The organism is Bradyrhizobium valentinum (genome assembly GCF_001440405.1).
Classification (GTDB): Bacteria; Pseudomonadota; Alphaproteobacteria; order Rhizobiales; family Xanthobacteraceae; genus Bradyrhizobium; species Bradyrhizobium valentinum.
Map to the genome: position 1 here is coordinate 132,453 of NZ_LLXX01000101.1, position 52,447 is coordinate 184,899.

General features: G+C 62.8%; 67 protein-coding genes and 1 pseudogene (1 of these 68 running past the window's edge). 47 read left to right on the forward strand and 21 right to left on the reverse strand.

Annotated elements, in window-relative coordinates:
* The 5 genes and pseudogenes from CP49_RS47355 to CP49_RS15670 form a co-directional block, all read left to right on the forward strand.
* Positions 1–298: pseudogene (locus tag CP49_RS47355) on the forward strand (formate dehydrogenase); the annotation flags it as partial.
* Between the two features lie 68 nt (positions 299–366).
* Complete coding sequence (locus CP49_RS15660) at positions 367–1,407, forward strand: formate dehydrogenase subunit gamma (protein WP_057851113.1); 1,041 nt, start codon at positions 367–369, stop codon at positions 1,405–1,407.
* Positions 1,408–1,442: 35 nt separating this feature from the next.
* Positions 1,443–1,598, forward strand: coding sequence for a hypothetical protein (locus CP49_RS46020; protein ID WP_197423119.1), 156 nt, complete (start codon positions 1,443–1,445; stop codon positions 1,596–1,598).
* Positions 1,599–1,612: 14 nt separating this feature from the next.
* A complete protein-coding gene (locus CP49_RS15665; protein WP_057851200.1) occupies positions 1,613–1,993 on the forward strand; it encodes a gamma-butyrobetaine hydroxylase family protein in 381 nt (126 codons plus the stop codon).
* Between the two features lie 11 nt (positions 1,994–2,004).
* Positions 2,005–3,339, forward strand: coding sequence for a c-type cytochrome (locus CP49_RS15670; RefSeq protein WP_082646037.1), 1,335 nt, complete (start codon positions 2,005–2,007; stop codon positions 3,337–3,339).
* 34 nt (positions 3,340–3,373) lie between these two features.
* Here the strand turns inward: CP49_RS15670 and CP49_RS15675 are convergent, their stop codons facing one another.
* Positions 3,374–3,580 (reverse strand): hypothetical protein, encoded by a 207-nt coding sequence (locus CP49_RS15675; protein ID WP_057851114.1) that lies wholly within the window; start codon positions 3,578–3,580, stop codon positions 3,374–3,376.
* A 183-nt stretch (positions 3,581–3,763) separates the two neighbouring features.
* Positions 3,764–3,991 carry a hypothetical protein gene (locus CP49_RS42825; RefSeq protein ID WP_082646038.1) on the reverse strand — a complete coding sequence of 76 codons (228 nt, stop codon included), beginning with the start codon at positions 3,989–3,991 and terminating at the stop codon, positions 3,764–3,766.
* On the opposite strand from CP49_RS42825, the gene CP49_RS48645 reads away from it, so the two are divergent.
* The 3 genes from CP49_RS48645 to CP49_RS15680 all read left to right on the forward strand — a co-directional run bounded on the left by CP49_RS48645 (position 3,990) and on the right by CP49_RS15680 (position 4,599).
* The gene (locus CP49_RS48645) at positions 3,990–4,124 is read left to right on the forward strand and encodes a hypothetical protein (RefSeq protein ID WP_276326534.1); all 135 of its coding nucleotides are present in this window, start codon (positions 3,990–3,992) and stop codon (positions 4,122–4,124) included. The two genes, CP49_RS42825 and CP49_RS48645, sit on opposite strands and share 2 nt — an antisense overlap.
* A gap of 25 nt (positions 4,125–4,149) precedes the next feature.
* The gene (locus CP49_RS44670; RefSeq protein WP_156438457.1) at positions 4,150–4,299 is read left to right on the forward strand and encodes a hypothetical protein; all 150 of its coding nucleotides are present in this window, start codon (positions 4,150–4,152) and stop codon (positions 4,297–4,299) included.
* Positions 4,300–4,371: 72 nt separating this feature from the next.
* Positions 4,372–4,599 carry a hypothetical protein gene (locus CP49_RS15680; RefSeq protein WP_245310701.1) on the forward strand — a complete coding sequence of 76 codons (228 nt, stop codon included), beginning with the start codon at positions 4,372–4,374 and terminating at the stop codon, positions 4,597–4,599.
* Between the two features lie 60 nt (positions 4,600–4,659).
* Here the strand turns inward: CP49_RS15680 and CP49_RS15685 are convergent, their stop codons facing one another.
* Positions 4,660–4,887 (reverse strand): DUF2188 domain-containing protein, encoded by a 228-nt coding sequence (locus CP49_RS15685; RefSeq protein ID WP_057851115.1) that lies wholly within the window; start codon positions 4,885–4,887, stop codon positions 4,660–4,662.
* Between the two features lie 451 nt (positions 4,888–5,338).
* On the opposite strand from CP49_RS15685, the gene CP49_RS46025 reads away from it, so the two are divergent.
* The 4 genes from CP49_RS46025 to CP49_RS15705 all read left to right on the forward strand — a co-directional run bounded on the left by CP49_RS46025 (position 5,339) and on the right by CP49_RS15705 (position 6,714).
* Positions 5,339–5,497 carry a hypothetical protein gene (locus tag CP49_RS46025; protein WP_197423120.1) on the forward strand — a complete coding sequence of 53 codons (159 nt, stop codon included), beginning with the start codon at positions 5,339–5,341 and terminating at the stop codon, positions 5,495–5,497.
* Between the two features lie 33 nt (positions 5,498–5,530).
* On the forward strand, positions 5,531–5,701 hold the full coding sequence (locus CP49_RS46030; protein ID WP_197423121.1) for a hypothetical protein: 171 nt from the start codon (positions 5,531–5,533) through the stop codon (positions 5,699–5,701).
* A gap of 91 nt (positions 5,702–5,792) precedes the next feature.
* Entirely contained in the window at positions 5,793–6,029 is a 237-nt protein-coding gene (locus CP49_RS15700; protein WP_057851203.1) for a hypothetical protein, read from the forward strand.
* Positions 6,030–6,117: 88 nt separating this feature from the next.
* Positions 6,118–6,714, forward strand: a complete 597-nt coding sequence (locus tag CP49_RS15705) for an NUDIX hydrolase (RefSeq protein ID WP_057851118.1) — start codon at positions 6,118–6,120, stop codon at positions 6,712–6,714.
* Positions 6,715–6,759: 45 nt separating this feature from the next.
* Here the strand turns inward: CP49_RS15705 and CP49_RS15710 are convergent, their stop codons facing one another.
* Both CP49_RS15710 and CP49_RS15715 read right to left on the reverse strand, forming a co-directional pair.
* Positions 6,760–7,617, reverse strand: a complete 858-nt coding sequence (locus CP49_RS15710; RefSeq protein WP_057851119.1) for an SDR family oxidoreductase — start codon at positions 7,615–7,617, stop codon at positions 6,760–6,762.
* Between the two features lie 419 nt (positions 7,618–8,036).
* Complete coding sequence (locus CP49_RS15715) at positions 8,037–8,348, reverse strand: hypothetical protein (RefSeq protein WP_057851120.1); 312 nt, start codon at positions 8,346–8,348, stop codon at positions 8,037–8,039.
* Between the two features lie 466 nt (positions 8,349–8,814).
* Here CP49_RS15715 and CP49_RS49245 point away from each other — a divergent pair, with 466 nt between their 5' ends.
* A complete protein-coding gene (locus CP49_RS49245) occupies positions 8,815–8,874 on the forward strand; it encodes a hypothetical protein (RefSeq protein WP_245310706.1) in 60 nt (19 codons plus the stop codon).
* On the opposite strand, the gene CP49_RS44675 is transcribed toward CP49_RS49245, so the two are convergent.
* The 4 genes from CP49_RS44675 to CP49_RS15730 all read right to left on the reverse strand — a co-directional run bounded on the left by CP49_RS44675 (position 8,871) and on the right by CP49_RS15730 (position 10,825).
* Positions 8,871–9,026: a hypothetical protein gene (locus CP49_RS44675; RefSeq protein ID WP_156438459.1), complete on the reverse strand. Its 156-nt coding sequence runs from the start codon at positions 9,024–9,026 to the stop codon at positions 8,871–8,873. The genes CP49_RS49245 and CP49_RS44675 overlap by 4 nt on opposite strands.
* Positions 9,027–9,123: 97 nt before the next feature.
* Entirely contained in the window at positions 9,124–9,783 is a 660-nt protein-coding gene (gene budC, locus CP49_RS15720) for a meso-2,3-butanediol dehydrogenase (RefSeq protein ID WP_245310702.1), read from the reverse strand.
* 151 nt (positions 9,784–9,934) lie between these two features.
* On the reverse strand, positions 9,935–10,366 hold the full coding sequence (locus CP49_RS15725) for a CBS domain-containing protein (protein WP_057851121.1): 432 nt from the start codon (positions 10,364–10,366) through the stop codon (positions 9,935–9,937).
* 132 nt (positions 10,367–10,498) lie between these two features.
* Positions 10,499–10,825, reverse strand: a complete 327-nt coding sequence (locus CP49_RS15730) for a hypothetical protein (RefSeq protein ID WP_057851122.1) — start codon at positions 10,823–10,825, stop codon at positions 10,499–10,501.
* A gap of 468 nt (positions 10,826–11,293) precedes the next feature.
* Here CP49_RS15730 and CP49_RS15735 point away from each other — a divergent pair, with 468 nt between their 5' ends.
* Positions 11,294–11,749, forward strand: coding sequence for a host attachment family protein (locus CP49_RS15735; protein WP_057851123.1), 456 nt, complete (start codon positions 11,294–11,296; stop codon positions 11,747–11,749).
* Between the two features lie 59 nt (positions 11,750–11,808).
* On the opposite strand, the gene garD is transcribed toward CP49_RS15735, so the two are convergent.
* A complete protein-coding gene (gene garD / locus CP49_RS15740) occupies positions 11,809–13,341 on the reverse strand; it encodes a galactarate dehydratase (protein WP_063791704.1) in 1,533 nt (510 codons plus the stop codon).
* A gap of 324 nt (positions 13,342–13,665) precedes the next feature.
* On the opposite strand from garD, the gene ytfQ reads away from it, so the two are divergent.
* The 11 genes from ytfQ to mmsB all read left to right on the forward strand — a co-directional run bounded on the left by ytfQ (position 13,666) and on the right by mmsB (position 26,045).
* Positions 13,666–14,631, forward strand: coding sequence for a galactofuranose ABC transporter, galactofuranose-binding protein YtfQ (gene ytfQ / locus CP49_RS15745; RefSeq protein ID WP_057851124.1), 966 nt, complete (start codon positions 13,666–13,668; stop codon positions 14,629–14,631).
* 127 nt (positions 14,632–14,758) lie between these two features.
* On the forward strand, positions 14,759–16,303 hold the full coding sequence (locus tag CP49_RS15750; RefSeq protein ID WP_057851125.1) for a sugar ABC transporter ATP-binding protein: 1,545 nt from the start codon (positions 14,759–14,761) through the stop codon (positions 16,301–16,303).
* Positions 16,303–17,286, forward strand: a complete 984-nt coding sequence (locus CP49_RS15755; protein ID WP_057851205.1) for an ABC transporter permease — start codon at positions 16,303–16,305, stop codon at positions 17,284–17,286. The genes CP49_RS15750 and CP49_RS15755 overlap by 1 nt, the downstream gene beginning before the upstream one ends.
* Positions 17,283–18,266, forward strand: coding sequence for a galactofuranose ABC transporter, permease protein YjfF (gene yjfF / locus CP49_RS15760; RefSeq protein WP_057851126.1), 984 nt, complete (start codon positions 17,283–17,285; stop codon positions 18,264–18,266). Before CP49_RS15755 ends, yjfF begins: the two co-directional genes overlap by 4 nt.
* Positions 18,263–19,042, forward strand: coding sequence for a FadR/GntR family transcriptional regulator (locus tag CP49_RS15765; protein WP_057851127.1), 780 nt, complete (start codon positions 18,263–18,265; stop codon positions 19,040–19,042). Before yjfF ends, CP49_RS15765 begins: the two co-directional genes overlap by 4 nt.
* On the forward strand, positions 19,039–19,971 hold the full coding sequence (locus CP49_RS15770; RefSeq protein WP_057851128.1) for a Gfo/Idh/MocA family protein: 933 nt from the start codon (positions 19,039–19,041) through the stop codon (positions 19,969–19,971). The genes CP49_RS15765 and CP49_RS15770 overlap by 4 nt, the downstream gene beginning before the upstream one ends.
* Positions 19,968–21,107, forward strand: coding sequence for an aldose epimerase family protein (locus CP49_RS15775; protein ID WP_057851129.1), 1,140 nt, complete (start codon positions 19,968–19,970; stop codon positions 21,105–21,107). The genes CP49_RS15770 and CP49_RS15775 overlap by 4 nt, the downstream gene beginning before the upstream one ends.
* Positions 21,108–21,121: 14 nt before the next feature.
* Positions 21,122–22,006, forward strand: coding sequence for an SMP-30/gluconolactonase/LRE family protein (locus CP49_RS15780; protein ID WP_057851206.1), 885 nt, complete (start codon positions 21,122–21,124; stop codon positions 22,004–22,006).
* A 135-nt stretch (positions 22,007–22,141) separates the two neighbouring features.
* Positions 22,142–23,215: a multiple monosaccharide ABC transporter substrate-binding protein gene (gene chvE / locus CP49_RS15785; RefSeq protein WP_057851130.1), complete on the forward strand. Its 1,074-nt coding sequence runs from the start codon at positions 22,142–22,144 to the stop codon at positions 23,213–23,215.
* Positions 23,216–23,304: 89 nt separating this feature from the next.
* Entirely contained in the window at positions 23,305–24,867 is a 1,563-nt protein-coding gene (mmsA, locus tag CP49_RS15790; RefSeq protein ID WP_057851131.1) for a multiple monosaccharide ABC transporter ATP-binding protein, read from the forward strand.
* Positions 24,864–26,045: a multiple monosaccharide ABC transporter permease gene (gene mmsB, locus CP49_RS15795; protein WP_057851132.1), complete on the forward strand. Its 1,182-nt coding sequence runs from the start codon at positions 24,864–24,866 to the stop codon at positions 26,043–26,045. The genes mmsA and mmsB overlap by 4 nt, the downstream gene beginning before the upstream one ends.
* 151 nt (positions 26,046–26,196) lie before the next feature.
* On the opposite strand, the gene kdgD is transcribed toward mmsB, so the two are convergent.
* Both kdgD and CP49_RS15805 read right to left on the reverse strand, forming a co-directional pair.
* Positions 26,197–27,147: a 5-dehydro-4-deoxyglucarate dehydratase gene (kdgD, locus tag CP49_RS15800; RefSeq protein ID WP_057851133.1), complete on the reverse strand. Its 951-nt coding sequence runs from the start codon at positions 27,145–27,147 to the stop codon at positions 26,197–26,199.
* Positions 27,148–27,210: 63 nt separating this feature from the next.
* Positions 27,211–28,137 (reverse strand): LysR family transcriptional regulator, encoded by a 927-nt coding sequence (locus CP49_RS15805; protein ID WP_057851134.1) that lies wholly within the window; start codon positions 28,135–28,137, stop codon positions 27,211–27,213.
* 217 nt (positions 28,138–28,354) lie between these two features.
* On the opposite strand from CP49_RS15805, the gene CP49_RS15810 reads away from it, so the two are divergent.
* The 3 genes from CP49_RS15810 to CP49_RS15820 are packed head-to-tail and all read left to right on the forward strand — an operon-like array spanning position 28,355 to position 31,322.
* On the forward strand, positions 28,355–29,335 hold the full coding sequence (locus tag CP49_RS15810) for a Bug family tripartite tricarboxylate transporter substrate binding protein (RefSeq protein WP_057851207.1): 981 nt from the start codon (positions 28,355–28,357) through the stop codon (positions 29,333–29,335).
* Positions 29,336–29,345: 10 nt separating this feature from the next.
* Complete coding sequence (locus CP49_RS15815; protein ID WP_057851135.1) at positions 29,346–29,795, forward strand: tripartite tricarboxylate transporter TctB family protein; 450 nt, start codon at positions 29,346–29,348, stop codon at positions 29,793–29,795.
* Positions 29,796–29,822: 27 nt separating this feature from the next.
* Positions 29,823–31,322 (forward strand): tripartite tricarboxylate transporter permease, encoded by a 1,500-nt coding sequence (locus tag CP49_RS15820; RefSeq protein WP_057851136.1) that lies wholly within the window; start codon positions 29,823–29,825, stop codon positions 31,320–31,322.
* Positions 31,323–31,331: 9 nt separating this feature from the next.
* On the opposite strand, the gene CP49_RS15825 is transcribed toward CP49_RS15820, so the two are convergent.
* From CP49_RS15825 to CP49_RS15835, 3 genes are read right to left on the reverse strand one after another with little or no spacing between them, the layout of a single operon-like run.
* A complete protein-coding gene (locus CP49_RS15825) occupies positions 31,332–32,030 on the reverse strand; it encodes a DUF1045 domain-containing protein (protein ID WP_057851208.1) in 699 nt (232 codons plus the stop codon).
* 20 nt (positions 32,031–32,050) lie between these two features.
* Positions 32,051–33,244 (reverse strand): alpha-D-ribose 1-methylphosphonate 5-triphosphate diphosphatase, encoded by a 1,194-nt coding sequence (locus CP49_RS15830; protein ID WP_057851137.1) that lies wholly within the window; start codon positions 33,242–33,244, stop codon positions 32,051–32,053.
* Positions 33,241–33,906, reverse strand: coding sequence for a transferase hexapeptide repeat family protein (locus tag CP49_RS15835; RefSeq protein ID WP_057851138.1), 666 nt, complete (start codon positions 33,904–33,906; stop codon positions 33,241–33,243). Before CP49_RS15835 ends, CP49_RS15830 begins: the two co-directional genes overlap by 4 nt.
* A gap of 192 nt (positions 33,907–34,098) precedes the next feature.
* Here CP49_RS15835 and phnC point away from each other — a divergent pair, with 192 nt between their 5' ends.
* The 4 genes from phnC to phnE (CP49_RS15855) all read left to right on the forward strand — a co-directional run bounded on the left by phnC (position 34,099) and on the right by phnE (CP49_RS15855) (position 37,700).
* A complete protein-coding gene (gene phnC, locus CP49_RS15840; protein WP_057851139.1) occupies positions 34,099–34,914 on the forward strand; it encodes a phosphonate ABC transporter ATP-binding protein in 816 nt (271 codons plus the stop codon).
* 70 nt (positions 34,915–34,984) lie between these two features.
* The gene (phnD, locus tag CP49_RS15845; RefSeq protein WP_057851140.1) at positions 34,985–35,893 is read left to right on the forward strand and encodes a phosphonate ABC transporter substrate-binding protein; all 909 of its coding nucleotides are present in this window, start codon (positions 34,985–34,987) and stop codon (positions 35,891–35,893) included.
* 68 nt (positions 35,894–35,961) lie between these two features.
* A complete protein-coding gene (phnE, locus tag CP49_RS15850) occupies positions 35,962–36,849 on the forward strand; it encodes a phosphonate ABC transporter, permease protein PhnE (protein ID WP_057851141.1) in 888 nt (295 codons plus the stop codon).
* Positions 36,846–37,700: a phosphonate ABC transporter, permease protein PhnE gene (gene phnE / locus CP49_RS15855; protein WP_057851142.1), complete on the forward strand. Its 855-nt coding sequence runs from the start codon at positions 36,846–36,848 to the stop codon at positions 37,698–37,700. Before phnE (CP49_RS15850) ends, phnE (CP49_RS15855) begins: the two co-directional genes overlap by 4 nt.
* Positions 37,701–37,875: 175 nt before the next feature.
* Here the strand turns inward: phnE (CP49_RS15855) and phnF are convergent, their stop codons facing one another.
* On the reverse strand, positions 37,876–38,604 hold the full coding sequence (gene phnF / locus CP49_RS15860; protein ID WP_057851143.1) for a phosphonate metabolism transcriptional regulator PhnF: 729 nt from the start codon (positions 38,602–38,604) through the stop codon (positions 37,876–37,878).
* 112 nt (positions 38,605–38,716) lie between these two features.
* Here phnF and phnG point away from each other — a divergent pair, with 112 nt between their 5' ends.
* The 14 genes from phnG (at position 38,717) to CP49_RS15920 (ending at position 48,408) form a co-directional block, all read left to right on the forward strand.
* Complete coding sequence (phnG, locus tag CP49_RS15865) at positions 38,717–39,190, forward strand: phosphonate C-P lyase system protein PhnG (RefSeq protein WP_082646040.1); 474 nt, start codon at positions 38,717–38,719, stop codon at positions 39,188–39,190.
* A 1-nt stretch (position 39,191) separates the two neighbouring features.
* Positions 39,192–39,797: a phosphonate C-P lyase system protein PhnH gene (phnH, locus tag CP49_RS15870; RefSeq protein ID WP_057851144.1), complete on the forward strand. Its 606-nt coding sequence runs from the start codon at positions 39,192–39,194 to the stop codon at positions 39,795–39,797.
* A gap of 2 nt (positions 39,798–39,799) precedes the next feature.
* The gene (locus CP49_RS15875) at positions 39,800–40,903 is read left to right on the forward strand and encodes a carbon-phosphorus lyase complex subunit (protein WP_057851145.1); all 1,104 of its coding nucleotides are present in this window, start codon (positions 39,800–39,802) and stop codon (positions 40,901–40,903) included.
* Positions 40,900–41,784 carry an alpha-D-ribose 1-methylphosphonate 5-phosphate C-P-lyase PhnJ gene (locus CP49_RS15880; protein WP_057851146.1) on the forward strand — a complete coding sequence of 295 codons (885 nt, stop codon included), beginning with the start codon at positions 40,900–40,902 and terminating at the stop codon, positions 41,782–41,784. Before CP49_RS15875 ends, CP49_RS15880 begins: the two co-directional genes overlap by 4 nt.
* The gene (gene phnK, locus CP49_RS15885) at positions 41,777–42,577 is read left to right on the forward strand and encodes a phosphonate C-P lyase system protein PhnK (protein ID WP_057851147.1); all 801 of its coding nucleotides are present in this window, start codon (positions 41,777–41,779) and stop codon (positions 42,575–42,577) included. Before CP49_RS15880 ends, phnK begins: the two co-directional genes overlap by 8 nt.
* An 8-nt stretch (positions 42,578–42,585) precedes the next feature.
* On the forward strand, positions 42,586–43,284 hold the full coding sequence (phnL, locus tag CP49_RS15890) for a phosphonate C-P lyase system protein PhnL (protein WP_057851148.1): 699 nt from the start codon (positions 42,586–42,588) through the stop codon (positions 43,282–43,284).
* A 15-nt stretch (positions 43,285–43,299) separates the two neighbouring features.
* Positions 43,300–44,451 (forward strand): alpha-D-ribose 1-methylphosphonate 5-triphosphate diphosphatase, encoded by a 1,152-nt coding sequence (locus tag CP49_RS15895; protein ID WP_057851149.1) that lies wholly within the window; start codon positions 43,300–43,302, stop codon positions 44,449–44,451.
* Positions 44,448–45,044 carry a phosphonate metabolism protein/1,5-bisphosphokinase (PRPP-forming) PhnN gene (gene phnN / locus CP49_RS15900; RefSeq protein WP_057851150.1) on the forward strand — a complete coding sequence of 199 codons (597 nt, stop codon included), beginning with the start codon at positions 44,448–44,450 and terminating at the stop codon, positions 45,042–45,044. Before CP49_RS15895 ends, phnN begins: the two co-directional genes overlap by 4 nt.
* Before the next feature lie 13 nt (positions 45,045–45,057).
* A complete protein-coding gene (locus CP49_RS15905; protein ID WP_057851151.1) occupies positions 45,058–45,669 on the forward strand; it encodes a pyridoxamine 5'-phosphate oxidase family protein in 612 nt (203 codons plus the stop codon).
* Positions 45,670–45,817: 148 nt separating this feature from the next.
* Positions 45,818–46,012: a hypothetical protein gene (locus CP49_RS44680; protein WP_156438464.1), complete on the forward strand. Its 195-nt coding sequence runs from the start codon at positions 45,818–45,820 to the stop codon at positions 46,010–46,012.
* Between the two features lie 154 nt (positions 46,013–46,166).
* On the forward strand, positions 46,167–46,496 hold the full coding sequence (locus tag CP49_RS15910) for a hypothetical protein (RefSeq protein ID WP_063791706.1): 330 nt from the start codon (positions 46,167–46,169) through the stop codon (positions 46,494–46,496).
* Positions 46,497–46,805: 309 nt separating this feature from the next.
* On the forward strand, positions 46,806–46,886 hold the full coding sequence (gene pqqA, locus CP49_RS42835) for a pyrroloquinoline quinone precursor peptide PqqA (protein ID WP_035728097.1): 81 nt from the start codon (positions 46,806–46,808) through the stop codon (positions 46,884–46,886).
* Between the two features lie 405 nt (positions 46,887–47,291).
* Complete coding sequence (locus CP49_RS15915; protein ID WP_245310703.1) at positions 47,292–48,050, forward strand: hypothetical protein; 759 nt, start codon at positions 47,292–47,294, stop codon at positions 48,048–48,050.
* Positions 48,051–48,171: 121 nt separating this feature from the next.
* A complete protein-coding gene (locus CP49_RS15920; RefSeq protein ID WP_057851154.1) occupies positions 48,172–48,408 on the forward strand; it encodes a hypothetical protein in 237 nt (78 codons plus the stop codon).
* A gap of 175 nt (positions 48,409–48,583) precedes the next feature.
* Here CP49_RS15920 and CP49_RS15925 read toward each other — a convergent pair whose 3' ends face one another.
* Genes CP49_RS15925 through CP49_RS15945 form a run of 5 tightly spaced genes read right to left on the reverse strand, consistent with a single transcriptional unit; the run spans position 48,584 to position 52,217 of the window.
* Positions 48,584–48,928, reverse strand: coding sequence for a hypothetical protein (locus tag CP49_RS15925; protein ID WP_057851155.1), 345 nt, complete (start codon positions 48,926–48,928; stop codon positions 48,584–48,586).
* A gap of 37 nt (positions 48,929–48,965) precedes the next feature.
* Complete coding sequence (locus CP49_RS15930; RefSeq protein ID WP_057851156.1) at positions 48,966–49,757, reverse strand: pentapeptide repeat-containing protein; 792 nt, start codon at positions 49,755–49,757, stop codon at positions 48,966–48,968.
* A gap of 46 nt (positions 49,758–49,803) precedes the next feature.
* The gene (locus CP49_RS15935; protein WP_057851157.1) at positions 49,804–50,532 is read right to left on the reverse strand and encodes an ABC transporter ATP-binding protein; all 729 of its coding nucleotides are present in this window, start codon (positions 50,530–50,532) and stop codon (positions 49,804–49,806) included.
* On the reverse strand, positions 50,522–51,259 hold the full coding sequence (locus tag CP49_RS15940; protein WP_057851158.1) for an ABC transporter permease: 738 nt from the start codon (positions 51,257–51,259) through the stop codon (positions 50,522–50,524). The genes CP49_RS15935 and CP49_RS15940 overlap by 11 nt, the downstream gene beginning before the upstream one ends.
* Position 51,260: 1 nt before the next feature.
* Complete coding sequence (locus CP49_RS15945) at positions 51,261–52,217, reverse strand: ABC transporter substrate-binding protein (protein ID WP_245310708.1); 957 nt, start codon at positions 52,215–52,217, stop codon at positions 51,261–51,263.
* 104 nt (positions 52,218–52,321) lie between these two features.
* On the opposite strand from CP49_RS15945, the gene CP49_RS15950 reads away from it, so the two are divergent.
* On the forward strand, positions 52,322–52,447 hold the beginning of the coding sequence (locus tag CP49_RS15950) for a hypothetical protein (protein ID WP_057851160.1). Its footprint extends 234 nt past the window's final position; the window shows 126 of its 360 coding nt (coding positions 1–126); it begins with the start codon at positions 52,322–52,324; its stop codon lies beyond the right edge, outside the window.

Sequence of the window (52,447 nt, forward strand, 5' to 3'; positions counted from 1 at the left end):
CGCGCCGCAATATCCGAAGGTCGGCAACTTCGGGTCGCGCGGCAAGATGGACAAGTGCACCTACTGCGCGGGCGGGCCGGAAGCGGACTCTACCCCGGCCGAGTACGCCAAATACGGCGCCAACCGTCTGGCCGAAGGCAAGCTGCCGATTTGCGCCGAGATGTGCTCGACCAAATCACTGCTTGCCGGGGACGGCGCGATCATCGCCGAGATCTACAAGGAGCGGGTGATGAAGCGCGGCTATGGCTCGGGCATGTGGGGCTGGAAGACCGCCTACAGCGATTCACCGACCGGCTGATGCAACGGCCGCCGCGCTTCGGCGCGGCGGCATCAGGGTAACTCCGATAACCGAAAGGCGTTGTGCAAATGCCAGGCTCATCTTCAATTCTCAGGTTCGCAAATCTCAAATTCGCGGTTTTCAAGCCGCTGCTTGCCGCGCTCGCGCTGTTGTTCGTGTTCGCACAGCCCGCGGCCGCGCAGATTTCCTTCAAGCCGACCGCCGAGGCCGTTCAGGAAGACAAGCTTCTGAACGCGCTGAAGGAGGGCGACAAGATCACCGGGCGCGTATCGATCCCCGACGGGAGTGCTGCCAATCTGATCCAGCCCGCGGGGCGCGACTGGCGCGACTTCCAGCGCAGCAAGCTGCCCTGGATCGGCGGCATTTCCATCCTCGGCATGTTGGCCGTGCTCGCGATCTTCCTGATGGTGCGCGGCCGAATTCGCGTGCACCAGGGATTTTCGGGGAAGACGATGCTGCGGTTCGCGAGCTTCGAGCGGTTCACGCACTGGCTCACCGCAAGCTGCTTCATCATCCTGGCGCTCTCGGGCCTGAACGTCAGCTTCGGACGCACCCTGATCCTGCCGCTGTTCGGCCCCGACGCTTTTGCGACCATGTCGGCCTGGGCCAAGCTTGCGCACAACTACCTGGCATTCCCTTTCATGCTGGGGCTTGCGATCATGTTCCTGATCTGGATCAAGGACAACATCCCGGGCAAGCTCGATTGGGAATGGCTCAAACAGGGCGGGGGCCTTCTGTCTGACGACAAGCATCCGCCGGCCAAGCGCTTCAACGCGGGCCAGAAGGGGATTTTCTGGATCGTGATCATCGGCGGCGTGCTGATGTCGGTGTCCGGCTGGTTCCTACTGTTCCCTTATCTTCCGGGCAACGTCACCGCACTCCAGTTCTGGACCGTGATCCACGCCGTGATCGCGATGCTCTTCATCGCCGCCATGCTGGCGCACATCTATATCGGTTCGATCGGCATGGAGGGGGCGTTTGATGCGATGGGAACCGGTGAGGTCGATCTCAACTGGGCCAAGGAGCATCACGCGATCTGGGTCAAGGAACAGCAGGCAAAGGGCGAAGCTCCATCTGATAGCACGGCCCGCGCAGTACCGGCGGAATAGTCCGGTCAGGCGCAAGCAAAACGTGAGGAAGTGACATGAAATCCTTTGTTGCGGCTCTGGCGTTCGCCATCGTCGCTGCTGTCGGCGTCGCGATGGTGCTCAACGCCATTCAGGAGCCAAGCTCCGTCGCCTTTACGACCACGGGCGCCAGGGTCAGCGATCCCGGCCATAATCTGATCGGCCCGGGCTGACGCCGGCGGTGGGCGTGCCTGACGTCACGCTGGCGTGGCCGGTCGAAATTCGCCTGCCGAAGGATCGCCGCACGTTGCGCGTTACCTTCGACGATGGCCGCACATTCGATCTCTCCGCCGAATTGCTTCGGGTGACCAGCCCGTCGGCCGAAGTGCAGGGGCATTCCGAAGCCGAGCGCAAGACCGTCGGCGGCAAGCGCAACGTCACCATTCTTTCGGTCGATTCTGTCGGCAATTATGCCGTCAGAATAGGATTCGACGACATGCACTCGACCGGCATCTACTCCTGGGCGTTCCTGCGCGATCTCGGCGAGAATGCCAAGCGGCGCTTTCAGCAATACCTCGACGATCTGCAGGCCAAGGGGCTCGATCGCGACCGGCCGGGCATACGCTGAGGCCGACGGGAATGGGACAATCGGTTTCGGCCAAAGCTCCACGTCGCGGCAGAGGCCGATCGGCGCTTCTGGCGCTTGCGGCCGTGTTGATCGCTCTGCCGATTGTTACAACGGCCGCCTTCGCGCAACTGCGCGGGCATGGCGGACCGGTGCGGGCACTGGCGATATCAGCCGACGGGCAAAGTGCGATCTCCGGCAGCTTTGATTCGACCGCGATCCGCTGGTCGCTGACGCGCAACGCGGCCGAGCAGGTGCTGCGTTTCCATTCCGACGCGGTCAATGCAGTCGCGCTGCTCGGGCAGGGACGCACGGCGACCGCCGGCGCTGACGGCCGCATCGCAATCTGGACCTTTGGCAAGACAGAGCCCGACGCGGTGTTCGAAGGCCACACGGCGCCGATTGTCGCGCTGGCGGTATCGCCTGATGGCACAACACTCGCATCGGCCTCGTGGGATCATACGGTGCGGCTCTGGCCGCTCGCGGGCGGCGCGCCGCGTGTGCTCGGTGAGCATACGCAGAACGTCAACGGCGTGGCGTTTACGGCCGATGGCCGCGCCCTGGTCAGCGTCAGCTACGACCTCAGCGTTCGCATCTGGCCGCTGTCGGGGGCGCAAACGCCGATGGTCGTTCCGATGCCGACCCCGCTCAATGCCGTGGCCGCAGGTGCTGACGGTGAAATCGCGGTCGGCGGTGCCGACGGCAAGGTTTACTTCCTGACCGCTGGCGGCGCGCGGGCCGGCGAGGTTGCGGCGGGGCCCAGGCCCGTGATCTCGATTGCGATTTCGCCTGACGGTGCGCTGGTTGCCGCCGCGGGCATCGGGGGCGCGGTCGCGGTGATCGATCGCAAGGCGCGCACGCTCACGCGCACGCTGGTCGGTCCGGGCCTGCCGGTCTGGTCGGTGGCATTCCTGCCGGACAGCCGCACGCTGCTCACGGGCGGCGCTGATAACATCATCCGGCGCTGGAACGCGGCGACGGGCGAGCCGGTCGATCCACTTCTCGTGGAAACGGCGGGAGATCCGCTCGCCGCCTATGCCGGCGATCATGGTGCGGAAGTCTTTCGCGCTTGCGTCGCCTGCCACACGCTCGCCACCGACCAGGCCAACAGGGCAGGCCCGACGCTCGCCGGCATTTTCGGCCGGCGCATCGCCACCGCAGCTGGCTACAATTTTTCCGAAGCGCTCAAGCGCCTCGATATCGTCTGGACGCCGGAGACGGTTTCCAAACTGTTCGAGGTCGGGCCACAGGCCTACACGCCCGGCACCAAGATGCCGGAGCAACGCATCGGCTCGGAGCAGGACCGCGCCGCGCTCGTACAATTCCTCGAGCGGGCGACAAGGAAATAGAGACCGGTTCAATCAAGCGCTATTTCCGCCGCCGTCACGGCTTCGTCGGCGTCGAAAAGACCAGCGACATATCCTCGAACTCTTCGATCGGAAGCTTGTTTGCGCCCGTGGTAGCCGGAGATTTTTTCCACGACGCCACGCCGGTGGTTGAGTGGTCACTGGAAATTGAGTACGAACGCAATGTGGTTGCGACAGCGAGCAGGGCGACTGCCACGAATCCGGAAATCAACAGACGCTTCATGAAAAAACTCCGTTGGCTCGATATGCAGTGTGGCTAGCACCACAGCATTACGGCCAACGGTCACGTGCGAATGTGGCCTGCGTCACCTATCACGATCTTGTTTTTGACAAGGCGGGTCGGTTCCATCAGCGAACGAACAGCGCGCCGGCCCTCGTGCGAATCTCGCACGTGAATCGAGCTTGCCTACGGGGCGGGACGACGACCGGTCCGGGGATTGAGCGGACCCGTTGGCCGGCGCCTTAACGCTTCCGGCAGGAATTTCTCGTCCGAAGCGGGCAAGGCGGTGGAGCGGACATCTGCCGCGAACTGGGCGCGCTCGTGTGGAGTCTGGTTGTCGTTGAATCTTCGCTTCACGTCGACGCCATCAACGGGATCGTTGACGCCATGCTGAATGTCTCTGGAGTCGTTCATGAAATTCTCCCCGACATTTTTCGATCGGCACGCTCGGCAACGCGAAATGGAGAACCGTGTTCCCGCCGCCATCCGGCAGCAGAGCGGTCAAATTGAAGCATCAAGCGGAACCGCCAGTGCCGTGGCCGATTGACTCCAGGTGAGTTTGGGAGAATGCGATGGGACTGGAAGTCGTGTATTTCTTCGGAGCGCTGGTGCTTCTTACCGCGCTGATCTATGGCACGCTGAGCTACCGTTACCGCAACAAGGCGGCGACGCGGGCAGGCGACGAAATCGTGCGGGAACGGTACCGGCAGAACCAGGGCTGAGAGGCGAAAGAATCCGACGCCCTGGGCAACAGAAAAACCAGTAGCCTCACGATGGCTAGCCGGAAGGAATGCATGAACAAGTTCGATCCTGACACCGTAGTGGCGATGCGAGCCGCGCTTGACGAAGTCTGCAGTCACATCCCCGCGGAATCGATATCGGCCCGCAGATTTGTCGCCTCGCGTATTCTGGAGTGCGCCGGCCGCGGCGTGACCGATTTCGACGACCTTAGAACCGCCGGAAGGCGCGCGGTGCTCGATCGCTTTGCCAGCGTCGACGCGGCCAGGAGCATGCTGCGCTGACCAATTGCTGGAGAGTTCGGAACGGTAGGCCGCGCCCGACCGGCGGCGCATGCGCTTGCCTCACGGCGCGCTTTTAGAATCCTTGGCGCCAAGCGCGGTCTTGCTGCCGGCCTCGCGACCGGGGACGCTGACGTGGACCTCATGGCCCTGGCGGATCGCCAGCGAAGCGGCAGCGACGGCCGCTTCGAAAGCCGCTTCCTTTGTGTCGTAGTCGTGCTGCGCGTTTCCGTCATGGAGGACCGTCCAGCCGTCCGGCTTGGAAACGATCATGTATTCGGCCAATCCCATCGTTGCCTCCTTGCTGCGCGGAAGAGCAACGTTGAAACCCGTTCCCGGGTTCCGTTGGCCTGTCGCATGTGTAAAGCGTAGGCCGCTTGCATGCTGCTGCGTTCGCCGACGATCCTGCTCGGAAGGATAGGGTCAGGTTTTCGGTGGACGTCCGCGTTTGGCGAACAGCACCCCCTGCATGTCGGCCGCGTTCTGAAGAAGGCCCGCGCGCTTTAGCGCCTCGCTTCGCGCAGGACCATGGGGCATGGCCCGCGCTTGCTCCAGTGCCGCCAGCGCCTCGCTATGCAGATCCCGTTTGGGCTGGGTTTCGCGATTCTTCCTGTCCATCCGAAAAGACTAGGAGGCGGGATTATCGTTTGTCTGTCCGGTGCCGGACGCTGGAACCGTAAGTCCACCGATTCGTCAGGAACCAAATTGGATGCTGGCCGCTTCCAATTTCTGGAGGTGTCCAATGAGCAAAGAAAAGCCCACCGATGATCCGCGTCAGAAGACGGACTGGGGATCGCACAAGCAGACCGACAAGCCCTGGAAAGGTAATCCGGAGAAGGAGCAACGGTCCGGGCCTTCAAAGCCTGACCTGGAAAAGTGGCATGAGACCAACACCCATTAGCCGTGCGCGGCACGATGGATGGAGATATCGCGGATGCTTGAAGAGAAACTGAAGGAAGCGATTGTTGCGGAGCTGAAGAGGCAGGCGGCGAATGATCCGCAATCGCTTAGCATCGAGGACTCCGAAGATCTCGTCGTCAATGGCAAGATCGATTTGGACGATCTGGCGATGGTGATTGCGGGCGCCGTCGCAGGAGGACCGTAAAAATCCTCGGCAGGAAGCCTGCCTTCCGCCAGGCTGAATCAGGAACAGAGATTGCCGCCGGACGTTCTCCCAAAAATGGTTGGACGTAATGATGACGGAACCGTTGCCCCTGCTTATTGAGAGTTCGATTGAAATCGCCTGGGACTATCTCGAGCGTACCGGGGAGTTGGGCGATGCGATGGTGGCCGGCCGCTTCCTCAGCGATACGATAGAGTTGATGGTGCGTCGTGGCGAGCGGCGGCGGTTGATGCTGGCCAACAAGGCAATCGCGGCTTATCAGCAGTTCAGGCGTCGGCAGTCCGAACATCCGGTGCTGGCCTCGGCCTGATGGCGGTTCCCTTGTGCGCGCCGGAACCCTTTGCGCGGGAACGTCTACCGGCAAAATGAAGGCCGGCAGTTCACGGGGACTAAGGCCAATGAAAATGGACGGCGAGACCGTGCGCATACGCGACGTCGAGACCATTGCTCACGTCAAGGGCAAGCTGATCAGCGTGAGTTACGAGCAGCGCAGGCGCGACGGCGAGCGACAAGCGCGCAAGCGCGAGATTTATGACAACGGCAATTCAGCCGTCATTCTTCCCTACGACCCTGCTCGAAAGACCGTGCTGCTCACCCGGCAGCTACGGCTGCCGATTTTCCTGCAGGACGGCATGGAGCGAACCGTGGAGGCGTGCGCCGGCAAGCTCGATGGTGAGAAAGCCGAACGGCGCATAGTGAAAGAGATGCAGGAGGAGCTTGGTTACAAGGTCTCGAAGGTTCAACGACTGTTCGAGCTCTATGTGAGCCCCGCTGCGATCATGGAAAAAATCGTCTTCTTCACCTGCGTCTATTCGCCGGCGGATAAGGTGTCCGACGGCGGCGGGCTCAAGGAGGAGGGGGAAGATATCGACGTGGTCGAAACTACGTTGGAGCAAGCTGCTGCGATGATCGCAGCCGGCGAAATCATCGACGCAAAGACGGTCGTTCTCGTTCAGTATTTGCGCAATCGCATGCTGGATGGGGCTCGCGGCTAACCGCAGCAGCCGGCGCCGGCGACCTGCATGGCAGGCCATCGCCCGTTACAGAAACGGCTTTCCGCCGGTAACCGCGATTGTCGCGCCGGACACGTAGCTGGAAAGCGGATCGGCCAGCATGACATAGGCGCTCGCAAGTTCGACCGGCTGGCCGGGGCGCTTCATTGGAACCTGCTTGCCGAAATTCTTCACGGCGTCTTCAGGCAAAGTGGAGGGAATGAGCGGCGTCCAGACCGGCCCCGGTGCGACCGTATTGGCGCGAATGCCCTTCTCGGCCAGCATCTGCGCCAGTCCCGCCGTGAAATTATGAATAGCTCCCTTGGTCGTCGCATAGGCCAGCAGAGTGGGGTTCGGCGCATCCGAATTGATCGATGCGGTATTGATGATGCAGCTCCCGGGCTTCATGTGGCCGACCGCGGCCTTGGTAAGATAGAACATCGCGTGGATATTGACCTTGAAGGTCAATTCCCATTCTTCGTCGCTGATCTCATCGATCGACTTGAAGCTGGCCTGGTGCGCCGCGTTGTTGACGAGGATGTCGATGCCGCCGAGCTCCGATACGGCTTTGGCAATGACGGCCCGGCAATGATCGGGGCGCTGGATGTCGCCCGAAACAAGAACGGCCTTTCTGCCCGCTTCAGTCACCAGCCGTTCGGTCTCCCGGGCGTCGTCGTGCTCCTCCAGATAGGAGATCAGGACATCGGCTCCCTCCCTGGCGAAGGCGATGGCAACTGCGCGGCCGATGCCGCTATCGCCTCCCGTGATGACCGCCTTCTTGCCGGTGAGCCGGCCGCTGCCTTTGTAGGAGGTTTCACCATGGTCGGGCAGCGGCTTCATCGCGCCGGTCGTGCCCGGCATCGGCTGACGCTGGCTGGGAAATGGTGGGCGCGGATAGTGCAGCATTGTATTTCTCCGAAAAGCGCGGCGCTGCCCTGGCTTCCTCTCGCAGCTTACCCTCGCCAAGGACTTCGGCGATGGCTTCCTTGGCGTTCCCTGCAGCCTGGCGGGCGCTCCGTTTGATCGTACCCGTGGGAGTCGTGACCTGCGCCGTGCAGCTTGTTCGAGATCAATATCCAACTGACGTCTTCGTTCCTGTGTGCGCTTGGCCGTGCCGTCGCACTCCTGATCGCATCAGTGGCAGGAACGTTACAGTACGCGTCGCGCTTGGTTCTCTAAGGAGTGGTGAAGAACAACACGCATTCGGCAGCGGCGAATTTGCCCCAACCGGAGCCTTGGCAAGGGACCACCGCAAAATGGAATCAACTTCGGATCAGCCGAGCAATAGAGGTGTTCGCCGAGCAGCAGCCATTCAATAATGAGCATCAAGTCTGGTCCGGCACCGCTTCGAGGGCGTCGAGCTTTACGAGATAGGCCAGCAGCAAGTCTCCCTGTGGCTGGCCGGCATCCCGTGCTGCTTCCCGATACACGGCAATTTCGCCCTCGGTCGAGCGTCGAGCCCGCAGCCGCGCCTTGCCATCCCACAGAGGGGCGCCGTTCGACGTCAAGCCGGCGATATCACGGCGCAGCCAATGCTCGTGGCAGAGTTGTTGGGATTCGCGCAAGTTCTTGGCTTCGAAAGCAAGGATAGGTCTTCCGCCGATATCCAGGGTGAAAATCGCAGGCAGCAGCATCATTCGACCCACGCCATATATCTGATGACCATGAAGAGGCCGGCGGCGCCAACGGCGATAAGGGCGCAGGACATTCCGATCCGCATCGCAATCAGAATGACGGTTAGCTTCATGCTTGTGGCCTGACGTTACCCGTTACACGGCGGCCGATGCCAAGACGTTCCTCAATCGCATTCGGGTCGGGCATCTGACGCCGGCGCGGACATTCGATGGACAAAAGAGCATCTTGCCTCGCTGCAAAATTAGCTCGTAACCGGGGTATCGTCTGTCCGATCCCTGACACATCGCTTCCGGAAACATAGTTCGAAACGGGCATCGCTTTGTGGTGGGGAATCTCCACTGTGCGAAGCTGGGCCAGGCCCTTTCGGATCGAAGCGGCAACGTGAGTCTTTGAATACCGGGGATCAGCAAGATAGCGAAGAAGATCCGGCAAGAAAGTAAAGATCAGGAACAGGCGATCGCGATCGGCCTGTCCCAAGCCCGGAAGAAGGGCGCCAAGGTGCCGAAGAAGCGTTCGAAGAAATCCTAGTCCGATCTGGCCAGATCGACAGCCGGATAGGCGACCATCCAGTCATCAAGCAATTCATCCCCGAAATCATCGAGCGCGCGAAGTCGATAGCGCTCGGGATTGCGGGACGGCAAGATTTTTCGGTTGCGAGGGAACGTTGGTTTTCGTGTCATCGCTCTTCGCCGCTCCGTCGGCATCCCCCCGTCCGTAGGACGGACGTTAGAACGGCGAGCGAATGATCGAGGTTCCCATGACCTCGCAAAAAACGGACTACGCCAGCGGCGGCTGACCATTGGAGGCGGAAACGCCGCCATCCACGGCTACATTTGCACCGGTCACGAAGCTGGCATCGGCGCTGGCGAGAAACGCAATGACGGCCGCGACTTCATGCGGCTCGCAAACCCGTCCGAGCGGAATTCGCTCCCGGAACTTTGCCAGCAGTTCCTCGTCCTCCATCATATCGGAGGTCATGCCGGTCCGGGTCAGGCTGGGACAGACGGAATTTACCCGAACGCCCTTCTTGCCGAGATCCAAGGCCAGTGACCGTGTCAGGTTCACGACAGCGCCCTTGGCAGCGTTGTAGGGGCTCGTTGCCCAGTCGCCCCCAGTTCCGGATACCGAGGCCGTATTGACAATCGAGCCGCCTGTCTTCTCGAGATGCGGCAGGGCGGCGCGGCAACCGAAGAAGACGCCGTCGAGATCGGTGGCCATCACCTTGCGCCACTGCTCGTTGGTGATTTCGGCGGGATCACCGCCTTCGTAGACGCCGGCATTATTGACCAGCACATCCAGCCGCGCAAAGCGCTTCACCACGGTCGCCACCATGGCATCGACGGCTTCGCTATCCGATACGTCGGCGAGGTGGGCCATGGTGTGTTGCGCCGGCAGCTCCTTCGCGACATTGGCGAGCTGCATTTCGTTGCGGTCCACCAGCGCGACACATGCGCCTTCGGACGAGAAGCGCCGCGCAGTAGCCTGCCAATGCCGGAGGCAGCGCCCGTCACGATGACGACCTTCCCTTCAAAGCGCTTCATGGCCGCTCATCATCTACGACAGGGGCGTTCGACCGGCTTTCCGCAGATCAAACTTGTGCGTGCTGCCCGCCGGGGCGTGAAATTGCGCTCAACGCCGCGCCCGTGCCGTCGCCGCCTTGCACCCGCGCGATGTCGCCCAGCGCAATGATGCCGACGAGCCGCTTGGCGCGATTGAGCACAGGCAGGCGACGGACTTGAATGTCACCCATGTTCACGCTCACTTCGTCGAGATCCTGATCTTCGTAGCAATATTTGACGTCGGCCGTCATCACGTCACCGACCCGTCCTTCCGGTCCTCGGCCCATGCCGATACCGCGGATGGCGATATCGCGGTCGGAGATCATGCCGACCAGGCGTTCATTATCGGTCACTGGCAGCAGCCCGACGCCGAGCGCGGCCATGGCCTGCGCGGCGTCTTTTAACGTATCGTCGGGAGTGCAGAGTTGAACCTCGGGGGTCATCGCATCGGAAACTTTCATGTGAGCCTCTCCGTTTGCCGGTTGTTTCATCCGCTAACTGGCGTCTCGGATCGCCGTTCCCGAAGTCAAATGAAATAGTCCCGGCTCCGGCGGAGAGACCTCAGACTGAGCCGAAGTCTCTCCCGGATTGTCCTACCAGCGGTCGTTGTCCACGCCGACGCCGACGCTCACGCCGGGTGCGCGGAAGCCAACGCCACCTCGCGGCCCGTCATCCCAGTCGCGATAGCGGCGACGCTCGATGTATCGTTCGCGCGGCGCATAGGCGTATGAATCGCGCACGATCACGCGGCTGCCGCCGCGGGTGCGATAGCAGCGTCCATCGTCGTCACAGACCATGCGGACCTGTTGGATCAGGTCGGAGTTTGTATATTCGTTCTCGCTGTAGACATCAGTCGCATTTGCGCTGCCGGTCAGGAGCGCGCCCGCGCCGGCCAGCAGGCCGATTGCAATCTTCCTCATAAAGTTCCTCCTCGTTCGAATGCTGCCCACCGGGGCACAAAGCGTCGCACCCGCTTTGGTTCCGGCTTTGGAAATCGACGAGGACGAAGTTCCACAAGATGCGTCCCCCGAGCAGGGGAACGGCGCAGAGTTCAAACAGAGCCGGGCGACGGGTTGAGGCACTGCCGCGCGTCTTCGCATCGGGCATTGCTTGTCGGACTCCAGCGAGACCAGCTCATTCTCCGACGAGGCCTATCGCCACGGCTGCGTGAATATCTTTACATCGAGCGTGACGATCGGAGCTATATTATCGAGCCGGCGAAGGCCGGATCGTCAAGGAAGCCGACGACTTAAGGAGAAGTGAGGAGAAGGTGACTGCGGTCCTGGTATTTGATTCAGTGTGTGAAGCCGGATTGGTTGCAAGCTTTCATCGTCCCGCAGGCAACTTTCGTCGCAGTTCATGCGTTGGGGGCACATGGAGCAGCAATAATGGCCACTGAAGCGAAACCCCGCATTTCTCACAACGCGCTCGTTCTCATTGGAGATGGACAAAAGGCCCTCTTTCTACGCAATAAAGGCACCCCGCAACGCCTCAACCTACAGGTGGAGCACATCCTCGAGCAGGACAATCCGGCAACACGCGAACAGGGAACTGATCGTCCCGGGCGGTCTATCCAGAGCGTCGGCACGGCCCGCAGTGCGATGGAGCAAGCCGACTGGCACTATATCGCAGAAGAACGGTTCGCCGGCACCATTGCCGAAGCGCTCTATCGCCTTGCCCACGGCAATCGCTTCGACAAGCTGGTTGTCGTTGCGCCGGCGAAGGTCCTCGGCAATCTCCGACAGGCATTTCATGCCGCGGTGACGGAGCGGATCGTCGGCGAGATTCCGAAGGAATTAACTTCCCATCCGATCCCCGATATCGAAAGGCTGATGGCGGCTTAGCGGTCTATGGCCGCCGCGGCCCGCGGCGGCCAGGTCCCGACATCTTGACTTGCACCGGGTCAGGTTACCGGGCCCGGATTGAACAGCGCGAGTGCGTTGGTCAGTTTCCAGTGCTCAGCCCAGGTTTCGCGACCGCTCGCGACGTCGAGAATGAGACGGAAGATTTCCCAGCCCACGTCTTCGATCGTCGCATCGCCGGTTGCGATACTGCCGGCGTCAACGTCGATCAGGTCATGCCAGCGTTGCTTGAGTTCGCTGCGGGTCGAGACCTTGATGACCGGCACGGCTGCAAGCCCATAGGGTGTTCCGCGGCCGGTGGTGAAGACGTGCAGTGTCATGCCCGAGGCAAGTTGCAGCGTACCGCAGACGAAATCGCTGGCCGGAGTTGCCGCGAAAATCAGGCCTTTCTGGCTGACACGCTCACCCGGCGCGAGCACGCCTGCGATCGGGCTGGTGCCGGACTTGATGACCGAACCCATCGCCTTCTCGACGATGTTGGAGAGGCCGCCCTTCTTGTTGCCCGGCGTGGTGTTGGCGCTGCGGTCGGCCTCGCCGCCGGCGAGGTAGCGGTCATACCAGGCCATCTCACGCACCAGCGCGTCCGCAATGTCCTGGTTCGCCGCGCGCGGCGTCAGGAGATGGATGGCGTCGCGCACTTCCGTGACTTCGGAGAACATCACGGTGGCGCCGGCGCGGACCAGAAGATCTGCGGCGAAGCCCAGCGCCGGATTGGCTGTCACACCTGAGAACGCATCGCTGCCGCCGCATTGCATGCCGACCACCAGCGCCGAGGCCGGGCAGGGTTCGCGGCGCCGCTGGTTCAATATCTTGAGGCGCGCGTCGGCCATCTGCACGATGTCCTCGACGATTTCGCCGAAGCCGGTGAGGCCCTCGTCCTGCATGCGCATGATTTCGTCGTCGGCGCTCATGCCCTCGGGCAGCAGAAGTTCGGGTTGAAGCTTCTCGCAACCGAGGCCGACGATCATCACCTCGCCGCCGAAATTGGGATTGCGGGCAAGGTTCTGCAGCGTGCGGATCGGGACCGCGGCGCCCGGCGCATTGATCGCAACCCCGCAGCCATAGGCATGTGTGACCGCCACCACGTCGTCGACGTTGGGATATTTCGGCAACAGCTCCTTGCGGATCCGGTCGAGTGCGAACTCGACCGTGCCGGCGACGCATTGCACGCTGGTCGAGATCGCGAGGATGTTGCGGGTGCCGACCGAACCGTCGGCATTGCGATAGCCTTCGAACGTATAGCCTTCCAGCGGCGGCAGCCTGATCGCATCACCGTTGGGCCTCGGCAGATTTTCGAACGACGGCGCGTCGGGCATCTGCACCAGCGATTCCTTGACCCAGCTACCTTTCGCGATTGGCGCCGCGGCATGGCCGATGACCTCGCCGTAGCGGCGAATGACTTCGCCCTCGTTGATGTCAGTGAGGGCAACCTTGTGTCCCTGCGGAATCTGCTCGATCAGCCGCAACCCGCAGGCAAATTCGGCACCCGGGTGCAGACCTCCGCGGTTCGCGACGATCGCGACGTTATCGTCCGCATGCATGCGGATGTAGAGCTTCGCGGTGACGGGCTGCATGTCGAATCCTTGTTCACTGGCGGCATCAGACAACGCGTAGCGGCGCTGCATGATCGAGGCAATCAGGTCAAACCACGCCTGTTATCAAGCGGCCTTCAGGGAAGAAGCTGGCGGCTACCAGCTCGATATCCGGCCGTATGGGGAATTAATCCTAGCTTGGTGACGGCGTCAGCCGAAACCTATTAGTAAAATAATATTACTAGTCAGAGCTGACCTTCCGTGAAATATTGCCCGCGCTGCCGACAATGGACAGCTCTAGAGGTGCCTCGATACCGAATTCGGGCATGCAGGCACCCTGAACAACATTTTGGGAGAACGCGCCTCATGACCTCCAAAGCCCTCCTTGCGGCCACCGCCCTGGTCGCCATCACGCTTTCACTTCCGGCAACCGCCGCTGAACTCACCGTCGGCTTTTCGCAGATCGGATCCGAATCCGGCTGGCGGGCGGCGGAGACGTCCGTCTCCAAATCGGAGGCCGCCAAGCGCAAGGTTACGCTCAAGATCGCCGACGCCCAGCAGAAGCAGGAGAACCAGATCAAGGCGATCCGTTCCTTTATCGCTCAAGGGGTCGACGCGATCTTCCTTGCGCCCGTGGTGTCGAGCGGCTGGGACGCGGTTTTGAAGGAGGCGAAGGAAGCCAAGATTCCGGTCGTGCTGCTCGACCGCGACATCGATCCGTCGGGCAAGGAGCTTTATCTCACCGCCGTCACCTCGGACAGCGTGCACGAAGGCGCCGTCGCCGGCGAATGGTTGGCGAAGACCGTGGGCGGGAAGGCGTGCAATGTCGTCGAGCTGCAGGGCACGGTCGGCGCGAGCGTCGCGACCAACCGCAAGAAGGGTTTTGACAGCGTCGTCGCCAAGAACGCCAACCTCAAGGTGGTGCGCAGCCAGACCGGCGACTTCACCCGCGCCAAGGGCAAGGAGGTGATGGAAAGCTTCATCAAGGCCGAAGGCGGCGGCAAGACGATTTGCGCGGTCTACGCCCATAACGACGACATGATGGTCGGTGCGATCCAGGCGATGAAGGAGGCCGGCCTCAAGCCCGGCAAGGACATCCTGACGGTGTCGATCGATGCAGTGCCTGACATCTTCAAGGCGATCGCGGCCGGCGAGGCCAACGCCACCGTGGAGCTGACGCCGAACATGGCAGGTCCGGCGCTGGACGCCATCATGGCTTACAAGGCCAAGGGAACCGTGCCGCCGAAATGGATCCAGACGGAATCGAAGCTCTACACGGCTGCCGACGATCCGCAGAAGATCTACGACAGCAAGAAGGGCCTCGGCTACTGATCGGTTGGCATCGCGCCGCCGGGTCCAGCACGGCCCGGCGGCCAAAGCCTTCTCGACGATCCGACGCGTAAGGTGAACATGCCGGACATTCGCGTTCGACGCGAACGTCGGTGGGAGTGATGTCGGCATGAATGCAAGTTCCGACCCTCGCCCCGCTCTCTTGGAGGTGCGAGGGCTGAGCAAGAGTTTTGGCACGCTGCGTGCCCTGCAGGAGGTGGATTTCACCTTGCGGGCCGGCGAAATTCACGCGCTGCTCGGCGAGAACGGTGCGGGCAAGTCCACCCTGATCAAGGCGGTGACCGGCGTCTTCCCGCGCGACGCCGGCATGGTCCGCCTCGGCGGCGCCGAGGTCGCGCCGCGCTCGGCCAAGGCAGCGGTCGATGCGGGGATTGCGACCGTCTATCAGGAGGTCAATCTGCTCCTGAACCTGTCGGTGGCGCAGAACCTCTATCTCGGCAGGCAACCGACGCGGTTCGGCCTGGTGCGCGAGGCCGAGATGCGCCGCTGCGCCGCCGCGCTGCTTGCCGAGTTCGATCTGCACATCGACGTCGCCGAGCCGCTCGGAAACTATTCGGTCGCGGTGCAGCACATCACCGCGATCGCGCGCGCCGTCGACCAGTCGGCGCGCGTGCTGATCCTCGACGAGCCGACAGCGAGCCTCGATCGCCATGAGGTCGAGATCCTTTTCGCTGTCATGCGCAAGCTCGCGCAGCGCGGAATCGGCGTCATCTTCGTCACGCATTTTCTCGACCAGGTCTATGAGATCTGCGACCGTATCACGGTGCTGCGCAACGGCCGGTTGATCGGCGAGCGGACGACTGCCGAACTGCCGCGGATCGAATTGATCCGCATGATGCTCGGCCGCGAACTCGCCGAGACGACCAGCGAGCGCACGGCGGCGCATGCGCGGCCGGTGGGAGAGATCTGCGCGCGCTTCGAGGACTATGGCAAGGGAGGCTATGTTGCGCCGTTCAATCTCGCGCTTCGCCGCGGCGAGGTGGTTGGGCTCGCCGGCCTGCTCGGGTCGGGCCGCACCGAAACTGCACGGCTGGTATTCGGCGCCGAGCGTGCCGACAGCGGCAGCGCCACGGTCGAAGGCAAGCCGGTCCGGCTGCAATCGCCGCGCGACGCCGTCGCCCATGGCTTCGGCTATTGCCCCGAAGAGCGTAAGACCGAGGGCATCATTGCCGATCTCACCGTGCGCGAAAACATCGTGCTGGCGCTGCAGGCCAAGCGCGGCCTTGCAAAGCCGCTGTCCCGCTCCGAGCAGGAAGGGATCGCGATGCGTTTCATCCGGCTGCTCGACATCCGCCCGCCCGAGCCGGAGCGCCCGATCGGGTTATTGTCCGGTGGCAACCAGCAGAAGGTGCTGCTCGCCCGCTGGCTTGCCACCGCGCCGCGCCTTCTGGTGCTCGACGAGCCGACCCGCGGCATTGATGTCGGCGCCCACGCCGAGATCATCCGCCTGATCCGAGATCTATGCGACGACGGCCTGGCGTTGCTGGTGATCTCGTCCGAGCTCGACGAGATCGTGACCTATTCGGACCGGGTGATCGTGCTGCGCGATCGCGCCCATGTCGATGAGCTGGAAGGGGACGCCATCGACGTCTCGAATATTCTAGCAGCGATCGCTGTCGCCGGCAGCGCCGGTGCGAAAGCCGGGCAGCCATGATGTCAAGACTGCTGCAAAGCCGTGGCCTTGCCCAGATCATCGCCTTGCTGGTGATCCTCGCGGTCGACCGCGCCGTCTCGCCGCAATTCTTCGACCTGCGGATGCAGGACGGGCGGCTGTTCGGCAGCCTGATCGACGTCTTGAATCGCGGCGCGCCTGTCGCGCTGCTTGCTTTGGGCATGGTGTTGGTTATCGCCACGCGGGGCATTGATCTATCGGTGGGCGCGGTGATGGCGATATCAGGCGCGATTGCCGCGAGCCTCGCCGATACCCATGGCCTGCCGTTGGCGCTCGCTGCAGCTCTCGGCGCCGGGCTGCTATGCGGGCTGTGGAACGGCTTTCTCGTTGCGGTGCTCGGCATCCAGCCGATCGTCGCCACCTTGATCCTGATGGTGGCGGGGCGGGGCGTCGCTCAGCTCATCACTGAGGGCCGGATCGTCACCTTCACCGCGCCCGACCTGGTCTGGCTCGGAAACGGCGCCGTGCTCGGCGTGCCGGCGCCGGTCGTGGTCGTGCTCGGCATGCTGATCGTCACCGGCGCGGTGGTCCGAGGCTCTGCGCTTGGCCTCTTGATCGAGGCGACCGGCGGCAACGCGCGGGCGAGCGAACTGGCCGGGATCGGCACGCGCGGCATGATCCTTGCGGTCTATGTCTGGTGCGGCCTCTGCGCGGCGCTGGCCGGCGTCATCGCCGCCGCCGACATCATGGGCGCGGATGCCAACAATGCCGGGCTCTGGCTCGAACTCGATGCGATTCTTGCGGTGGTGATCGGCGGCACCTCGCTGTTTGGCGGGCGCTTCAGCCTGGTGCTGGCGATGGTCGGCGCGCTGATCATCCAAGCCATGAACACCGGCATTCTGCTGTCGGGCTATCCGCCGGAGTTCAATCTCGTGGTGAAGGCGGCTGTTGTGCTGGTCGTTCTGCTGCTGCAGTCGCCGCGCTTCGCCAACGTCGGAGTCGTGCTGGGGAGGGCTCGCCAATGAGGAGGCTGCCGCCGGTCGCGATAACGGCCATGGTTTTCGTCGTCGGGTTTGCGCTCTGCACGGTGCAATTTCCCAATTTCGCTTCCAGCCGTGTGGCGGCCAATCTGCTGACCGACAACGCCTTTCTCGGCATCGTCGCCGTCGGCATGACCTTCGTGATCATTTCCGGGGGGATCGACCTGTCGGTCGGCTCGGTGATCGGCTTCACTACCGTGTTCGTCGCGCTGGCGATCGAGCGCCTCGGCTTGCCACCGCTCGTCGCCTTCGCTGCGATCCTCTTGCTGTGCGCCGCCTTTGGCGCGGCAATGGGCGCGGTCATCCACGTCTTCGACATGCCACCGTTCATCGTCACGCTGGCGGGCATGTTCCTCGCCCGCGGCGCGAGCTTCCTGATGTCGACAGAATCGACGCCGATATCAGCGCCGCTCTATTCGACGGTGTCGGATTTCGCCCTGCGGCTACCCGGCGGAGGCCGGCTTACCGCCATTGCCCTTATCATGCTCGCGGTCGTCGCCGCGGGAGCCGTGCTCCTGCATTTCACCCGCTTCGGGGCCAACGTCTATGCGCTCGGCGGCAGCCGCACGACCACGGCCCTGATGGGCATCCCGGTCGGATCCATGACGGTGCGCATTTATATGCTGTCGAGCGTCCTTGCCGGGCTCGCCGGCATTGTGTTCTCCTTCTACACTGCGGCAGGCTATTCCCTGTCGGCCGTCGGTGTCGAACTCGATTCCATCGCGGCTGTGGTGATCGGCGGCACCTTGCTGACCGGCGGCCAGGGGTCGGTGGTCGGCACGTTGCTCGGCGTGCTGATCCAGGGCCTGATCCAGACCTACATCAATTTCGATGGAACCTTGTCGAGCTGGTGGACCAAGATCGTGACCGGTATTCTGCTTTTCGCTTTCATCGCCCTGCAGCAGGCCATGCTGGGCATCGCCCGCCGCGCCGGCCCCCGTAAGGCAGGAGTCCTCAAACCATGACTTCCCGGCTTGTCGTCATCCCGACGCGGCGCGCGCATTCCAACCACGCCGAGGTTGCCCGCAGCATCGGCGTCGACATCATCGCCGGCCGTTACGCCGAAGGCGTCCGCCTTCCGGGCGATGCCGAACTCACGGCGATGTTCGGCGTGTCGCGGCCGGTCTTGCGCGAGAGCGTCAAGACCTTGGTCGCAAAGGGTCTCCTCACTACCAAAGCGCGGGTCGGCACGGTGGTGCGCGAGCGCGGCGCCTGGAACATGTTCGACGCCGACGTGCTGGCCTGGCATCTCGATGCCGGCATCGACCGGCGCTTTCTCAACGACCTTGCCGAAATCCGGCTCGCCGTCGAACCGCGCGCCGCCGCGCTCGCGGCCGGCCGCCGCTCGGAGGCCGACATCGCCGAACTCAATCGGAGCATGGCGCGAATGCGGGCGGAGGCCTCCGACTCCGTTGGTTTTGCTGACGGCGATCTTGCTCTGCACCTGGCCGTCGCCAATGCCTCCGGCAATTTGTTCATGCGTTCGATCGGCAACGTCATCGAGGCGGCGTTGCGCGCCTCGTTCCTGCTCAGCGCGCCGGTCGAGACGCAGGACCGCGAGACGGTGCTGTTGTGGCACCAGCGTATTGTCGATGCGATCGCCAGCGGCGATGCCAAGGCAGCCACCGTCGCCATGACCGAGGTGATCCACAATGGATTGCGCCGCCACAAGGAAGCTCCGGCATCGTCCGGCGCCGCGCCTGCGATCTCCACAGCCGTTGAGTCCGGAGAGCAATCATGAGCCCGCTTCGCGTCGCCATCGTCGGCTTTGGCAAGATCGCACGCGACCAGCATGTGCCTGCGATCGCCGCGACTGAAGGCGTGGAGCTGGTTGCCGTCGCCAGCCGCAACGCCTCGCTCCCCGGCGTGCCGCATGCGGCGACGCTCGATGAACTCCTGCGCGACGGTCCGGAAATCGACGCGGTGGCGCTGTGTACTCCGCCGCAGGTTCGTCACGCGCAGGCGGCGATGGCGCTTGCCGCCAGCAAGCATGTGATGCTGGAAAAGCCGCCGGGCGCGACGGTCGCTGAAATCAATCCGCTCGTGACCGCCGCGCGGGCAGCCCAGCGCACGCTGTTCGCGACGTGGCACTCGCGCTTCGCTCCGGCCGTCGAGCCGGCGCGGCAATTGCTGGCCGGCCGGCAGGTCACATCAGTCAAAATTACCTGGAAGGAAGACGTGCGGGTTTGGCATCCGGGACAAGCCTGGATCTTTGAGCCGGGCGGGCTCGGCGTGTTCGACCCCGGTATCAACGCGCTTTCGATCCTGACGCGCATTTTGCCGCAGCCATTATTCGTGACGTCGGCCGATCTCGCATTCCCCGCCAATCGCGACGCGCCGATCGCAGCCAACCTGGCGCTCAGCGATGTACAGGGGCTGCAGATCTCAGCCGAATTCGACTTCCTCCAGACCGGCCCGCAGAGCTGGGACATTGATCTCGACACGGATGGTGGCCCGGTCACCCTGTCTATGGGCGGGGCAAGGTTGAGGGCAGGGGGCATTGAGCTCGTCGATGCTGCCGAGGCCGAATATGCCGGGCTCTATCGCCGGTTCAGCGAGCTCTGCGCGACCGGCGAGGCCGACGTCGATCTCGCGCCGCTCCAGCTCGTCGCCGATGCGTTCCTGCTGGGGCGACGCCGCATGGTCGAGCCGTTCGAGGACGAGCCATGAACGTTCCGTCCGTCGCTTCCGTGGCACGTTCCCGCTTCGGCGTCCTGCCTGACGGCGCCGACGTCGAGCGCATTGTCTTGCAGCGCACCGACGGATTGGAAGCCCGCATCATCACCTATGGCGCAAGCTTGCAGGCATTGCTGGTCCCGGATGTGGACGGACGTCGTGACGACATCGTGCTCGGACATGACGCGTTCGAGGGATATCTCGCCCGCCGGCAGTTCTTCGGCGCGACGGTCGGGCGCTATGCCAATCGCATCGCCGGCGCGCGCTTTGTGCTCGACGGCGCCAAGGTGCAACTCGCGGCAAATAACGGGGCCAATGCGTTGCATGGCGGGCTGGAGGGCTTCGATCGCCGTAACTGGCGTATTGTCCGGATCGATGATGGCGATCAGCCGGCCGTGACCCTTGCCCATACCAGCGCCGATCGCGAGGAGGGGTATCCCGGCGCGCTGGAAGTGGAGGTGACCTGGCGTCTGACCGGGCCGATGGAGCTCCGGCTCGACATGGCGGCGCGGACCGATCGCCCCACCGTGGTCAATCTCACCAACCACAGCTTTTTCAATCTGGCCGGTGCGCGCTCGGGCCGGGACATTCTCGATCATCGCCTCACTGTGGCGGCGGATCATTTCCTCGCTATTGATAGCGGAGCGATCCCGTTGCCGCAGCCACCCAGCGAGGTCGCCGGCACGCCGTTCGACTTTCGTGATGGCGTCGAAATCGGCGCGAGGATCCGCAACGACCATCCGCAATTGCGCGTGGGCCGCGGCTACGATCATAATTTCTGCCTCGCGCCGGCACGCGGCGAGCCCCGCTTTGCGGCGCGGCTCGTAGCGCCGACGTCGGGCCGCGTGCTCGAACTGTTTACCAACCAGCCCGGCCTGCAGGTGTATTCCGGAAACTTCCTTGACGGCACCACTGCCGGCAAGGGCGGCCGCCTCTATCGGCAGTCCGATGCCATCTGCCTCGAGCCACAGGCGTGGCCCGATACGCCCAATCGACCTGACTTCCCGACGGCGCGGCTTACGCCGGGCGAGGTCTATCGCCACACCACGCTGTACCGCTTTACGCATGCAAATCGCGGCGCAATCGAGACACAATCCGCGGTAGAGTTGCCTGAGGGAGCAGGGCGATGAGCGGTGACTGCGAGATGGAAGAAGTGCCGACCACCGTTCTCTGCGGCGAGCGATGCCATCTCGGTGAGGGGCCAACCTATGACGCCGCCACCGACACGGCCTGGTGGTTCGATATCCTCGAACGCCGGCTGTTCGAGGCGCGGCTCGACACCGGGCGCACCACGATCCATTCCCTCGACGTGATGGGCAGCGCGCTTGGGCGGATCGACGCGCATCGTCAGCTTCTCGTTGCCGACGACGGTCTCTATATCCGCGAGCCCGCGGATGGACGGATGTCGCTGTACCATCCGCTCGAAGCCGACAATTCCGCAACGCGTTCGAACGATGCCCGGGTTCATCCGTCCGGCACCTTCTGGATCGGCACCATGGGTCGCCAGGCCGAGCAAGGGCTGGGCGCTATCTATGCGCTGCATCGCGGTGAGCTGTCGCGTCTCTATGAACACATCACAATCCCGAATGCGATCTGCTTCTCGCCGGACGGAGCCGTCGGCTATTTCGCGGACACGAGGGAGAATGCGTTGTTCCGCGTCGATCTCGACGCAGCGACGGGCCTGCCGCGCGGTGCGCCCGCCGCGCTGATCACCCGGCGGGGAGACGGCGGCATCGACGGCGCAGTGGTCGATGCCGACGGACTGATCTGGAATGCGCGCTGGGGCGGCGGCTGCATCGATGTCTACAGCCCGCAAGGCGAGCACCTGCGCAGCCTCCGCGTTCCGGCACGGCAGGCAAGTTGTCCTGCTTTTATCGGGCAGGATCTCTCACGTCTGCTTGTTACCTCGGCGTGGCAGGGGATGGCGGAGGAAGCGAAACGCGCCGATCCCGATCGTGGCCGTACGTTCGTGCTCGATGTTGCAGCGCGTGGCCGCCCTGAACCGGACGTAAAACTTGCCATGGATTGATGGAGTTGCAATGGCTTGATGGAGGACGATGAGGCGCAGCAGCCAACCGCGCAGAATGATTGAGTTTCAAGAGCCGCATTCAGCGGCCTGACGATCCAGGAACCATAGATCCTCGATGATCAAAGGGAGTGAAGCATGACTAGTCTGAAGACCACTTTGTCGGCCTTGGCGCTGGCAGCAACCATGGCAGCAACGGCGGTGACCGGCGCTTTCGCCCAGAGCAAGGGAACCGTCGGCATCGCCATGCCGACCAAGTCCTCGGCACGCTGGATCGACGATGGCAACAACATCGTGAAGATGTTGAAGGAGCGCGGCTACGGCACCGATCTGCAATATGCCGAGGACGACATTCCGAACCAGCTCTCGCAGGTCGAGAACATGGTGACCAAAGGCGCCAAGGTGCTGGTGATTGCGGCGATCGACGGCACCACGCTGTCGGACGTGCTGAAGCAGGCCAAGGCCAAAGGGATCACGGTTATTGCCTATGACCGATTGATCCGTGACACGCCCAATGTCGATTACTACGCGACCTTCGACAATTTCCAGGTCGGCGTGCTGCAGGCGCAGTCGATCGAGCAGGGGCTCGGGCTGAAGGAAGGCAAGGGGCCCTTCAATATCGAACTGTTTGGTGGCTCGCCGGACGACAACAACGCCTACTTCTTCTACAACGGCTCGATGTCGGTGCTGCAGCCCTATATCGACAACGGCAAGCTGGTGATCGGCAGCGGCCAGAAGGGCATGGACAAGGTTTCGACCCTGCGCTGGGACGGCGCCACCGCCCAGGCGCGCATGGATAACCTGTTGAGCGCGTTCTACGGCCGCAAGCGGGTCGATGCCGTGCTCTCTCCCTATGACGGCCTCTCCATCGGCATTCTTTCGTCGCTGAAGGGCGTCGGCTATGGCAGCGGCAACATGCCGATGCCGATCGTCTCCGGCCAGGATGCCGAGGTGCCCTCGATCAAGTCGATGCAGCGCGGCGAGCAGTATTCGACCATCTTCAAGGATACCCGCGATCTCGCCCGCGTCACCGCCGACATGGTGGACGCCTCGCTCAGCGGCAAGGAAGTTACCGTCAACGACACCAAGACCTATAACAATGGCGTCAAGGTGGTACCGTCCTATCTCCTGAAGCCCGTCGTCGTCGACAAGAGCAACTGGGAGAAGGTGCTGATCGACAGCGGTTACTACAAGCGTTCGCAGTTCGACTAAGCAGGACGGCGGCGCCGGCGATGACCGGCGCCGCCACCCGCCTGTCTCCGATCGCTGCGGGGTGGACAAATGATGGATGTAATGACGCGATGACCGCAATTCTCGAAATGCGCGGCGTAAGCAAGAGTTTTGCCGGGGTTCAGGCCCTGCGCGACGTCAACTTCACGGTGGAGGCAGGGCAGATCCATGCGCTGGTCGGCGAGAACGGCGCCGGCAAGTCGACCCTGATGAAGGTTCTCAGCGGCGTCTACCCCCACGGCGATTATGAGGGCAGCATCATATTCGACGGCGAGGAGCGGCGCTTTCGCGACGTCAATGATTCCGAAGCCCTCGGCATCATCATCATCCACCAGGAACTGGCGCTGATTCCGCTGCTGTCGATCGCGGAGAACATCTTCCTGTCGCATCCGCCCTCGCGTCTCGGCGTGATCGACCGCGACGCGGTTTACCGCCGGACCCAGGAACTGCTCGCCCAGGTCGGCCTCACCGAGATGCCTGATACGCTGGTTACGGACCTCGGCGTCGGCAAGCAGCAACTGGTGGAGATCGCCAAGGCCTTGTCCAAGAGGGTGCGACTATTGATTCTCGACGAGCCGACCGCCAGCCTGAACGAGAACGATAGCGCCGCATTGCTGGACCGGCTGCTTGCCTTCCGCGCCCAGGGCATCGCCTCGATCCTGATCTCGCACAAATTATCGGAGGTCGCCCGCGTCGCCGACCGGATCACGGTGCTGCGCGACGGCCGCACCGTCGACAGCATCGATTGCCTGGCCGAGCCGGTGGAAGAGGACCGGATCATCCGAAGCATGGTCAATCGCGACCTTGCGCATCGCTTTCCGCAACGCAGTGCAACCATCGGTGCACCGGTATTCGCCGTGCAGGACTGGACGGTGCATCACCCGTTGCACAGAGATCGCCGGGTTATCAAGGGCGTCGATTTCGAGGTCCGGCGCGGCGAGGTGGTCGGGATTGCCGGGTTGATGGGCGCCGGCCGTACCGAATTCGCCATGAGCCTGTTCGGTCGCGCCTGGGGAGACCGGATCAGCGGGCGCATCTGGCTCGATGGAAGGGAAGTCAACCTGTCGAGCGTAGCGGCGGCGATCGATGCCGGTCTCGCTTACGTCACTGAGGACCGCAAGCAGCTCGGCTTGATCCTGGATGCCGACGTCCGCAAGAACATCACGCTGGCGAGCCTCGGCCGCGTGGCGCCGCAAGGCATGATCGATGACATGTCCGAGCTGCGCGTTGCGAACGACTACCGCAACCGGATGCGGATTCGCTGTTCCGACGTCTATCAGGAGACTGGCCAGCTCTCCGGCGGTAACCAGCAGAAGGTGGTGCTGTCGAAATGGCTGATGACCGACCCGAAAGTATTAATCCTCGACGAGCCTACGCGCGGCATCGATGTCGGGGCAAAATATGAAATCTATTGTATCATCAACGAGCTTGCCGAGGCGGGCAAGGGGGTGGTGATGATCTCGTCGGAAATGCCGGAACTGCTCGGCGTCTGCGACCGCATCTGCGTGATGAATGACGGCGCCTTTGTTGGAGAATTCGCCGCCGCCGAGGCCACGCAGGAAAGGATCATGCGCGCCATCATGCGTAACAAGCAAATAGACAAGAAGGTACTTCAGGGAGATCTGCGGCCATGACCGACAAGACGGTTACGCTGCCCGTGCACACCGGCTTCATCAAGAACAATTTGCGCAATTACGGCATGCTGCTGTCGCTGTTTGCGATCATGCTGTTCTTTCAGGTGATGACCGACGGCACGCTGCTGCAGCCGCTGAACCTGACCAATCTGGTGCTGCAGAACAGTTACATCGTGATCATGGCGCTCGGCATGCTGCTGATCATCGTCACCGGCCATATCGACCTGTCGGTCGGCTCGGTCGCGGGCTTCGTCGGCGCCGTCGCGGCGGTGCTGATGGTGCGCTATCACGTTGCCTATCCGCTGGCTTTCCTCGCCTGCCTGTTCGTGGGCGCGCTGATCGGCGCCGCACAGGGCTATTGGGTTGCCTACTTCAAGATCCCGTCGTTTATCGTGACGCTGGCCGGGATGCTGGTGTTCAAGGGCCTTGCGCTCGCGATCCTGGCAGGCCAGTCGGTCGGACCGTTTCCGCCGACCTTCCAGAAGTTGTCCTCCGGCTTCATCCCCGAACTGTTTCCCGGCGCCGGCACGCTTTATCCGACATCGCTATTGATCGGTGCCGTCTTGGCGGTGGCCTTGGTCTATACCAGTGCGAAGAACCGGGCGCGGCAGGCATCGCACGGCATCGACGTGGAGCCCTTTGGCTTCTTCGTCGCCAAGAGCGCGCTGCTGTTCGCCGTGATCGTGTTCTTCGCCGGCCTGATCGCCTCGCATCGCGGCCTGCCGAACGTGCTGGTGATCATGACGGCGCTGATCGGGCTCTATGCTTTCGTCACCACCCGCACCGTGGTTGGCCGCCACATCTACGCCATCGGTGGCAACGCCAGGGCCGCGAGCCTGTCCGGCATCAAGACCGAGCGGCTGACGTTTCTGACCTTCGTCAACATGGGGGTGCTGGCGGCACTCGCCGGCCTCGTTTTCGCCGCGCGGCTCAATACGGCGACGCCGAAGGCCGGGGCTGGTTTTGAGCTCGACGTCATCGCGGCCTGCTTTATCGGCGGAGCGTCCGCCTATGGCGGTGTCGGCAAGGTTGGCGGTGCCGTGATCGGGGCCATGATCATGGGCGTCATGAACAACGGCATGTCCATCCTCGGCATCGGCATCGACTACCAGCAGGTGATCAAGGGGCTGGTGCTGCTCGGTGCCGTCTGCCTCGACGTCTACAACCAGCGCCGATAGGGCAGTGGCGGCAGGTTCTACTGCTTCACACCCGTTCAACCCTCATCCTGAGGAGCGCGTCTTCGCGCGTCTCGAAGGATGTAGGCCACAGGCCGGGCCTCATGGTTCGAGACGCGCTTCGCGCTCCTCACCATGAGGGGCTTCTGACGCATTAGGCGGCCGCCAGCTCGCGCTTTGCGAACTCGCACGTTTCGAGCCGCGCGACGAGCGCCGCCAGTTCCTCGGTCTCGGCCGGCGTCAGGTCCGTCAGCGGCGAACGGACATGGCCGCTGTCGCGCCCGATCACCTTCATGCCGGCCTTGATCATCGAGACGGCATAGCCGCGCTTGCGATTGCGGATCGCGATCAAGGGAAGGATGAAGTCGCGCAGCCCTGCCTGCACCGTCTCGCGGTCGCGGCGGCGCACGGCCGCGTAAAACTTGGTGGCGAACTGCGGGACGAAGTTGAATACCGCAGAGGAATAGGTGGTTACGCCCATTTCCAGATAAGGCAGTGCAAAGGTCTCGGCCGTGGGCAGCCCGCCGATATAGGTCAGCCGGTCGCCCATGCGCAGGTGGATGCGCGTCATCAGCTCGATGTCGCCGATGCCGTCCTTGTAGCCGACGAGATTGGGACAGCGCTGGCACAGTCTCTCGAGCGTATCCTCGTTCACGATCGCGTTGTCGCGGTTGTAGACGATGACGCCGAGTGTTGTGGCGTTGCACACCGCCTCGATATGGGCCGCCAGCCCTTCCTGTTCCGAGAAGACCAGATAGGGCGGCAGCAGCAGCACCCCATCGGCTCCGGCGCCTTCGACCGCAATGGCAAGCTGGGTCGCCATCGTCGTGCCGTGGCCGATGCCGGCGAGGACCGGCACGCGTCCCTTGGTCTGGCTCACGGCCGTTGCCACCACCTTCGCGACCTCGGCGGGACTGAGCGAGAAGAATTCGCCGGTGCCGCCGGCGGCAAAGAGCCCCGCCACCTCATAGCTGCACAGCCAGTCGAGATTGGAGCGGTAGCGGATCTCGTCGAACGTGTTGTCGGGCCGAAACGGCGTGACGGGAAACGACAGCAGGCCATTGCCGATCCGGCTGGCCATCTCTTTGGGGGTCATCCTGCTCATGCTCTGATCCTTCAGCGGCTTACGCGGAAGGATTAATGCAAGATGGCTACAGACGGAGACCAATCACTGTATCGATCGATCCATTGATTGGATCGAGCCGGCCTGAGCGGCAAGGTTTCGCGCGACGCCGGCAATGACGGGAAGGAGCGGATTGTCGTTGTCGCCGCGCCGGACAAAGAACAACTCGGCCGGCCGCTGCCACTGCATCAGGACGGGGCGCAGCACCACGCCGCTGAAATGGAGATTCAGCGCTGCCTCGGGGACCAGGGCGACCCCGACACCGGAATGCACCATGGCGAGGATCGAATGGATCTGGGCGAGATGCTGCACATAGTTCGGCACCAAATTTGCGCGTGAAAACAGCTCGACCAGGAGATCGTGGAAATAGCGCGCTTCATAGGGCTCGTACATGATGAAGGGCTCACCCGTGAGATCCTCCAGACGCAATTGGGGGGCCTGCACCAGCGGGTGCTTGCTCGGTAGCGCCGCGATCAGCGGCTCTGCCGTCACACGGAAGGCGTCAAGGTTGCCGCGCGGGATCGGCGGGCGGAGCAGGCCGATATCGATCTCGCCGGAATCGAGCCGTTTGAGCTGGTCACTGCTCACCATTTCCTTCAGCGAGATCTCGACATCGGGCAGTTCGCGCCGGCAGGCCGCTACCAGCGCCGGCACGTAGCTATAGGCGGATGTCGCAGTGAAGCCGATATTGATCGATCCGGCCTTGCCGTTCGCCATCCGCCGGGCCAGTACGGCCGCGCTTTCCGCAAGCTTGAGGAGATGCCGCGCGTCGGTCAGAAAACGCTGCCCCGCGGGCGTCAGTCTGACGGCCCGGTTGCTGCGCTCCAGCAGCGTCACATCGAGGACGCGTTCGAGAATCTGGATCTGGCGGCTGAGCGGCGGCTGGGTCATGTTCAGCCGCAGCGCCGCGCGCCCGAAATGCAGTTCTTCTGCAACTGCAACGAAGCAGCGCAACTGGCTCAACTCAAACATGAAACCTGCATTTTCAACTTGAGACGAGGGGCCCGGTCACCGGCCGGATGCCCCGCTTCTATAGGCTGAGGCATGGCCGATCCATCCAAAAAAGGTATCGATCTATCCGCAGACTAGTTCATGGGCGACCCTGCCCATGACCTATCATTTCTCCCAACGCGGCCTCGAAGGCCTGCAGCCTGCCGGTGAAACGGCGGGAACAAACGGAGGAAGACCGATGTCTATGCCATCTCTCGCCCGGGCGATTGCCGCCGCTGTCATTACGGTGTGTGCCTTGGCGCCAAGCGGAGCCGGCGCTCAGAATTTCGAGCGGCCCGTGCGGCTGATCGTGCCTTTCGCCCCCGGTGGCACCTCGGACATTCTCGCCCGCCTGATCAGCCCAAAACTATCCGTCGCCATCGGGCAGTCGGTCGTGGTCGAGAACAAGCCCGGCGCAGCAGGCAATCTCGGGGCCGACGCCGTCGCCAAGGCGCAGCCTGACGGCCACACCCTGTTGCTGATGGACGTTGGCTCGCTTGCCACCGCACCCAGCCTGTTTTCCGATCTTACCTTCGACGTCCAGAAGGACCTTGCGCCCATTTCCATGGTGATGTTCGGCCCCTACGTCCTGGCCGTCCACGAATCGGTTCCGGCGAAGTCAACGAAGGAGCTGATCGAATACGCCAAGGCCAATCCGAACAAGCTCACCGTCGCCAATTCCGGCGTCGGTGGCGCCAATCACATCACGGCCGTGTTGATGGCGAAGGAACTCGGAATTCAGTGGAAGAATATTCCTTACAAGGGCGGGGCAGCGGCCTCGCGCGCCGTCGTATCCGGGGAGAGCGGCGTGATCATCAACGGCGCCACCGCGACATTGCCATTCGTGCTGAACAAGCAACTCGTCGGACTTGCCGTTACCGGCGAGCAGCGGGTTGCGTCGGCCCCCGATCTGCCGACCTTCAAGGAGGCGGGCCTGCCCGGTGGCGATGCGGGGACCTGGCAAGGCATCCTGACCACGGGCGGAACGCCGCCGGCCATGGTCGCGCGCCTGAATGCCGAAATCCGCAAGATCCTGGAGATGCCCGAAATTCAACAGAAGATCGCCGAGCAGGGCGGCGTCGTGAAGGCCCAATCGCCGGAGGAGTTCCGCAACTGGCTTAAGGATGCGACGGCCCGTTGGGGCACGATCATCCGCGAGGCCGGCATCAAGGGTAGCTGAGGGCGGGACGATGACGCGCTCCCGGATCGACCTGCAGGATCTGCTGTTCGGCCTGTTTCTGGTGGCGGTGGCGGCGGGTACGCTCGTCGCCACGCGCAACCTGGTGATCGGCCATGCGGCCGATATGGGGCCGGGCTACATGCCCCGCGTCGTCGCGCTCGCACTTATGGGCTTCGGTCTCTTCTTCAGCGGACGCGGGCTCTGCCGTATGCGCGTCGGCATCGCGCCCGTTCAGTTGCGGCCGCTGCTTGCGATTCTCGCTTCTGTCGGTGTTTTCGCGCTGACGGCCGAGCGGCTAGGCCTTGCAATCGCCTCCGTCGTCGCCGTGATCCTTGCGAGCTTCGCCACGCGGGAAGGGCGTCTGGTCGAGACCGTTGCGTTTGCCGTCGTGCTTTCAGGCGCCGCGGTGCTGCTGTTCGTCAAGTTGCTGGGCTTGCCGATCCCGATCTGGCCGCGCTAGGGCGGCGGGCTTCGCAGGCAGACGCATATGGAACTCTTCGATAATCTGCTGATGGGTCTTTCGACGGCCCTCGAACTCAACAATCTGATGTTCTGCCTGATCGGCGTGGTCATCGGCACCGCGATCGGCGTGCTTCCCGGCATTGGCCCGATTCCGACGGTGGCGCTGCTGTTGCCTTTCACCTTCGGCCTGTCGCCCGCCAGCGCGATGATCATGCTGGCCGGCATCTTCTACGGTGCGCAATATGGCGGCTCGACTACCGCCATCCTGGTCAATGTGCCGGGCGAGACGTCGTCGGTCGTCACCTGTATCGACGGTCACGAGATGGCCAAGCAGGGCAAGGCCGGAACCGCGCTCGCCATCGCCGCCATCGCCTCGTTCTTTGCCGGCACGATAGCGACGATCGTGATTGCGCTGCTCAGCGTGCCGTTGTCGATGCTGGCGCTCAAATTCACTGCGGTCGAATATTTTAGCCTCCTTGTGCTCGGCCTGATTGCGGCCGTTGTCCTCGCGCACGGCTCAGTCGCCAAATCGCTGGCGATGGTGCTGCTGGGGCTGCTGCTCGGTCTCGTCGGGATTGATGTCAGCTCGGGTGTTGCACGGATGACCTTCGGCATCCCCGCTTTGTCGGATGGTCTTGATTTCGTGCCGATCGCGATGGGCCTGTTCGGGCTCGGCGAAATCATCGCCAATCTGGAGAGACCTGCAGAGCGCCGCGTCGTCAGCCAGTCGATCCGCAGCCTGATCCCAAGCGGGAAGGACCTGCGGGCGGCCTTTCCAGCGATGGTGCGCGGCACGGCGCTGGGCTCCGTGCTGGGGGTGCTGCCCGGCGGCGGTGCCGCGCTACCGCCGTTCTCCTCCTACGCGCTGGAGAAGAAGCTCGCGCGCGATCCCTCGCGCTTCGGCAAGGGCGCCATCGAGGGCGTCGCCGGTCCGGAGGCCGCCAACAATGCCGGCGCCCAGACCAGCTTCATTCCGCTCTTGACGCTCGGCATTCCCGCCAACGCGCTGATGGCGCTGATGATCGGCGCGCTGATGATGCAGGGCATCCAGCCCGGTCCGCAGATCATGACCGAGCAACCCAAGCTCGTCTGGGGCGTCATCGCCAGCATGTGGGTCGGCAATTTGATGCTGCTGGTGATCAACCTCCCGTTGATCGGTCTATGGGTTTCGATGCTGAAAATTCCCTATCGGTTGCTGTTTCCTGCGATCGTTTTGTTCTGCTGCATCGGCACCTATGGCATCGCCAACAGTCTGTTCAACGTATGGTTGATGATGGGTTGTGCCTTGATCGGCTATTTCTTCATCAAGATCGGCGTTGAGCCGGCGCCGCTTCTGCTCGGTCTCGTGCTCGGTCCGCAGCTTGAGGAAAACTTTCGGCGCGCGATGCTGCTCGCGGACGGCGATTTCACCGTCTTTCTGTCGCGACCGATCAGCGCGGTCATCCTCGGCGTCGTCGCCATTCTGTTGCTCGCGCTGTTGTCGCCGGAAATACTGAAAACGCGGAAAGAAGCGCTGGCGGAATGAGGGCCGGCGTCAGCCGCGCAATGGCCAGCGGCCGATGACCCGAAACCGCGAGTTCGGATTTTCCTGACGACACAGGGCGATCGCGTCGATCGCGAGCGGCCCGATGCCGGTCGCTGAAAACCTGCTGCGCAGCATTGCCACAACCTGCTCGCGCCGCTCTGCGGGAAGCCGTCCTGTCAGCGTCATGTGGAAGCGAAATTCTTCGAAGACGTAAGGGTAGCCCCAGCGCTCGAGATAATCGCGCTGCCGCGGCGTCAGCGCTGCCGGATTTCGCCGCGCACGATCTTCCGGGCTAAGGGGGGCACGAAATGAATCGAACGCCTTGGTGGCGTCGGCGGCGAGCAGTTCGAGCTCTGCCGACGGTTCGGCCGGAATCACCGCGATGAAGCCGCTGATTGAATCGACGACCGGTCGGATCACCGGCACAGGCCGGACCAGATCGGCGAACAATTCGGATGCCGCGGCGAGCTGCGCCTCGGGCTTGCCGTCGGCCAGCGCCATCGGCGCCTTCAGTGTGGCGTGAAAGCCGTATTTGCGGGGATCATGCGTCAGGTCGCGCCAGTCCGGGACCGTCTGCATGACGCCGTCAGGGAAGGGCAGTTCGTCGCCGCCATAGGCGTCGTAACCGAGCAGCGACGCGCCGAACCGGTCGAGCGCGCTGCCTTGCGCTGAGGTGTAATAGATTGCGTAACGGGGGTAATTTGCCATCGCGCCAGAATAGGGCTGCCTCACGCGGCTGCAACTGCCTTGCGGGGAGCGACGAACGAACGGACGAGACGGTGTGCCTCCGTCAGATGGACCAGGCGTCCCGCGGCAATGACGGCGACGATTCGCGGCCGCAACGGCACGCTGTCGTCGACGAGGATGATGTCGGCGCGCTGTCCGGCAGCGAGCAGGCCACGATCGGCGAGGCCGGCCGCGCGCGCCGGCGCCGATGAGATCAATTGCCACGCTGCAGCCAGCGGCAGCACATCGTCGGCCGCAAGCCGGAAGGCCGCCAGCAGCGGCGCCGGATAATAATAATCCGATGCCAACACCGAACACAGGCCCTTGGCGATCATGTCGGACGCCTTGGTCCAGCCGGTGTGGCTGCCGCCGCGCACGACATTGGGCGCGCCGAACACGATGAAGTCGCCGGCTTCGGCAGCCTCGCGGGCGGTTTCCTCGTTGACGGGAAATTCGGCGATGGCAACGCCCTGCGCACGAAAGGCTTGCCGCATCGCCGGGCTTTCATCGTCGTGCGAGAGCATCCGGATGTTCGCCGTACGCGCGGTCTCTGCTAGCCGGGCGACCGAAGCCGGCACGTCGTGGCTGCGGGAGACCACGTTTTGCACCAGGCGATCGAACGCCTCATTGGTGAGGCCCGTGCGCTCGACCATTCGGCTGCGCTTCTGCGGCTTGGCGAGGCTGGCGACCGTCGAGTCCATGTGGTCGTTGAATGCGAACAGGTCGACGCGGCCTTCCGCCAGCCAGTCGATGATTTCGCTTTCCGCCTCGAGATTGTAGGTCTCGTGGCGCAAATGGAAGCGGGTGTCGGCGGCGAGCTGCGGCCGCATCTGCTCGATCGCCTCCAGCAGTTTCCGCGCATTGTCTGCGCTGCGCAGGCCGGGCTCCCAGGACCAGGTTGTGGCATGATAGACGGTCGTGATCCCGTTGCCGATCGCCTGCCGGTCGCTGTCGATCAGCGCCACGTCGATCGGAAAATCAACTCCGGGGCGCGGCATCATCTGTCGCTCGAAGGCATCGCCATGCAGATCGACAATGCCCGGCAGCACAAGCAGTCGGTCGGCGTCGATGCTGGGCGAGCTATGGCTGTTGTCCGTGCCCACGGCGACGATCTCGCGGCCGGCAATCCGCAACGTGGTTTCGAGGATCTCGTGGCCGAGCAGGGCCCGGCCACCTTCAATGAACAGTTCGGTCACGATGCAGCACTCTGGTTGAAACTGGGGCGGCCCGATGCGGCAGCAGCTTCGTACTTCTCGAGAAAGCCCTCGACATCGAGCTTGCGGAAATCGGGCAGGGCGCGGCGAAGCATCTCGTGGTCCCAGTCCCACCATGCGAGGTCTGCAAGCCGGCCGGCAATGGATTCCGGAAACCGTCGCTTGATCGGCCGAGCCGGATTACCCGCAGCGATCGTGTAGGCGGGAACATCCCTGGTCACGATGGCGCCGGCAGCGACCACTGCGCCGGTGCCGATCGAGCGGCCGGGCAGAATGACCGCGCCGTGACCGATCCAGACGTCATGGCCGATATGGACGTGATGTTCGCGCCGCCATGCAAAGAATTCGGCATCGTCGCTCTCGCCAGGAAAATAACTGCTGGCGCGGTAGGTGAAGTGCGCCTGCGAGGCCCGGTGCATCGGATGATTGCCCGGATTGATCCGTGTCATCGCCGCGATCGAACAGAATTTTCCGATCGTCGTGTAGGTGATCTGCGAGTCGTTCACGACGTAGGAATAATCCGCCATCGTGACCTCGAGCAGGATGGTCCGGGCGCCAACCTCGGTGTAGGCGCCAAGCTGGCAGTCTCGCACCGACGCGGTTGGGTCGACGGCCGGGTTAGTCGAAAGCATCTTGCCGGCCATCGGTAGCGTCCATCCGCAATCGAGGAAGATCAAGGGCGTGCGCTCGTCTTCGATGCGCTTGATGACAGGATCATGACGGATACGTGACGCGAACCGTCGCTGTGGACGAACGCCGCACCGCAGCGCTCGTGTCACACAACTGTAAGATCGAGCCGGTAGCGATGCTCCACGATCGGGAGTCTGGAGCATTGCATGCTGGTGGTAGAAGGTTTGACGTGTCGGTTCGGTACCAAAGCCGCAGTGGATAACGCGTCATTCTCGATTCAGCCCGGCAGTTTCGTCGGCGTGATCGGCCGTTCCGGCGCCGGCAAGTCGACATTGCTTCGAATGATCAACCGTCTCGCCGAACCTTCCGAGGGGCGCATCCTGTTCGAAGGCGTCGACGTGACGGCGCTGCGCGGCAAGGATTTGCGCCAGTGGCGTGCGCGCTCGGCGATGATCTTCCAGCAGTTCAATCTGGTCGGCCGGCTCGACGTCCTGACCAACGTGTTGATGGGGCGGCTTTCAACGGTGCCGACTTGGCGGTCGCTGGCGCAGCTCTGGCCCGAAGAGGACAAGGCAATTGCGATGTCGGCACTCGAGCAATTCGACATGGCCTCGATTGCGGCGCAGCGCGCCGACCAGCTTTCGGGTGGCCAGCAGCAGCGCGTCGCGATTGCGCGCGCGCTGGTGCAGCAGCCGGATATCATCCTTGCCGACGAGCCAATTGCGTCACTCGACCCACGCAACACCCGGATCGTGATGGATGCGCTGCTGCGCATCAACAAGCATTTCGGGATCACGGTAGTGTGCAATCTGCATTCGCTCGACCTGGCGCGCAGCTACTGCGACCGCCTGATCGGCATGTCGGCAGGCCGAGTTGTGTTCGACGGCGCACCGGCGATGCTGACCGATCATATCGCGCGCGAGCTCTACGATCTCGAAGCGCATGAGGTGATGGACGCGGCGCGAGAGCATGTGCCGGTCCGCGCTCCAATTCCCGCGCTCGGTACGGTTGCCGCAGCCTGAGCTTTGCGTCTGCATCAGGAGTTGTGCGGCATCTAGACCGCCAGCTCCGTCACTTCGAACAGGAGACGTCATGATGAACCGTCGTGTGATTTTCGCCGCTGCAGCGGCATTGGCATTCTCGGCCTCGGCTGCCGCGGCGCAGGACTGGAAGGCAAAATATCCTGAACTGGTGTTCGCAAAGGTTCCCGATGAGAATGCCTCGGGTACAACCAACCGATGGACGCCTCTGACGGAGTATCTGTCCCGCGAGCTCGGCACCAAGGTTACGCTGCGGATCGCCAACGATTATGCCGCTGTTATCGAAGGTCAGCGGTCAGGCAACATCCACATAGCGATGTACGGTCCGTCGGCCTACGCGCGCGCTTACATCATCGGTGCGAAGGTTGAGCCGTTCGCGATCGAAGTGAATGGCGACGGGACCAAGGGCTATTATTCGGTTCTCTATGTCAAAAGCGATTCGAGCTACAAGGACATCAAGGACCTGAAGGGCAAGAATCTCTGCCTTGTCGATCCCAATTCAACGTCAGGCAACAACGTGCCGCGCTTTGCGATGGACAAGATGGGCATCGACCCGGAAAAGTTCTTCTCCAAGGTGGTCTACTCGGGAAGCCATGAAAACGCGGTGATCGGGCTCGCACAAGGTACGTGTGATGCGGCGTTCAACTGGTGGAACGATGAGAAGGAATCGAACCTGCTCCGGATGGAACGGAAGGGTATGGCGAAGGCCGCCGATTTCAAGATCATCATGAAGTCCGAACAGATTGTGAATTCGCCGATGGCGTATCTTGGCAGCCTGCCTGCCGACCTCAAGGCGGCGATCAAGAAGGCAGTGCTGGAAATTGCGGTGAAGGACAAAGCCGCTTTCGACAAGATTTACGAAGGCAAGCAGTTGCCTTTCGTCGAGGTTGACCACAAAGCCTATGAGGCGGTGATCGATCTGACCAAGTTTGTCGACAGCATTCGTAAGCAGAAATCCTGAACGGAACGACGGGTCCGGATGGAATGGGCAGATCGCGAGATCTGCCCATTCTCTCTCCTGAACATCCCATGCGAACAGCAGTCCCCGAATTCCCGGAAGCCAGGCTGCGAGAGCTTGCCGATCGCTATGCGGCTGCGGTTGCCGCGAAGCGGCGGCGCGTATGGCTGGGTTTGGCGGTCCTGATCGCCGCCACGATCGCCGCCGGCTGGATGGGCGATGTCAATCTTTGGAAGTTCGCCGAGAATTTCTGGCGCTTGCCGGCCTATTTTGCCAGCATCGCCCCCAAGTTTTCGTTCTCGACGGCGTGGGTTGATCTCTCGGAATGGTTTTGGGGACTGCCCCGCTGGACGCAGCTTCTCGGAGATACGTTGCTGATTGCGTATATGGGAACCCTCACGGGAGCGATATGCGGCTTCGTTCTCTGCTTCCTTGCATCGGCCAATCTCGTAAGGTCGCGTACCACCGTTTTTGTCACACGGCGCGTTCTCGAATTTTGCAGGACCGTGCCGGAGATCGTCTTTGCCCTGATCTTTGTGTTGGCATTTGGTCTTGGGGCACTGCCGGGCGTTCTCGCCATCGCAATCCATACCACCGGTGCGCTGGGCAAGCAGTTCGCCGAAGTTGTCGAGAATATCGATAACAAACCGATCGAGGGGGTGGCGGCGAGCGGAGGGAATTGGCTTCAGATTGTCCGGTTTGGCGCGGTGCCTCAGGTTCTTTCGAACTTCGTAAGCTATGCCCTGCTGAGATTCGAGATCAACGTGCGCGGCGCAGCGGTGATGGGCTTTGTCGGCGCCGGCGGGATCGGGCAGGAGTTGATCGAGGCCGTCCGCAAATTCTACTACACGGACGTCAGCGCCATCCTTTTGCTCATTGTCGTCACCGTCATGTTGATCGACTTTACCACGGAGCGGGTGCGCCACCGGCTCCTCGGGCTGGAGGGCTCCGCGAGATGAATTCCTTCGGTTTGGAAAACCAGGTCAGCATCGTTGCGCGTCATCCGGATATTTTCCGCCCGGACTGGTGGCACCGGGGAAAAATCGCAATAGGCGTTGGCGGAGCGGTTGCGCTTTTTCTGTTCGGGATCGTCCAGCTCGACATTCCCTTTCACCGGCTCTCTGATGGAATGGTCAGGCTGGGTGGATTCGTTCAGCTGATGTTGCCGCCCCATCCTGGTTCTTGGGCGGAAGTATTGAAATATCTGCATGCGCTTGGAGAGACGGTTTCGATCGCATTTCTTGGCACGCTGGGCGGGGCCCTGCTCGCGTTGCCCATATCCCTGCTGGCGGCGCGCAATGTGGTTGCAAACCGGATCATCCACCTTTTGACGCGCCGCAGTCTCGATACCATCCGTGGTGTCGATACCCTGATCTGGGCCCTCATCTGGGTTGGTATCGTGGGACTTGGCCCGTTTGCAGGTATCCTTGCGGTCATCTGCAGCGATTTTGGGACTTTTGGAAAGTTATTCTCGGAAGCGATCGAGGCTGCTGACAAGAACCCCGCTGAGGGAGTCCGGTCATCAGGGGGCAACCATCTCCATAGCGTCCGGTTCGGGTTGTTGCCACAGGTCTTTCCGATCTTGTTGAGCCAGGTGCTCTACTATTTTGAATCCAATACGCGGTCGGCGACGATTATCGGAATTGTCGGAGCAGGTGGGATTGGACTTCAGCTTGCCGAACAAATCCGGGTGCTGGAATGGCAAAAGGTTTCGTTTTTGATTTTGCTTATCCTGATGACGGTATCGGCAATTGACTGGATCTCGAGCAAACTGCGTTTCGCGATCATCGGGCAGCGGCCAATCGCGTGACCAATCCGTAGCGATTACTGGACCCTCATGGCGAGGAGGCGCGAGGCGCCGTCTCGAACCATGTGGCCCCGCTGGTGCCATCCATCCTTCGAGCGCGAAGACGCGCTCCTCAGGATGAGGTCTAGCAGATGGTGGGCACGCTTCGCTTTGCCCACCCGACGAGCTCGTGGCTAGGCTAGCCGCTCTCGACCACGAATTCGACCCGTTCAGCGGCAAACCGCGCGCGCTTGGTGACGAGCGGCTGGCCGTCGATATCGACGTCGGTGCTGTCGACCACGAGGATCGGGCGTCCGAGCGCGAGGTCCAGCCGCGCGGCGTCGGTAGCCTCCACGATACCGGCCGTGATCCGGGTCGAGGTCCGGCGATAGTCGCGAATGCCGTAATGCGCCAGCAGCTTGGTCATCGAGCGCACATTGGCGAAGATCCGTCCGGCGTCGGGGAAGCGCTCGGCCGAAAGCCAGGTGGTGCTGACGCAGATCGGCGTGCGGTCGGCAAGCCGTACGGACTCGATCCGGATCAAAGGTGCGCCGGTTTTCAATCCAAGCTCGCGCGCCAGCTCGCGTGTCGCAACGTCATCAGTCGCCTCAATCAACTGGCCGCGCGGCTCCCGGCCGCCGGCGCCGACGATCTCGGAAAACCGCGTCCGTGAGCGCAAGGGGTAGGCGATGCGCCGGGCCTCGACATAGGTGCCGCTGCCGCGCTCGGCGCGCACCAGACCGCGTTCGGCGAGCGTGGCGAGCGCCCGGCGCACCGTGTGGCGGTTGACCCGATAGGTCTCGGCGATCTCGATCTCGCCCGGCAGCTTTTCGCCGGCGGCAAAGCGGCCGTCGGCAATGCCGCGCTCGATGCCGTCGGCGACCTGGCGCCACAAGGCGACGCCGGAAGGCGCGTCCTGGACGCTCATGGAACAAAATGGGGCATCGGAAAAATCACCTCATTGTCACTAAACAGTCATGGCGCTTCGTTATCAAGTTGTCTAGTATCATAGACAACTTGATTCCGGCAAGGTCGATGTGATGGCGGGTAACGAAAGTCTGGCGGGCGAAAACGGCGGGCAGGCGCGGCGCAAGGCGGTGATGGCGGTGCTGGCCCATTCCGCAACGACGGATATCGCGGGACGTCTCGGGATGATCGCACTACCGGTGCACGAAGACCTGCGCGAGCCCGAGAATGGACTCGTCATGGTGCGCGGCCGCGTCGGCGGCGACGGCGCGCCGTTCAATCTCGGCGAGGCGACGGTATCGCGCGCCGCGGTGCGGCTGTCGACCGGTGAGGTCGGCTTCGGCTACACGCTGGGCCGCGACAGCGAGAAGGCGAAGCTGATCGCGCTGTGCGATGCCATGGTGCAGTCGGACGAATTCGCCGCCGCAGTTGAGGCCGAGGTGATCGCGCCGCTGCGTGAGGCGATGATCAAGGAGCGCAGCCGCAAGGCTGCTGAGGCCGCGGCGACGCGGGTTGACTTCTACACATTGGTGCGTGGTGAGGGCTGACATGACGACTGTTGCCGAATTGCCCGCGGGTTTCGCCGACAAGGTGTTGTCGGCGCAATCGACTTTCCGCTCTGTCATGGATGCGATGGCGCGACCGGGCAGTGTTCAGCGCATTGTATCCGCGGCAGGGACGCCGTCCGCAATGATGCGCGGCACGGCTGCAATCGCGTTGACCCTGTTCGACCATGATACGCCGGTCTGGCTGGATGGGGGGATGTCGGCGACGCCGGAAGTCGCCAAATGGCTCAAGTTCCACACCAGCGCGCCAGTCGTCTCGGATTCGTCGATCGCCAGTTTTGCGCTGGCGGGCGATCCCGAAAATCTCCTGTCGCTCGATCGCTTCGCGTTCGGCAGCAATGAATATCCGGACCGTTCGACGACGCTGATTCTGCAGGTCGAAAGCCTGACGGATGGCCCCTTTGTCGAGTTGCAGGGCCCCGGCATCAACGGCACGGCGGCGCTGCGCGCTTCAATCCAGCCGCAGGATCTGTTCGAGCGGCTTGCCATCAATGCCGCGCTGTTCCCGCGCGGCATCGATGTCGTACTGGTCCATGATGACGCCATCGTTGCAATACCGCGCACGACGCGCCTGGCGAGGGGAGGCTGACCATGTATGTTGCCGTCAAGGGAGGCGAGCGCGCCATCGAGAACGCCCACCGTCTGCTGGCGCATGAGCGGCGCGGCGATCGCGACATTCCAGAATTGTCGCTGGCTCAGATATCCGAGCAGCTTTCGCTCGGCGTCGACCGCGTCATGACCGAGGGCTCGCTGTACGACCGCGAACTTGCGGCGCTGGCCATCAAGCAGGCGCGCGGCGACCTGATCGAGGCCATCTTCCTGGTACGCGCCTTCCGCGCGACGCTGCCACGCTTCGGTGCGACCGAACCGGTCGATACCGGCGCGATGCAGGTGCGTCGCCGGATTTCCTCGACGTTCAAGGATATTCCGGGCGGCCAGGTCCTTGGCCCCACTTTCGATTACACCCATCGCCTGCTGGATCCGCAACTTGCTGATGGGGCAGCGCCCGATGCGCCCGCGACCGGTGAGGCGTCCACGGGCGCGACTCCGCGTGTGACCGACATTCTCGGCCGCGACGGCCTGATCGAGCCGTCGCCGCCGGCGGAGGCGGATGTTCCGGTCGGCGATTTGACGCGCGAACCGTTGAGTTTTCCGGCTGATCGTGACTTGCGCCTGCAAAACCTGGCGCGCGCCGATGAGGGCTTTCTGCTGGCGCTCGGCTATTCGTCGCAGCGCGGCTATGGCCGCAACCATCCCTTTGCTGGCGAAATCCGCTTCGGCGAGGTTGAGGTTGAGTTCATGGCCGAAGATGCCGGCTTCGCCGTTCCGCTGGGCTCGGTCGCGCTGACCGAATGCCAGATGGTCAACCAGTTCAAGGGCTCGGCGACGCAAGCGCCGTGTTTTACGCGCGGCTATGGTCTGGCGTTCGGGCAAAGCGAGCGCAAGACCATGTCGATGGCGCTGGTCGACCGCACCCTGCGCGCCCGCGAACTCGGCGAGGAAGTGATCGCGCCGGCCCAAGACGAGGAATTCGTAATGTCGCACTCGGACAATGTGCAGGCGACCGGCTTCGTCGAACATCTCAAGCTGCCGCATTACGTCGATTTCCAATCCGAGCTCGGCCTGCTGCGTAAATTGCGGAAAGAGTTTGCCGTGGCGAATGAGGCGCCGCCAATGCAGGAGGCCGCGGAATGAACGCGCCGGCTTACAATTTCGCCTATCTCGACGAACAGACCAAACGGATGATCCGCCGCGCGATCCTCAAGGCGATCGCGATTCCCGGTTACCAGGTGCCGTTCGCCAGCCGTGAAATGCCGATGCCTTATGGCTGGGGAACCGGCGGCGTGCAGGTGACGGCGGCGATCCTCGGGCCCGACGATGTGCTGAAGGTGATCGATCAAGGCTCGGACGACACCACCAATGCGATCTCGATCCGAAAATTCTTCGGCAAGACGGCCGGCGTCGCGACCACGACGTCTACGACGGATGCCACCGTGATCCAGACCCGGCACCGGATTCCTGAAGCGCCGCTGCATGCAGGACAGGTGCTGGTCTATCAGGTGCCGATCCCCGAGCCGCTCCGGTTCCTGGAGCCGCGCGAGACCGAGACGCGGCGCATGCATGCGCTCGGCGAATACGGCCTGATGCATGTCAAGCTGTATGAGGATATTGCGCGCTTCGGCCATATCGCGACCTCCTATGCCTATCCGGTGAAGGTGAATGCGCGCTATGTAATGGACCCGTCGCCGACGCCGAAATTCGACAATCCGAAGATGGACAATTGCCCGGCGCTGCAATTGTTCGGTGCAGGGCGCGAGAAGCGCATCTACGCGATCCCGCCGCACACCGACGTGGTATCGCTCGACTTCGAGGATCACCCGTTCACGCGCTACCGCTTCGACGCGCCCTGCGCGCTATGCGGCGCCGGCGATTCCTACCTGGACGAGATCGTCACCGACGACAAGGGCGGGCGGATGTTCGTCTGTTCGGACACCGATTATTGCGAGCAGCGTCAGCAGGCCGGCCATCGCGGCAGCGAGAGCGCCGCGCCGCACAAGGAGAGGGCACATGTCTGAGCCCGGCACTCTCGTGCAGGACGACCAGCCGCTTCTGGTCGCCGATCACCTCGGCAAGAACTACGGCCGGTTGACTGCCTGCCGTGACGTATCCTTTGCGCTCTACCCCGGCGAGGTGCTGGCGATCGTCGGCGAGTCCGGATCGGGAAAGTCCACGCTGCTGCAATTGTTGTCGGCGCAGCTCGCGCCGACTGGTGGGTGCGTGTCATACCGCATGCGGGACGGCGTGTTGCGCGACCTCGCAAGCCTTGGCGAAGCCGAGCGGCGCTTTCTGTTCCGCACCGACTGGGGCTATGTGCACCAGGATCCCGCGCAGGGCCTGCGGATGGCGGTCTCGGCCGGCGCCAATGTCGGCGAGCGGCTGATGGCGGTGGGTTGGAATCACTACGGCCGCATCCGCGATACCGCCTCGTCCTGGCTGGAGCGCGTCGAGATCGATACCGCCCGCGTCGATGACGCGCCGCGGACCTATTCGGGCGGCATGCGGCAGCGGCTGCAGATTGCGCGCAATCTGGTCACCGAGCCGCGCCTGGTATTCATGGACGAGCCAACCGGCGGGCTCGACGTATCGGTGCAGGCCCGGCTGCTCGATCTGATGCGCAATCTGGTCAGCGAGCTCGGCCTTGCCGCCATCGTCGTCACCCATGATCTCGCGGTGGCGCGGCTATTGTCGCATCGCGTGATGGTGATGAAGGGCGGCCGCGTCATCGAAACCGGCCTGACCGATCAGGTACTCGACGACCCCCGCGAACCCTACACCCAATTGCTCGTCTCCTCGATCCTGCCGGTTTGAGCGCGCCAATGACTGCGATGATCGACATCACCAACGCCGAAAAGACCTTCACCATGCATATGCAGGGCGGCGTCGAGCTGCCGGTGGTGCGCGGCGTCTCGTTTCAGGTCGAGCCGGGGGAATGCGTGGTGTTGTCGGGCCCTTCAGGTGCCGGCAAATCCTCGATCCTGAAAATGATCTTTGGCAATTACCGCTGCGATGGCGGCCGGATCGGGATCCGGCACCGAGGCGCGGTGATCGATCTTGTCACGGCCGAGCCGCGGCAGGTGCTCAGTGTGCGCCGCTCGACTATCGGGTATGTCAGCCAATTCCTGCGCGCCGTGCCGCGGGTCGCTACCATCGACGTGGTGGCGGAGCCCTTGATTGCGAACGGATTCGCACGCGCGAAAGCCCGCGAGCAGGCGGGCGCACTGCTGCGCCGCCTCAACATTCCCGAGCGGCTATGGGCGCTGCCGCCGTCGACGTTCTCCGGCGGCGAGCAGCAGCGGGTCAACATTGCGCGCGGGTTCATTTCCGATCTGCCCATTTTGCTGCTGGACGAACCGACCGCCTCGCTCGATGCGGCCAATCGCGCTGTTGTCGTCGAGTTGATCGGGCAGAAGAAGCGACAGGGGGTCGCGATGGTGGCGATCGTCCATGACGACGAAATTCGCCATCTGATCGCCGACCGGATCGTAGACGTGACGTCATTTGCCGCCGCGGCTTGAAGGAAGAGATGTGAAATGACTAGGCCAGAAACTGTCCTCGGTAACGCCCGCATCGTGCTGGCCGATCGCGTGATCGAGCGCGGCTGGGTCGCTTTCGCCGACGGCCGCATCGCCGAGTTCGGCGAGGGAAGCGCGCCGGCAGGCAGCGAAGACGCCGGCGGCGATCTTATCATGCCCGGCCTGATCGAGCTGCACACCGACCATCTCGAAATGCACTATGTACCGCGCCCGAAAGTATTCTGGGATCCGATCGCGGCGGTAGTCTCCTATGACGGGCAGTTGGCCACTTCAGGCATCACCACCGTGCTGGATTCGCTGCGGGTCTGGCGCGAGGACGGCGCCGAGGAGGTTGACGGCAGGGCAGGCGTGCTCGCGGAAGCGATCACATCCGCGCGCGACGCGAACCTGCTCCGGGCCGATCACTTCCTGCACCTGCGCTGCGAAATCCCGATGCCAAGCGTGGTCGAGGAGGCCAAGGAGCTGATTGACCGGCCGGACGTGCGGCTGATGTCGCTGATGGACCATACGCCGGGGCAGCGCCAGTTCCGCGACGAGGTTAAGCTGCGCGACTATTACCGCGGAAAAGGGGGCGGCAGGACCGACGCCGAGCTCGATGCGCTGTTCGAGAAGCGCTTCCACTATCAGAAGGCGTATGCCGCAAGCAACATGCGCGAAATCGTGGCCCTTGCGCATCAATATGAAATTCCGCTCGCCAGCCACGACGACACGACCGAGGAAAACGTCGCCGACGCAATACAGGAACGCGTTTCGGTGGCGGAATTCCCGACCACGATGGAAGCCGCGCGCGGGCTGCACCGGGCAGGCATCGACATTTTGATGGGCGCGCCGAACGTGGTCCGGGGCGGCTCGCACTCCGGCAACATCGCCGCCATCGATCTCGCCCGGGACGGACTTCTGGATATCCTGTCGTCCGACTACATTCCCTCGAGTCTGCTGATGGCCGCGCTGCAGCTGCCGCAGCAGGTTCCGGCGATCGATCTGGCCTCCGCCATCCGCACCGTCACCAAGACGCCGGCTGAAGCCGTCGGCCTTGCGGACCGTGGCGAGATCGCAGCCGGCAAGCGCGCCGATCTGATCCGGGTGCATGTCGCCCGGGGCATTCCGGTGGTGCGCAGCGTCTGGCGAGAAGGGTGGCGGGTCGCATGACGGAGACGCTGATAACCACCACAGATCAAATCGCTGCAATCGGGCCGGGCCGGTTGGTGCTCGTGGTCGGCCCGAGCGGCGCGGGCAAGGATACGCTGCTCGGCCTTGCCAAGGCAGCCTGTGCTGATGATGGCAACGTTGTATTTCCACGCCGCGTGATTACGCGTGAAGCGTCGGCATCGGAGGAAAACGAAGAGGTCAGCATCGGCACGTTTCAGGAAGCATTGACGCGTGGCGAATATGCCATGCATTGGGAAGCCCACGGCCACCATTACGCACTGTCGCGCGCGATCGACGATGAAATCCGCGCCGGGCGAACCATCGTCGCCAACGTATCGCGTACGGTTATTGGCGCAATGCGCCGCGCCTATGCCGACGTGGTGGTGATTTCAATCACGGCGCCGCCGAACGTGCTGGCTGAGCGGATTGCGATGCGCGCACGAAGCAGCGACGGCATGGTCGAAAACCGCCTGCGCCGCACGGTGGAGGATGCCTCGGCTGCACCCGACGTTACCATCGTCAACATCAGCAGCGCCGAATACCATGCCCGCCAGCTTGTGCGCGTGATCAAGGGCGAGAGATGGGACGAATGACAGGAGACCGGAAATGACCGTTGTCGCGACGATCGAGCAACTCGAGGCCATCTACGGCTTTCCGAACGATGCCTCGACCGTGAAGGTCGCGGACAGGGTCACGCCGGCCTATCGGGCGCTGATGGACAAGTCGCCATTTGCTGCGCTGGCGACCTGCGGGCCGGAGGGGCTGGACTGTTCGCCCCGTGGCGACTTGCCGGGCTTCGTTCGTATCCATGACGAGAAGACGCTGATGATGCCGGATCGCCGCGGCAACAACCGCTGCGACTCGCTGCGCAACATCGTGCGCGATCCGAGGGTGGCGCTGTTGTTTCTCATCCCGGGCTCCGGCAGCACGCTGCGCATCAACGGCCGCGCGCATGTCTCGGCCGATCCGGAGCTTCTCGCATCGTTCAAGATGGAGGGCAAGGCGCCGCGCACCGTCATTGTCATCGCGGTGGAGGAGGTTTATTTCCAGTGCGCACGCGCCATCGTACGTTCCGATCTCTGGAATCCCGACAAGCGCGTCGACCCAAGGGCCTTACCGACGCCCGGCCAGATCCTTGCCGAGATGAGCGACAACACCGTCGGCGGCGAGAAGTACGATCGGGAATGGCCGGAACGCGCCCGGCAGACGATGTGGTAGGGCACCGTGCCTGCTCAGCGATGCGAATTTGCGCAGACGATGAGTTCGCATCAGTTGCATCAGGCTAGCGTCGTCGTCAGTGGCCACGCATCATCCCGAGGGAGAATGCAGGCAATTCCCCGGCCGCGGCTTCTGCCCGCGCTTGTCGATGGGCACGTTGCAATTATCGATCCGTTGCTCGTCCATCCACTTCCTGCCCATGCGTTCTTTCCCGGTGAGTGATGGCCCGCTGGCGGGCACAGCCGTTTCAGCGTTTGGTGCGCTTTGGTCAGGCTGCCTGTCCTGCGCAAAAGCGCTCGATGCGACGCACACGGCAAAAAGAAAACTGATCAAACCCAAGTGAACCCTCAAGTGAATCGGTTCCATAGCCGGCCTCGCCAAGAGAACTCGGGCGCCAGATTAAACACGTCAGGATTCGCGTAGCCACCCGGAACCTGCAAGCAATGGGTCAGTTGCCTCTCATCACGTTGTGCGTGCTCCAAGAGAAAGGAGAGCAGATGAAGATGAAACAGCTCATGATTGCTGGTTGCTCCATCCTCGTTTTGAGCGCCGGCGCAGCGTTGGCGGGTCCGTGTGACACGGGCCGTGCCGCCAACCTCAGAGACGCTGGCTCCGGACCGGCGAAGATGGGTGAAAGCCAAACAACGGGTATGGCCAGTAGCACCAGTCAACATCCGCCGACCGATAAGATGAATCAATCGACCGGAGATGTTGCGGCATCTTCGCAGGATACGCAGCGGCAGATGCAAGGCGAGCCGACGGCTGCGCAGCAGGCTGAAGGCGCCAAAGCTGACAGCAAGACCACAGAGGCAGACAAGGATTGCTGAAGGCGCGGAGCCGAAGCCGTGACGGAGTCGCCGCTTCGGCAAGCCCGTCGGCATCTTCACCGGAGTGTCCGTCGTCGAAGACAAACCGAATTCACGAATTGTGGCCGACGACGCATGCGTCGATCCGCCGCTTTCGCTCGCTCATTTTGTCCAAAAGCGAAGTAGGTTTGTCCAAGAGGGAAGTTTCCGGTGTCGGGTGCGTCGGTATACCGTCAACATCCGCTCTTCCGTGCTTGCGCTACGTTCGAGGTCAACCTAGTTTTGATGCCGGTACGAACGTCGTGCCAACACTGCTTGGGAGAAACCCTGATGAGTTGGAAAACTCCGAAGATCGTGGAAGTGTCGGTGGGCATGGAAATCAACATGTACGCCTGCGCGGCGCGTAAATAAGCGCGTCGAAACGGTCTGCCCGGCTCCGGCAACAGCTTGTTGCCGCGGGTCGGGCAAGCTGTACGATCCCCAGAAAATTCCACCGCCTGCAGCAAAACAGGGCGCGGATCCTGCCAAAGTGGTCAGGAATCCCTTGTTGACGGCTGCCGCAAGCCAAGCCGGTCAAGAATCCTCTCGGTTCCGACCTGCATTCCAAGCGTTCCCATGGCTCGCCGATCGTCCCGGCATCATGCTAGGTATGTCCTCGGCCGACTCCGCCGGACTTACCGGTTCAACCCCATGACCCGCTGAATGCGAATATCGACGCGTGCAAAGACCTTCCAGGCGGCGGTCGTGTCTCTTGCAGCGCTGCTGCCGGCCTGCGGCCATGCCGAGAGCGTCGATACCGAGCATCTGTTCGGCTTCATGATCGGCACCGATATCGGCAATGTCGGCGAACGGGAGTTTCAAAGCGAGACGACCGGGCGCTTCGGCAAGAACAGCAGGCGTTACGGGGCCGTAGGCCAGGAGTTCGAACTGGAGTTTGTGCCTGTCCGGAATTTTCGAATCGAGATCGGCAGCACATTTGCGTCACATCTGATCAGTGGCGTGCCGGGTGTTGACGACCAGCGCCGGCTATCGTGGCAGGGCGGGTCGGTCGATCTGCGCTACCGCTTTCTCGATCGGGAAACGGCTCTATTCGGGCTCACGCTCGCGGCGGAAGCGCATGCTCATCGTGTCGATGAGACCACGGCTGAAAGGGTCCGCAGTTTCGGGACGGAGTTCAGGCTGGCATTCGACCGGGAGCTCGTGCCGAACCGCATTGTCGCGGCGTTCAACCTGATCTACGAACCGGAGTGGACGCGCGGTATCGGTAGTGGCGCGATGGAGCTGGAATCCACCGCAGGTGCGGCGCTTGCGATAATGGCGCAGTTGAGTCCGGGTTTCCTGTTGGGCGGTGAAGCGCGTTACTTGCGAAAATATGAAGGGACCGGTTTGGAGGAACTTGCAGGACAGGTGTTATTTGTCGGTCCGACCGCGTATTTCCAACTGTCGAAACGCTCGCGACTGACCGCGAGCTGGAGCGTTCAGGCATGGGGGCGTCCGGCCGGGTCAACGGCCAACCTTGATCTCGTCAATTTCGAGCGCCATCAGGCACGGCTGGTATTTGGCGTTAACTTTTAGGGGGCTGGAGGCCACGTCCGCGGCCCGGTTCCGGCTTGTCACGGGGTAGTGAAACTTTAGGACGCCCGTTACCGTAGCTTTTTGCGTTATCAATCGGGGAGCAACTCAAGGGATATCAGGCATGACTCCAATAGATTTGATCGTGACCGTCTGTGCGGTGCTCTCGCCGACCACCTGCGAGGAAACCCATCTGGTCTTCTCTTCAGATGTTTCGTTACGGCAGTGCACCATGGCTGCGCAGCCCTACATCGCGCAGTGGGTTAGCGAGCATCCGAAATGGACCGCGGTCAAATGGCGTTGCGAGTATCCACGTAACAACCAAAAGGCATTCCAGGACGCCGTGTGGTCCGTAGGCTGAGCTATTCCTACTGCGTCATGAGCTCCTCATGGTGAGGAGCGCGAAGCGCGTCTCGAACCATGAGGCCCGTCTGTGGCCTACATCCTTCGAGACGCCCGCTCCGCGGGCTCCTCAGGATGAGGGTTTAAACGACTGTGACGCAGTAGAGCTATCGTCGGCGGAAAGGCTGTCGCGGCTACTTGTTGCAGTCTTTCAAATCCTTGTCCGCGATCGAAAACACGGCATCGGCCTTGATTTCAATGCCGCGCACAAAGCAATGTTTCGAGCCGCGATAGCCGATCTTGGCGTCATAGCTTCCCGGCTCCACTCCCGTTATGCGCAGGCGCTCATCATGATCGACTTCCTTGTCCTTGTCGTTCAGGGTTTGGTTGGGACCCCAATCGTTCTTTCCGACCGGGGAAAGCTGAAACTCCGAAACGGTCGAGGTGGTCAGGTTCCAGAGCCGGATGCCTTTGCCCTGTGCGGCAAGTTCGCCGGTGCTCGCCAACAACAATGCGACCAAGGCCAGTATCCGTCCCATCAAGCAAATCCTTTCCAAAATGAACCTGGAGCCGTCGCTACCTTATCAGACGGTCACGGTTTTTCGCCCTGTCAAAATTCTTTGCCTGGTCGAGGCCGACTGGATCGGTCAATTTCACTGAAGCGAGATCGGCGCCGTCGAAATCGGTGTTGGTGGCTGTCACACCCGTGAGGTCGGCCCCTCCGAGTTGGGCGCCCTTGAGAGAGGCGCCTGTCAGGTCGGCGCCTTTCAGTGAGGCAAACTCAAGATCGACGCGCGACAGGTCGGCGCCGCGTGCGTTCAGCCTTTCTAGATTGGCGGATTTCAGGATCGCGCGCATCAGGCCCATCGATTGATTGCGCATGTCGGCGCCCAGATTTGCTCCTGCGATTGAAGCTCCGACAAGGCTGGCGCCGGTGAGATCAGCAGCGACGCGCGCGCCCGAAAGATCGGCACCGTCCAGGCGGGCGCGCGCCATCTGCGCAGCGAACAGGTTTGCGCCCTTCAGGCTTGCGCCGGTCAGGTCCGCCTCGAGCAGCCATGCCTGGTCGAGGATGGCACGGTCGAGCCTGGCACCGGCGAGCTTTGTCTTGTTGAGCCGTGCCGCGCGAAAAATCGCGCCGGACAGGCTGAGCCCGGAGAGATCGAGGCCGGACAATCGCTTTCCTGTGAAATCGGCAGGCGCAGCGGTTGTCGCCGCCGCGAGCGCGGCCTCGACCTCGGCACGGGTCATTTCAGCAGAGACCATATCGGGCGATGACAGGTCCACGTGACGCATCATGTCCTGCGCCGTCGCCGTCATGGCGACAAGCGCAAGACCGAGCGCTGCGATTCCGATCGAGCGTTTCATCTCCAACCCACCAATGACGTATCTTAGCACCGGCCTCAAGCGCTGCCTATGAGGCATCCCGCTCGGCGGGAGCGCCGTTGATCCGCCGCATGATGTCCAACGTGATTGCGGCTATCTCGGCGTCGCCGCGCTTGCTGCGCGGTGTGCGGATAGGCAGCTCGGCGAGAACCCGCGCCGGGCGCGGCGACAGCAGAAACAGGCGGTCGCCAAGGCGAACTGCGTCATCCACGTCATGAGTGACCAGCAGGGTTATCACGGAACGGCCACCGATCAACATGGCGATCTCATCGCGCAGACGGGCGGCGAGGGCGACATCGAGCGAGGCCAGCGGTTCGTCGAGAATGAGAAACTCCGGCTCGATGGCGAACGCGCGGGCGAGGGCGACGCGCCGGGCGAGGCCGAGCGATAACTCGCCGGGAAAATGGTTGCGATGTGCCTTCAGTTCCAGAATTTCGAAGAGGGCTGAAAGCTTCGCCTCATTGGCCAGAGGCGCGACAAGTCGCACATTTTCTTCGACCGAGCGCCAGGGCAGCAGCCGTGGCTCCTGGAACACGAACCCGATGCGCGCGCCGGCGGGACGTGAGACGCGGCCTTGAAAGTCGTGGTCGAGGCCGGCGAGAATCCGCAGCATCGTGCTCTTGCCGCAGCCGGATGGACCGACCAGTACACCAACTTCTCCTGCATCAAGTGTAAAGGCCACGCCGGCGATCACGTCGTGCTGTTCGCCCGCCGCGCTTTTGAACGTCTTGCTGGCGATATCGACCTCAAGCCGCACGGGGACGCCACCGGGATAGCCGGGCCTCAAATGGCTGCACCAACAAGGTTTCAATGAGGAGCACGACCGCCGCGAAGCTCAGTGAATAGGCAAGCAATAGCGGAATGTCGAACAACTGGAACGCCACGCCAATCTCGAAGCCAACACCGTTCGGACGTCCGAGCAACTCCGCAACCAGGACGATCTTCCATACCAGGGAAAGTCCTGATCGCGCGGCGGCTGCGATATAGGGCGACAGTTGCGGCAAAATGACGTGCCGGAACTTCTTCCAGCGCGGCAACGCAAAGACGGTCGCCATTTCGTCAAGCGCCGCCTCGAGGGCACGCGCGCCCTCGCGCAGCGTAACGACGGCTGTCGGGAGCTTGTTGATGGCGATTGCCGCAATTGCGGCGACTTCGGTCAATCCAGCCCAGATGTAGGCGAGCACGATGACCACGAGCGCCGGCAGATTGAGCAGCAGGATCAGCCAGGGGTCGCCCAGCCGATCGGCAAGCCGTACCCGGCCCATCAGGTATCCAATTGCGGCGCCCAGCGACATCGCCAGCGTGAAGGCGAGCGTAACGCGCGCCAACGTCAAGCCGAGATGGAAGAATAAGTCACCTGACCTGGCTTCCGCAATCATGACCGTGAGCACGGTGGGTGGAGGTGGCAGCTTCGCGTCACCGGCAAACAGCGAGCCGATCCACCAGGTTGCGAGCAGCACGGCGAATGACAGCAGGCGCGGCACCTTAGCCTCCCGGGATCGCGTGATAGAATGTCCCGGAATCGAGTTCGGGCGCCGGCCCGACAAGTTCGCGGCCGCCGATGTCGGCCAGCACGCGGTAGAGAATGCGCGCGTCGGCTTCTTCGTCGGCGACCGGGCGACGTGGAATTCCCTCCCGATAGCGATCGCGATAGGCGCGCAGCGTTGCGTCGTCGGGAGCGCCGGTCAGTGGCGCAATTTTCTCCCACTCCGCATCCGAGGTCGACAGGATCTCCTTCGCCGCGCGGGTCATGGCGATGAAGCGGGCAATTTTGTCCTGGTTTGCGTTCGCCCATTTTTCGTCGAAGACGTAGCCGATCATCGCGGTGCGGCCCTTGGCGCCGAGTTTCGGCAGCAGATCCTCAATGCCGGCGATGCGGCGGAAACCCTTCGCTTCCAGTCCGGCGCAGAAATTCCAGTAGTTCAAAGTCGCATCCATTTCCCCGCTGAGCGTCTTCGCAGCCAGCAGCGGCGGCGCGCCATAGGCGATCGTCGCCTCCGACTTCAGGTCGATGCCGCTCTGCTTCAACCACGCCAGCAGCAGCAGCCAACTCTTGTCGATCGGGCCACCTGCAACGGCGAGCCTGCGGCCCTTGAGATCGGCCAAGGTCTGGATCGGCGAGGCGGCAGGGACCATCACGGCGCCGAGCGCGCTCGAATAAGGATAGAATGTCAGTTTGGCGCCAAGTCCGCGTTCGCGCGACACCCAAAGCCAGTCGGTGACCACAATGTCGGCATTCCCGGCGCGAAGCGCGATCTTACCCGCCTCGGGGCTCGCCAGTTCGAGAACCTGGACCGAAAGGTTGGCCTGCTTGTCGAGGCCGTGCGCGCGGATCACTGCGAGTTCCCAGGCGAATGTTCCGGTCTTCTGCACCGCAACGCGCAAAGCCTCGGCGCTGCAGCACGTGCCGAGCGAGACAGAAACAATCGTAGCAAGCAGCATGCGAACAAAAAATTTCATGGCGCCTCGAGCCGTTTCCTCGAACGTCTGCTTTTCAGCGGGACAGTCATAGCATAGCTTCCACGATTAGCAGTGGGAGGAAGACGATGACGCTTGTCGGATCGGTACGACGTATTGTCGCCGTGTTGACGGCGCTGATGACGATGGCAGCGCTCGCGCGCGCCCAGGACATCAACGATTATCCGACGTCGGCGCGCGTCGAATACGCGTTC

Excerpts from the sequence above, each read along its gene's own strand:
- CP49_RS15875 (WP_057851145.1), top strand. The coding sequence starts at position 39,800 with ATGTATGTTGCCGTCAAGGGAGGCGAGCGCGCCATCGAGAACGCCCAC.
- pqqA (WP_035728097.1), top strand. The coding sequence starts at position 46,806 with ATGAGTTGGAAAACTCCGAAGATCGTGGAAGTGTCGGTGGGCATGGAA.
- CP49_RS15680 (WP_245310701.1), top strand. The coding sequence starts at position 4,372 with ATGAACAAGTTCGATCCTGACACCGTAGTGGCGATGCGAGCCGCGCTT.
- CP49_RS15735 (WP_057851123.1), top strand. The coding sequence starts at position 11,294 with ATGGCCACTGAAGCGAAACCCCGCATTTCTCACAACGCGCTCGTTCTC.
- CP49_RS15820 (WP_057851136.1), top strand. The coding sequence starts at position 29,823 with ATGGAACTCTTCGATAATCTGCTGATGGGTCTTTCGACGGCCCTCGAA.
- CP49_RS46030 (WP_197423121.1), top strand. The coding sequence starts at position 5,531 with ATGCTTGAAGAGAAACTGAAGGAAGCGATTGTTGCGGAGCTGAAGAGG.
- CP49_RS42825 (WP_082646038.1), bottom strand. The coding sequence starts at position 3,991 with ATGAACGACTCCAGAGACATTCAGCATGGCGTCAACGATCCCGTTGAT.
- mmsA (WP_057851131.1), top strand. The coding sequence starts at position 23,305 with ATGACCGCAATTCTCGAAATGCGCGGCGTAAGCAAGAGTTTTGCCGGG.
- phnF (WP_057851143.1), bottom strand. The coding sequence starts at position 38,604 with ATGAGCGTCCAGGACGCGCCTTCCGGCGTCGCCTTGTGGCGCCAGGTC.
- CP49_RS15670 (WP_082646037.1), top strand. The coding sequence starts at position 2,005 with ATGGGACAATCGGTTTCGGCCAAAGCTCCACGTCGCGGCAGAGGCCGA.
- CP49_RS15730 (WP_057851122.1), bottom strand. The coding sequence starts at position 10,825 with ATGAGGAAGATTGCAATCGGCCTGCTGGCCGGCGCGGGCGCGCTCCTG.
- CP49_RS15810 (WP_057851207.1), top strand. The coding sequence starts at position 28,355 with ATGTCTATGCCATCTCTCGCCCGGGCGATTGCCGCCGCTGTCATTACG.
- CP49_RS46020 (WP_197423119.1), top strand. The coding sequence starts at position 1,443 with ATGAAATCCTTTGTTGCGGCTCTGGCGTTCGCCATCGTCGCTGCTGTC.
- CP49_RS15715 (WP_057851120.1), bottom strand. The coding sequence starts at position 8,348 with ATGATGCTGCTGCCTGCGATTTTCACCCTGGATATCGGCGGAAGACCT.
- CP49_RS15750 (WP_057851125.1), top strand. The coding sequence starts at position 14,759 with ATGAATGCAAGTTCCGACCCTCGCCCCGCTCTCTTGGAGGTGCGAGGG.
- phnG (WP_082646040.1), top strand. The coding sequence starts at position 38,717 with ATGGCGGGTAACGAAAGTCTGGCGGGCGAAAACGGCGGGCAGGCGCGG.
- CP49_RS15685 (WP_057851115.1), bottom strand. The coding sequence starts at position 4,887 with ATGGGATTGGCCGAATACATGATCGTTTCCAAGCCGGACGGCTGGACG.
- CP49_RS15780 (WP_057851206.1), top strand. The coding sequence starts at position 21,122 with ATGGAAGAAGTGCCGACCACCGTTCTCTGCGGCGAGCGATGCCATCTC.
- CP49_RS15835 (WP_057851138.1), bottom strand. The coding sequence starts at position 33,906 with ATGGCCGGCAAGATGCTTTCGACTAACCCGGCCGTCGACCCAACCGCG.
- CP49_RS15815 (WP_057851135.1), top strand. The coding sequence starts at position 29,346 with ATGACGCGCTCCCGGATCGACCTGCAGGATCTGCTGTTCGGCCTGTTT.
- phnD (WP_057851140.1), top strand. The coding sequence starts at position 34,985 with ATGATGAACCGTCGTGTGATTTTCGCCGCTGCAGCGGCATTGGCATTC.
- phnK (WP_057851147.1), top strand. The coding sequence starts at position 41,777 with ATGTCTGAGCCCGGCACTCTCGTGCAGGACGACCAGCCGCTTCTGGTC.
- CP49_RS15805 (WP_057851134.1), bottom strand. The coding sequence starts at position 28,137 with ATGTTTGAGTTGAGCCAGTTGCGCTGCTTCGTTGCAGTTGCAGAAGAA.
- CP49_RS44670 (WP_156438457.1), top strand. The coding sequence starts at position 4,150 with ATGGGACTGGAAGTCGTGTATTTCTTCGGAGCGCTGGTGCTTCTTACC.
- CP49_RS46025 (WP_197423120.1), top strand. The coding sequence starts at position 5,339 with ATGAGCAAAGAAAAGCCCACCGATGATCCGCGTCAGAAGACGGACTGG.
- CP49_RS15660 (WP_057851113.1), top strand. The coding sequence starts at position 367 with ATGCCAGGCTCATCTTCAATTCTCAGGTTCGCAAATCTCAAATTCGCG.
- CP49_RS15755 (WP_057851205.1), top strand. The coding sequence starts at position 16,303 with ATGTCAAGACTGCTGCAAAGCCGTGGCCTTGCCCAGATCATCGCCTTG.
- phnE (WP_057851142.1), top strand. The coding sequence starts at position 36,846 with ATGAATTCCTTCGGTTTGGAAAACCAGGTCAGCATCGTTGCGCGTCAT.
- CP49_RS15910 (WP_063791706.1), top strand. The coding sequence starts at position 46,167 with ATGAAGATGAAACAGCTCATGATTGCTGGTTGCTCCATCCTCGTTTTG.
- CP49_RS15705 (WP_057851118.1), top strand. The coding sequence starts at position 6,118 with ATGAAAATGGACGGCGAGACCGTGCGCATACGCGACGTCGAGACCATT.
- ytfQ (WP_057851124.1), top strand. The coding sequence starts at position 13,666 with ATGACCTCCAAAGCCCTCCTTGCGGCCACCGCCCTGGTCGCCATCACG.
- phnC (WP_057851139.1), top strand. The coding sequence starts at position 34,099 with ATGCTGGTGGTAGAAGGTTTGACGTGTCGGTTCGGTACCAAAGCCGCA.
- phnL (WP_057851148.1), top strand. The coding sequence starts at position 42,586 with ATGACTGCGATGATCGACATCACCAACGCCGAAAAGACCTTCACCATG.
- CP49_RS15930 (WP_057851156.1), bottom strand. The coding sequence starts at position 49,757 with ATGAAACGCTCGATCGGAATCGCAGCGCTCGGTCTTGCGCTTGTCGCC.
- kdgD (WP_057851133.1), bottom strand. The coding sequence starts at position 27,147 with ATGAGCAGGATGACCCCCAAAGAGATGGCCAGCCGGATCGGCAATGGC.
- CP49_RS15700 (WP_057851203.1), top strand. The coding sequence starts at position 5,793 with ATGACGGAACCGTTGCCCCTGCTTATTGAGAGTTCGATTGAAATCGCC.
- CP49_RS15770 (WP_057851128.1), top strand. The coding sequence starts at position 19,039 with ATGAGCCCGCTTCGCGTCGCCATCGTCGGCTTTGGCAAGATCGCACGC.
- CP49_RS15915 (WP_245310703.1), top strand. The coding sequence starts at position 47,292 with ATGATCGGCACCGATATCGGCAATGTCGGCGAACGGGAGTTTCAAAGC.
- phnE (WP_057851141.1), top strand. The coding sequence starts at position 35,962 with ATGCGAACAGCAGTCCCCGAATTCCCGGAAGCCAGGCTGCGAGAGCTT.
- mmsB (WP_057851132.1), top strand. The coding sequence starts at position 24,864 with ATGACCGACAAGACGGTTACGCTGCCCGTGCACACCGGCTTCATCAAG.
- phnN (WP_057851150.1), top strand. The coding sequence starts at position 44,448 with ATGACGGAGACGCTGATAACCACCACAGATCAAATCGCTGCAATCGGG.
- phnH (WP_057851144.1), top strand. The coding sequence starts at position 39,192 with ATGACGACTGTTGCCGAATTGCCCGCGGGTTTCGCCGACAAGGTGTTG.
- CP49_RS15675 (WP_057851114.1), bottom strand. The coding sequence starts at position 3,580 with ATGAAGCGTCTGTTGATTTCCGGATTCGTGGCAGTCGCCCTGCTCGCT.
- CP49_RS15925 (WP_057851155.1), bottom strand. The coding sequence starts at position 48,928 with ATGGGACGGATACTGGCCTTGGTCGCATTGTTGTTGGCGAGCACCGGC.
- chvE (WP_057851130.1), top strand. The coding sequence starts at position 22,142 with ATGACTAGTCTGAAGACCACTTTGTCGGCCTTGGCGCTGGCAGCAACC.
- CP49_RS15945 (WP_245310708.1), bottom strand. The coding sequence starts at position 52,217 with ATGCTGCTTGCTACGATTGTTTCTGTCTCGCTCGGCACGTGCTGCAGC.
- CP49_RS44680 (WP_156438464.1), top strand. The coding sequence starts at position 45,818 with ATGGGCACGTTGCAATTATCGATCCGTTGCTCGTCCATCCACTTCCTG.
- CP49_RS48645 (WP_276326534.1), top strand. The coding sequence starts at position 3,990 with ATGAAATTCTCCCCGACATTTTTCGATCGGCACGCTCGGCAACGCGAA.
- CP49_RS44675 (WP_156438459.1), bottom strand. The coding sequence starts at position 9,026 with ATGACACGAAAACCAACGTTCCCTCGCAACCGAAAAATCTTGCCGTCC.
- CP49_RS15920 (WP_057851154.1), top strand. The coding sequence starts at position 48,172 with ATGACTCCAATAGATTTGATCGTGACCGTCTGTGCGGTGCTCTCGCCG.
- CP49_RS15765 (WP_057851127.1), top strand. The coding sequence starts at position 18,263 with ATGACTTCCCGGCTTGTCGTCATCCCGACGCGGCGCGCGCATTCCAAC.
- CP49_RS15880 (WP_057851146.1), top strand. The coding sequence starts at position 40,900 with ATGAACGCGCCGGCTTACAATTTCGCCTATCTCGACGAACAGACCAAA.
- CP49_RS15775 (WP_057851129.1), top strand. The coding sequence starts at position 19,968 with ATGAACGTTCCGTCCGTCGCTTCCGTGGCACGTTCCCGCTTCGGCGTC.
- CP49_RS15710 (WP_057851119.1), bottom strand. The coding sequence starts at position 7,617 with ATGCTGCACTATCCGCGCCCACCATTTCCCAGCCAGCGTCAGCCGATG.
- CP49_RS15725 (WP_057851121.1), bottom strand. The coding sequence starts at position 10,366 with ATGAAAGTTTCCGATGCGATGACCCCCGAGGTTCAACTCTGCACTCCC.
- CP49_RS15825 (WP_057851208.1), bottom strand. The coding sequence starts at position 32,030 with ATGGCAAATTACCCCCGTTACGCAATCTATTACACCTCAGCGCAAGGC.
- garD (WP_063791704.1), bottom strand. The coding sequence starts at position 13,341 with ATGCAGCCCGTCACCGCGAAGCTCTACATCCGCATGCATGCGGACGAT.
- CP49_RS15895 (WP_057851149.1), top strand. The coding sequence starts at position 43,300 with ATGACTAGGCCAGAAACTGTCCTCGGTAACGCCCGCATCGTGCTGGCC.
- yjfF (WP_057851126.1), top strand. The coding sequence starts at position 17,283 with ATGAGGAGGCTGCCGCCGGTCGCGATAACGGCCATGGTTTTCGTCGTC.
- CP49_RS15905 (WP_057851151.1), top strand. The coding sequence starts at position 45,058 with ATGACCGTTGTCGCGACGATCGAGCAACTCGAGGCCATCTACGGCTTT.